This is a genomic window from Clostridium sp. CS001, assembly GCF_020443565.1.
Classification (GTDB): domain Bacteria; phylum Bacillota; class Clostridia; order Clostridiales; family Clostridiaceae; genus Clostridium_AD.
Window position 1 is genome coordinate 1 of the sequence record NZ_JAIZZN010000029.1, and the last position, 52,253, is coordinate 52,253.

The following is a 52,253-nucleotide window of genomic DNA, read 5'->3' on the forward strand; positions in this document are numbered from 1 at the left end:
TGGCATGAAGGTAACACCCCTTCCCATACCGAACAGGTAGGTTAAGCTTCAATGCGCCGATGGTACTGCAGGGGTAGCCTTGTGGGAGAGTAGGTTGTCGCCAGGTAATGTGGCTGGATAGCTCAGTCGGTAGAGCAGAGGACTGAAAATCCTCGTGTCCCTGGTTCGATTCCTGGTCTAGCCACCAGTTTATGGCGCTATAGCCAAGTGGTAAGGTCAAGGTCTGCAAAACCTTTATTCCCCGGTTCAAATCCGGGTGGCGCCTCCAAAACACTTTGTAAATATTACAAAGTGTTTTTTTTAGTTAACAATAGTCTCTTGTTTATACTTTCTATGAAATATGGGAAAGTAAATATGTATAATAATTCTAAAGGCCTAGTAATATAGAGGAATATCTAGAAATAGTAATGCTGGAGCAGTTAAGATGGTATAACAAAGGCACATGTGCTTATATTGAGAGTAGACATACTATAGTGACCTTAACACAAGTAGATTAATATATGAAATGCTAGTATAATCACATATGTTGGTCACAAACTAATTAGGCTCAATATTTTTAATTTACTCGGGGGGTTTATAATTTCATGTATAAAGAAATGGTTGAAAGAAGAAAGGCTCCGGCTATGGTGTTATTGTTTGTTGTGTTAATTACATTTATATGCTTATCGGACATACTACCTAGGATGAATATAGGGATTATAAGTATAAAAGCTATAGCAAAAATGTTTTTTACTACACTAATGATTGCTCTTTGTTATATTGAGTTTTCAAGATGCAAGGTTAAATATAAATATTCAATTGTAGCAGATCAATTTATTATTCATAAGATAAGAGGTCATGAAGTTACAATATTAGAAGATATTAAATTAAAGAACATAGATTTTATTGGTAAGGTTGAAAATTATAAGGCAGATATCCATATTAGTGATAGTAAAAAATATAGCTGCTCTACATTTTTCAGTAGTAAATTTTGTTGCATATATAAAGTAGAAGGTAAGTTTAAAAAGTTTTATTTTGAACCTAGTGAGGGGCTCATAAATAAGATTAGGTTGCTAAAGGGAAATCCTGTTTTGTAAAGGTAAATAAAAGATAATAAACATGTAAAAGGAAGCATAATTGGATTAAGATTATGCTTCTTTTTTTATTCCTAAAGTATATATTAAGATTTAGATCTATATGACCTTAACTCTAGTAAAATTTCATTTAATAGATCTTGTTTTTCAATAATATCTAGACCTGTTATAGCTAAAGCTTCAGCAGCTATTAGCATGTTGTGTTTGCAAAAATCAGTTTGTGTTTCTATAGCAAATGAGGGTGAAGGGCAACTTATTAGTTGATTTTCTGTAATAGATATAGAGGGGTATATACAAGGGGTAATATTACTTATAGCGCCTATACCCAAGCCATATAGAGCATTTTTGCAACAATCAATATTAATAATGCCACATTCTTTTAGATTGTGTGTAAATAGCCTTGATAAATATTTATTGCTGAGTAGCTCTTCAGAAGGCAATTCAAATAGGCTTACTTCTCCTGAAATACCCATTATCTTAGCGGCTGACGAAACAAAATCCATAATAGTTTTTTCTAACAATTTAGCTTCAATTAGTTTATTAGAGCTTAAATAAAATGTAACCTCTGATTCAGCAAATAAATCAGGCTTGGAAGAAACATCGTTCATAGAGATAGTTTCAATTGAGCTAGAATTATTTAAACTCTTTAATAACTGATTTAATGTATTTAGTATAAACAAATAGGCGTCTAAAGATGAAAAGGTACTACTTTCTTTATTATTGCTCTTATTTATATCTTGGCTATATTTAATTTTAATTGGAATTTTGGCCATTGAGGTGCCGCTTTCTGCATTATTTATATCACAGTGGGGGGCAATAATAACATCTATATCTTCGAAACACTTTTCTTTTGTTAATGTTAATTCTGACCCATTTGTATACTCACCTGGGCATCCTAGTAGAATTACGCTCCCACCACTTTTAGATATTATTTTTGATAAGCCTAGTGCTGCTGCAGTAGAAATTGCTGCATTCACATTGTTACCAAAGATATGCCCTAGGTCTTCTGTAGATGTATATTTGCATATATAACAAATCTTTGGATGGCCATCTCCGTATTGAGCATAAAAAGAGGTTGGAATATTACAATAGTTTTCTTGTACCTGAAAGTCATGAGATTTTAACATATTTACTATGTAAGAACAACCTTTATATTCTTTATAACTCGTCTCTGGATTATTGTAAAGATAGTATGATAAATTGTATATATCTTCTTTTATGCTATTCATATAACTTATAATTTCTTGCTTCATAGACTGTTCTCCTCTCAAGGTTTCGTGCTTATTAACATATTTAGTATAACCAATGATTCATAAATATATTGATAATAACAAATAAAATTTTATTTTCAAGGTTCTGAGGTCAAATGTTAATCTTTAATAGCTAGTTATGGCTTAAAATGTAGATAAATATATTTTGAATTATTATGTGGACAAAATAAGAAACGGTAATCAGATGAATAATATATATTATAAGAGGCTATACTTTAGGTAGTTTTAAGCTAGTAAGGTTAAGGGGGAAGTTATGAAAAAAGAAAAATGCATTATATGCAGAAAGCCTCTAAATGATGGTATAATAATAAATGGAAGAGGAATTTGTAAAAATTGCGAAGGACGAATTATAGTAGCAAAGCCTAATACGGATTTTTATGAATATTATAAGAACTGTATAAGGAAGACTTTGGTGCAGTTTATACCAGGAGGAGTGACTAAAGATTGTCAGGATTACCACTTGTAGATGGAGTGCTTAAATATATAAAAGAATACAATGTTTCCTTTTGTATGCCAGGGCATAAAGGTGGGCTTGGTTTTTTAGAAACATTGAAAGGCAAGGAGCTTTATGAAAACCTTATAAGAGCAGATATTACAGAGGTAGATGGAGTAGATAATCTTCATCATGCAGATGGAATAATAAAAGAATCTCAACAGTTGTTGAGTGAATACTATGGAAGTATTAAATCATACTTTTTGGTCAACGGTAGTACTAGTGGAAATCTAGCTATGATTTTTTCGGCATTTAATGAGGGTGATAAAGTTATTGTAGAGAGAAATTGTCATCGCTCAATATTTAATGCTATCGTTATGAGGAAGTTGAAACCAGTATATATAAAAAATAAAATTCATTCTAAATATGATGCTCCTCTTCCCTTGGATAAGGAGCATTTTTCATATTTAATTAATGAGAATAAGGATGCTAAGGGGATAATTGTTACGTACCCTAACTATTATGGTATATGCCTCGACTTACCATATGTGATTAGCATAGCTAAGCAACATGGAATGAAGGTATTAGTTGATGCTGCCCATGGTGCTCATTTTGGAGCATCTAAATTGTTACCTGAAAATCCAGTAAAGATGGGCGCTGATATGGTAGTTATGAGTGCCCATAAAACCTTACCTAGTTTAACACAAACAGCTTTTTTGCATATAGGCGAGGGCGTTAATATTAGTAAGATTGATTTTTATGTAAGTGCATTTCTAAGTACAAGTCCATCATATATGCTTTTATGTTCTATGGATTATGCAAGATTTTATATTCAGGAATATGGTAGCGAGCACTATGATAAACTAATTAAGACATGTCAGATTAACAAGGAAAGGATTAATAGTTTAGGAAAATTTTATATTTTAGGCGAAGAAGATTTAAGTGACATGTCAATAAGTTATGATAATAGATACAGCATAGATCTAACTAGATATATATTAAATGTGCCTAAAGGATATAGCGGACATAAGCTATTAGACTACTTAAGGAAAAATAACATTCAAGCTGAGATGAGTGATAGTAGGAATGTAATTTTAATTTTTTCTACATTTAATAAGGAACAGGATTTTAATAAGCTATATATAGCTTTGAAAGACTGTGATATGAACATTTTAAAGCAGGAATATATAGACTTAATGGATTATGATATGCCAATGTCCGTGATGCATCCATATGAAGTAATGGATAAGGAAAAGATCATGATAGAATTAAAACATTCCAAGGGAAAGATAAGTGCAGTGGCAATAGTTCCATACCCCCCTGGAATACCTATTGTAATGCCTGGAGAAAAACTATGCGAGAAAAGTATAGCTGTGATACAATATTATATACAAGCTAATGTAACAGTGCTTGGGATTAATGATGGAAAAGTGGCAACAGTAGAAAAATAGTATTATATATATTATAATTATTTAATATTAATATATATACATATTGCTGGGAGGATTGCATGAAAAGAGGGCGACTAATAGCATTAGAAGGGCCAGATGGGTCAGGGAAAACTACTCAGATAGAATTATTAGAAAAATACCTAAAAGAATTAGGATATGAAGTAATAAGAACACGTGAACCTGGGGGTACGGGAGTTAGTGAAAAAATAAGAGAGATAATATTAGATAATGACAATTCTAATATGAATTATATGTGTGAAGCACTACTTTATGCAGCTTCCCGTGCACAATTAGTTAGTGAGGTTATAAAACCAGCATTAACAGAAGGTAAAATGGTTATATGTGATCGTTTTGTTTATTCTTCAATGGTATATCAAGGAATTGGTAGAGGTCTAGGAGTGGAACGAATAAAGAGTATTAATGAAGCTGCCTTAGATGGGTTAGAAGCAGATCTAACATTCATGATCACAATACCTTATGAGGAAGGGTTAAAGCGAAAAAAAATGCAAAAGACTTTGGATCGGTTAGAGAATGGTGGAAATGAATTTCATAAAAAAGTTTTTGAAGGTTATTTAGACATTAGTAGGAAGTGTGATAAAATAGAAGTGATAGATGGTAATAGAAATGTTGAGGCAATACATGAAGATATAATAAATGTTATAAAAAAAATAAAATTATGAAGGATGGGATTATATGAAATTAGTTATTGCAATTGTACAAGATGATGATACAAATGATTTAATTGAGGTAATAACGGACAAGGGCTTTAGGGTTACAAAGCTAGCTACTACAGGTGGATTTTTAAAAGCAGGAAATACAACATTATTAATCGGTGTAGAAAAGATAAAAGTGGATGAAGTTTTAGCAATTATTGAAGATGTATGCAAGACAAGAAAGCAAATAATAACATCACCTGCATCAGTAGCAGGATCCACAGGCGTATTCATGCCATTTCCTATTGAAGTAAATGTAGGTGGAGCAAACGTATTTGTAGTTGATGTAGACAAGTTTATAAGGGTATAACTAGTTAGAAGCAAGTATAACTTTATACTTGCTTCTATGTATGGAGGACTAAAATGAGCTTTGAGAGTATAGTAGGTCATAGCAGCATAAAGAATCAAATAAATAAATCTATAAAATCAAATAAGCTATCGCATGCTCATCTTTTAGTTGGAGAGGATGGCATAGGGAAAAGTATATTAGCCAGAAATATAGGGTTTAAGATCTTAGGGAAAGATCAAGATAAACAATATGTTGATTTGTTAGAGTGGCGCGTAGAAAAAAACAAAAGTACAATTGGTGTTAATTCTATAAGAACCTTAATTGAAGAAATAAATAAAAAGCCTTATGAAGGAGATAAGAAAGTTATAATTATTTACGACGCTCATAAAATGACGGCGCAAGCTCAGAATGCTTTCTTAAAAACAATTGAAGAACCACCTAAGAATGTTACTATATTTTTATTATGTGAGAATCTTGAGGCTATATTGGATACAATAAAGTCAAGATGCCAAATACATAAACTAAGGAACTTAAATATTGATGAAATGAAAACATATTTAAAGATAAACTATTCCGAATTACCTGAAGATGAATTAAGAGTTATCATAGCTTTTAGCGATGGAATACCAGGAAAAGCAGATAGATTTATTGGAGATAGTAATTTTAAGGATATTAGAAGTATTACCTTGGAAATATTACTAAGCCTTGACAAGGTAGGCACTGAGGAATTAATTAGATATGAAAAGAAGCTATCCAATCAAAAGGAAAACTTCGAAGAAATATTAACTGCATTTCTTTCGTATATTAGGGATACTATAATATATAAGGAAATTGAAGATGAAAATTTAATTATTAATATAGATAAATTGTTAAATATAAAAGAATTAGCTAATATATTCTCATTTAACAAATTAAATGGTATTATAAATATAATAAATGATACTAGAGAAAACTTAGATAGAAATGTTAACCCAGGGTTGACATTTGAAGTAATGTTATTTAAAATGCAGGAGGTTTAACATGGTTACAGTAATAGGAGTGCGATTTAAAAAAGCTGGTAAAATATATTATTTTAGTCCAAATGATATAGATATTCAAAAGGGCAATAAGGTTATAGTTGAAACAGTAAGAGGAATAGAATTTGGAGAGTGTGTTATTGGAATAAAGGAAATAGAAGAAGATGACATAGTATCTCCTCTTAAGTGTGTTATCAGAAAGGCCACAGATGTAGATGCAGAAAAGGATGAGGAAAACAAAAGAAAAGAAAAGGAAGCTTATGAAGTATGCGTAGATAAGATACATAAACATGACCTTGATATGAAACTAATAGATGTGGAATATACCTTTGATAATAATAAAGTTATATTTTACTTTACAGCAGATGGAAGGGTTGACTTCCGTGAACTAGTAAAGGACTTAGCGGCAGTATTTAGAACTAGAATAGAACTTAGGCAGATAGGTGTTAGGGATGAAGCAAAAATGATAGGTGGTCTTGGACCATGTGGTAGACCTATGTGTTGTTCGACTTTTTTAGGAGAGTTTGCACCAGTGTCTATAAAGATGGCTAAAGAGCAAAACTTATCACTAAACCCTACAAAGATTTCAGGCATTTGCGGAAGACTTATGTGCTGTTTAAATTATGAGCAGGATACTTATGAGAAAATAAGAAAAACTTTACCGACGGTAGGGTCTATAGTGGAAACCCCTTATGGCAGAGCAGAAGTTATTGGGAATAGTGTTGTAAAAGAAGCTGTAAAAATCAAGATGAAGCTTAATGGTAGCGATGAGGAAATAGTAGAGGTTAAAATTGAAGATTTAACATTAATTTCTGGAAGTTATGAAGATGCTGCAATTGTAGAGGATATCAGGTTAGAGCTTGCTGGAAATGAGGAAGATTCATATATAATAAAAGAATTATTTAAAGATAACTAGGGGGATAAAAATGAGGTCGGTTATAAAAGTATGCAATATGAGTACTTCAAAGGATATTAGCAATATTAATTTAGCAGTATCAAGTAATCAAGGAGTAGTTGCTTGTAAAATAACTAGTGAAAGCAAAGAAATAGAAGTAATATACGATGATTATTTTGTTTCATTAGATGATTTAATTGAATCAATTGAAGATGTCGGGTATACAGTTATATAAAAAAATCAGAGAAAATTTTCTCTGATTTTTTTGTACATTTTTTCTATACAAAAGGGAAATGCCTGAGCATTTATTTGAATAAACTTTTTTTTATTGGAGATAATAATTTTAAAAGGGAGGCGGAAAGCATGAAAAAGATAGCAATACAAAAGGGATTGACTCCAATCAAAGATTATTTATCCCAAGAAGGCTACACTGTAAAGGAATTTAGTAATAGAAAAAAGAATGCTGGAAACTTTTTAAACAAGTATGATTCAGTTGTTGTTACAGGTGAAAATCAAAATATTATGGGAGTAGAGAATACTATATCCAGCACAACTATTATTGATGCAACCGGAATGACAGGTGAGGAAGTAAAGAATCAAATAGAAAGAGCATCAAAATAATAAAAAATTAATATATAGAGGCTGTTAACTTATTTTTATAGGTTAGCAGCTTATTTTTTTAGATACATGTTTAATATAGCAAGCAAAAAAGTGGAATTATTAGTTAAGATAAAAATAATTTTATTAACATGTATGAGATTTTTTAATTGTGTCAATAATTCAAATGTAAAACATTGACTAATAAATATGAAAGGGGTTTTAAATATGAGAATGAAAAAGGGAATAATCACAATATCCACCATTGCAGTGGTTATCTTAGGAGTATTTTTTGCAGTAAGGTTTATAGGAAAGGACGAAAGCGTTACCAATACAGAATTGCCAAAAGAGAATATAGTGCAAAGCGATAAGTCATTGCCTAAAGATAATAGTACGGCAATAACAAATGAAAATGAAGAAGATATCATAAGTACTAATGAGATACAAGAGGAAAGTGCTAACGATATGGATGCTATTTATATGAATGACAAAACTACTGTTGGAATATATACTGTTAAAAAAGATGATACAGTGTTTAGTATTGTAAAAACATATATGCCTAGTCATGATAAAAGTAAAGTTCTTGAATTTATTAAGAGTAGAAATGGTATAGATGCAGCTTATAATATTAAAGTGGGTCAGAAAATAGTAATTCCTTATGAAAAAGAGATTGAAATATCAAAGGCTGTGGCTTCTGATACAAATACAATTGAATACAAAATTAAAAAACAAGATACATTAACATCAATTGCTAGAAATAATATGAAATCTTACGATATAAAAGAAGCAATAGATAAGTTAAAGAAAGAAAATAAAATTACAGATGAAAATGCAATAAAAGAAGGAACACTTATTTACATTCCAAAATAATAACTATAAAAAAAGAGGTGTAGTTTGAGATAATCAAGATTACACTTCTTTTTATGCTAAAGAGATTAATAAATACTTAAATTTTAAGTATTTGCATTTCGCTATGTTCTGCAAAAATAAAGTCACCATCTAAGGTTAGTAAAAAATCTATATTGTTATATTGTGCTGTGGCTAGGTGGAAAGCATCATTTACGGATAATAAGTTCTCACACATAAGGGTTTTAACTATAGGTATACATTCTTCAGAAATATTAAGATATTTTATATTTATAATTTTTTCTAATTCTGAAATTATTTCTACAGACTTACTATAATAAATGGTCAGCAAGTTTCTTTTCATAGAGTTTTTAGAAATATTATCAAAATATCTTTTGTAAGGTATATGAATAAGTCTGTCTTCTCTTCTTTGCTTTAATATCTTTGTGTCATGGCGACTAAAGCTATTTATTATAGATCTAATATTGTCAATGGAGTTGTAAGGGCTATTCCCAGTTATTTTACATTGGATGTCACTGATAAATAATTTATAAAGTATTTGATTTAATACCTCTGCAGATATGATACTAGTAGTGTAAAATTCGCAGTATCCTTCAGAGAGTTGTTTTAAGCATGATAAACAATCGCTATGCTTAATATCCTCATCATATATTAAGCTGAGTAAGAAAGATGCGTCTAATAACACAGAGTTTTTACTAAAAACCGTATTTTTGAAAGGGTATAATATTAATTGCATTTCAAACCTCATCACATCAATTATTATATAATTAATATATATTCATCAATGGCTATTAATAGTAGTTTTATAATTAATTACATTAGTAGTAAAGAAGTGAATATATACTTTTTTGATTTAGTAAGGAAATTGGGGTATACTTTTTTTGTTGTTATGTATATAGTGAATATAGATTTCATAGAAAGGAGATACATAATGAAATTTTTAAATGATGATGAGACTTTAGATGATCTTAACTTAAAAGGTATTCATGTTATTCAAAAAAAACATGGGTTTAGGTTTGGTGTGGATGCAGTGCTTCTTGCTAACTTTGCTAAGGTAAAGAAAGATGCTAAGGTTGTTGATTTGTGTACTGGAACAGGAATAGTTCCCTTTATATTGGCCGGTAAGACATATGCAAGAGATGTAATTGGTGTGGAAATCCAAGAGGACTTTGTTAATATGGCAAATCGGTCAGTTCAATACAATAATTTAGAACATAAAATCAAGTTTATAAGTGGAGACTTAAAAAATTTAGAACTTATTAAGCGTATTGCTAAAGCAGATGTTGTAACGGTAAATCCCCCTTATAAACTTCAAAATTCAGGCTTAATAAACTTAAATGATAAAAATGCTATAGCAAGACATGAAATTTGCTGTACGCTAGAAGATGTGATTATTGCATGTAGAATCTTACTAAAGGATAATGGGCGTATGTATATGGTACATAGACCTGATAGATTAGCAGATATCTTATGTGTAATGAGAAAACATAAGATTGAGCCTAAACGCATAAGAATGGTGCATCCTAGTGTAAACAAGGCACCTAATATTGTGCTCATCGAAGGTCAAAGAGATGGAGGAGCATTTTTGAAATGGGAGAGTCCGCTTTATGTTCATACTGAAGATGGTGAATATACTAATGAAATCACTAACATGTACAATTCAAATACAATCTAAAATTGTACAATTTTAAAATAGGTGAAATTAATACAAATACTACAGTAAAGGATGATAAGAATGGCAGGAAAGTTATATTTAGTTCCAACCCCAATAGGAAATTTAAAGGACATTACACTAAGAGCTTTAGAAGTACTACAAAATGTAGATATAATAGCAGCCGAAGATACAAGGCAAAGCTTAAAACTCTTAAATCATTTTAACATAAGAAAAACGCTTATAAGTTATCATCAGCACAATGAGCAAGGGAAAAGTGAGAATATAATCAATCAGGTTAGAGAAGGTAAGAATATAGCTATAATTAGCGATGCTGGAACACCAGGAATATCAGATCCTGGAAGTGTCATAGTTTTAAAGTGCATAGAGCAGAATATTGAGTTTGAAGTATTACCTGGAGCCACAGCAATTACAACTGCGCTGGTATACTCAGGCCTTGATACTACTAAATTTATATTTAGAGGGTTTTTACCTAGGGAGAATAAAGAAAGAAAGCCTATTATTGATGATTTAATAAATAGGAGTGAAACACTAATTTTTTACGAGGCTCCTCATAGACTTTTAAACACTTTAGAATTCTTGTATGAAAACGTTGGTAACAGAAAAATATCAATGTGTAGAGAGCTTACAAAGCTATATGAGGAAATAATTAGGCTTACATTAGAAGAAGCCATAGAGTATTATAAGCAAAATGCCCCAAGAGGAGAATATGTACTAGTAATTGAAGGAAAGAGTAAAGAAGCTATTGATAATGATGAAAAAGCTAAATGGGAGATGCTAACAATACAAGAACATATAGAAAAATACATGGACGAGGGATTAGATAAAAAAGATGCCATGAAGAAAGTTGCAAGAGACAGAGGAATACCCAAGTCAGAAATATATAAACATTCATTGGATATCTAACTTATAATTATATTCAGAGAGATAAATGTTGGAATATAATGTAAAAATGTAGAGTAAATCCTAAAGAACATATAAAGTTTACATTTAAATTTGCGTTTTCCATTGAGGTTTCTTATAAAATAGTGTTATAATAGGTCTGTTGAGTTAAAAATATTTAAATTACATATGTATACACATTGATATGGGGGGATTGGATTGCGTAAAAGAATACTAGCATTGATAGTTACCATTGGATTAGCTACGACTATAAGCATGCCGATATTGGCAGATCCATTATCAGATAAACTTAAAAGCCAAAAAAGTCAGCTTGCAGAACAAAAAGCTGCATACAATCAGGCCAAGGATAAAGTTGAAGATATTGAAGGTTCTATTGAAAAATTAGACTCTGTAATAGAAGTTGCTTTTGCAGAAATAGATAAGACAAAAGTTAAAATAGGCGAAACTGAGCAACAAATAGATAATACAAAAAAGAATATACAAGTTGCGGAAGATAATATTAAAGAAGAAGAAGAATTATTTAATAAGAGAATGAGAACCATGTACATGAATGGCGTGGATGGATACTTAGAAGTGTTACTAAGTTCAGATGGAATAGAGGACCTTATTTCTAGAGTAGACAACATTAAAAAGATTGTAGAATATGATAATAAGATTATCGGAGAATTAACAGATAAAAAGGTTAAAATTGAAGAGCAAAAGACAGCACTTGAAACTGAAAAAGCTACGTTAGTGGTATTAATAGCTGATAATGAAAAGAAAATAGACAAGCTCAAAGAAACAAAAAAAGAACAAAGCTTATTAATTGCAGAGGCTAAAAAGCAAGAGCAATTATACTCTGCTAAGCTTAGCGATGCACAGACAATAGTAAATACCACTATGAGACAAATACAACAAATAAGAGATAATGCACCTAAGTATACTCCATCTAGAGGATCATCATCACTTAGCTCAGATTCAGTAGTTGCTTATGCAAGTAATTTCTTAGGAACACCATATGTTTGGGGTGCAAATGGTCCTGATTCATTTGATTGTTCTGGATTTACCAAATATGTATATGCTCATTTTGGAATTTCATTGACTAGAACTACATACACACAGATAAATGAGGGATCATCGATATCTAGAGATAACCTTGAACCAGGAGATCTAGTTTTCTTTGGTACAGGATCAGATCCACATCATGTGGGAATTTACGTAGGTAATAACTCATATATTCACGCACCTCGTACTGGTGACGTGGTTAAGGTATCAGCACTTACAAGAAGTGATTATATCGGTGCAAGAAGAGTTAAGTAATTCAAAATGTGGACAGGCTACTAAGGTAGTCTGTTTTTATTTATATATATGTTTCAATAATATTTGTTCAATTACTTTACGTTTTGAACAAACATTTATCAGTAATTTGAATGTAGTTTTAAAGTTGAAACATATATAATTTAATCATATAACTTTATTTTTAATTTATAAAAAGGAAACCTGTATTTAATTAGGTTTCCTTTTTATAAATTAATAGATTATAAGGTTTAACAACATTTTGGAAGCTTCAAGTCTGCCATCTTTTATAAGTGGCAGTTGCCTAGCCCAGAAAAGTTACTTTGGTGGCAGGATAACAATTGAGAATTGTTATCTACCCCAGAGGCCTACCCAGAGGTAAATTTGCTTCCAAAGTTGTTAATATTGCAGCACCGCAGGTGATGATTTAACTTTGTTGTTTAAGTTGATCTAAACAAGATTTACATATGTTTTTGCCTCTATAATTAGCTACATCTTTTGCATCGTCACAGAAAATACATGCTGGTTGGTATTTTTTCAGAATGATTAGTTCACCATCCACGTAAATTTCTAAAGCATCCTTTTCAGCAATATCTAGAGTTCTTCTAAGTTCTATAGGAATAACAATTCTTCCAAGTTCATCTACTTTTCTTACAACACCTGTTGATTTCATAATAATTCCTCCTTAAGATAATAATTTGAAATAATTTATTATTTGATACTGATAAAACGACATAAAAAGCCAAGAAACTGTTAGATTATATTAGTTAATATTACATAATTAATACTAAATTCCATCTAAAGTTAATATACTACCATATAATGCAAATGTCAATATGTTTTTTAACAATATCTAAAATTATATAATAAATAAAGTGGTAAATTTATATATATATTCATAAATATAAAAAAATCTGTCGAAGGCTTGTACAAAATATGCGTTGTTAAAATAATTCGAAAAATAAAGCGCAGAAAAATGGAAAAATTGAAGGCTAAAACTGTTTATTCCACATAAGGATTAACAAGTTACCCACAGGAGACAATGTGAGGGTGTGGGTAAAAAAGCTGTAAAAATTATTTTTAATATGTAAATGTCTTTAAATCAAGGGGTATGGTGTTAGTTAAGTTATCCACAACTTCTGTTGATTAAATAATTAAAACTGTGGACAACTTGATAATAATGGTTTAGATTCAGCATTTTCAAGCAATAATTGTGAATAAAGTTATATTACAATGACATTAATTATTTCTGTAAGTAAATCACATGTATTTTTTTAACTCTAAGCTTAAGTCTAACCTAGTGATACCATCTAACTCATTACTTAATTCATTAGCAAAATTAAGATCTGTAAGGCCCGATACATAGCATTCTTTTTTTTCAATAATTCTTTCTATATCAGAAAGGGGCATAGCATTATTTTTAGTTGATATATTTCCAAGAATCTCATTTATCTTTTTATCAGCCTCAGCTGCGGTATATCTGGCAATAGCTTCATTTCTATATATTTTTGTTTCATATATGTTTTGTTCAAGCTCCCTTAATTTTAATTTTAAAGAATGAGCTTTTGCTGTTGAATTTGTATAACTTGAGTTTAATGAGATACAATACTTATCATTGTCTAATTTTTTTTGAAGAATTTTTTTAGCTAAAGTTTCATCTCCTTTACTTAGTGCAAGTTTAATAGTTTCAACATATGTAGCAGATTCGGTAGATAAGCTTTCAATTCTTCTCTCGATTTCATGTGTGCTACCTAAAACTTTAGCCGATGAGAATTTAGCCTCATTTAAAGTACACTCCATATCTCTTATTTTTTGATCAAGTAGTTCTAAGGGATTCTCAAGTTCATCTAAGGTGCTATTTATTTTAGATTTTAAAATGTAAAGTATTCTAGTAAGTAGTGTCATAGTAATCTCCTTTAGTTATTGATTTTTATAAGTGTAGTGAAGAATTAGTAATAGTTATACTTATACTTAAAGATAAGACTTAGAGCTTAAATCTAAAGTCTGTTAATATTATTATGGTAATATGTTTAATCAGATATACTATGATTTACAAATACATTTTATATAAAAGAGTAAAGTTGTTTATTTGATTTTTTTGAAGAAATGAACATGAATTATAAAAAATATGAAAATAACTTGTAATAAGGTTATATAAAACTTATAATATTGTTATGCAAGAACTTATATTTAAAAAATTAAAACACATATTATTTATGATGTTAATTTTTGAAAGGTGATGAATAATGGATAGTACAAAATATACTCAGGAGAATATAGATTTGCTAGCAAAAGAAATCTCAGAAAATAATATAATTCCTTATGAAGAATTACCGCAGTATGACTTGTTTTTATCTCAAGTTATTGACTACTTAAATGATAGATTTGATGCTGATAACTACACTAATAATATAGTACAAAATTACATAAAAAGCGAAGTTATATCGAAACCAGAGGATAGTAAAAAAAGGGGTTATACCAAATTACATCTTGCTCAATTGGTGCTACTTGGGTACATGAGACCAATACTTACATCGGACGAGATAAAAAAGGTCTTTAGGCTAGCTTTTAACGAAATTAATGATAGAGATGATGATATTATTTCATGGGAAAATGCTTATAAGATTTTTTCAGATATGCAAAAGGAAAGTTTTAATGGTTTTTCAAAAAAAGAATTTTTTGATAAAGAAAGATTACAAATTATAATCGACGGTCTAGATTTAAAAGAGAGTGACGAGGAAAGAATATCTGTCTTTTTGGTAGTAATGACATTAGTAACACAAGCTAGTGCCATAAAGAAACTAGTGCAGAAAATTGTAAGTGATTATGAAGGTTAAAATTATAAATAATATAGATACCTTAAAAAGATAAAAGACCTATAAAAAGCATAGGTCTTTTATCTTTTTTAGAGTTAATATTAGCAAGAACTATCTGAAGCGCTTGATGTGAAAACCTTAAAGGATTCTCCAAATATGCTTTTAGCATATACGATTTTTGTATCTTCAAAGACAAATGAAGATTCATTATCTACTACAAAGTTAATTCCATCTACTGACTTTGAAATATCATCTTCTTGTTGTTCGTCCAGAACAACACCTAATATGGGACCGCCTCAACCAAAACCCTTAATAAGTAATCTAACTGAAGACTTATCCTTTTGTATAAGTTCTTTGTGCAAAGCTTCCTTAGTAATATCATCAAAAGAAATATTCATATAACATCCTCCTTGTACCCGACGGGGGTATATATAATAATATTATTATATGGCTTTATTGTTATTATGTCAAATTAAATAAAAAGATATAAAAAAATTTTTATGAGACATATTCACTAAAAGTATATATTTATACAGTTAATACAAAGGACTTTAGTCTATTTAATGGATTTATACAAGGATTGGATAAGTTTTCAGAGAATTAAATTAAATTCGCAAAAAACTAGCAGAATACTTATGCATATAATAAAAAAATGCAATGGTTGACAAGAATTATTTAACAGGATAGTATAAAAATAAGAATAAATTAAAGAAAATGTAATAATTAAAAAGAATTGCTTTGGGGGGTTAATGATGAAAATAGTATTAGCATTAGGTGGAAATGCACTTCAATCAGATCCAAAAGACAAGAGTTGTGAGGCTCAGCTTAAGACTTGCAAAGAAACTGCTATATCAATAGTCGATCTTATAGAAGAAGGTCATAGAGTATCAATAGTTCATGGGAATGGGCCACAAGTTGGTCAAATTGTTGCAGCTGTAGAATCAGCTCAAAAATTCGATGAGAGCAATGTATTGTTCCCATTTGATGTATGTGGATCTTTTTCTCAAGGATATATAGGATATCACCTTCAGAATGCAATTGGTGAAGAATTAAGAAGAAGAAGTATAGATAAGAGCGTAGGAACTATAGTTACCCAAGTAGTTGTTGATAAAGAGGATGAAGGATTTAAAAACCCAACTAAACCAATAGGATCATTTTATACAAAAGCGGAAGCGGAAAAGTTAGAAAAAGAACATGGCTACATAATGAAAGAAGATGCTGGGAGAGGATACAGAAGAGTTGTTGCTTCCCCAAAACCTATTGATGTTATTGAGAAGGATTTAATAAAACAATTAGTAGACATGGGAAATGTAGTTATATCTTGCGGTGGCGGTGGAATACCTGTTATTCGCCAAGGGGAGATTGTTAATGGAGTTGCAGCAGTTATAGACAAAGATTTTGCTGCAGAAAAACTTGCAGAAATATTAGATGCAGATGTCCTTCTAATATTAACAGGGGTAGATAGAGTTTGTGTAAATTACAATAAGCCAAATCAAAAGGAACTTGCACAAATCACTCTTGATGAAGTTAATGATTACATTGCTCAGGGCCAGTTTGCTCCGGGCAGTATGCTTCCAAAAGTAGAGGCTTGCAAGAAATTTATAATGAATAACAAGGATAAAACAGCAATTATAGCATCTTTATCAAAAGCAAAAGAAGCATTAAAAGGTATGTCTGGAACAAAGATTGTGTATTAATAATTTTAAATAGGAGTGTAAAATTTAATGGATAAGAGAAAAATCAATGTTTATTCCGAAATAGGTAATTTAAAGACAGTACTTATACACAGACCTGGAGAAGAGATTGAAAACCTTATACCAGAATATTTAGAAAGACTTTTATTTGATGATATTCCATTTCTGAAGGTAGCTAGAGAGGAACATGATAATTTTGCCAGGATATTACAAGGGAATGGTGTGGAAACCCTGTACCTTGAAGATTTAGCTGTAGAAGCAATAAAAGATACTAAAGTTAAGGAATTATTTTTAAATGAAGTTATAGATGAATGTGGTATAACTGAGACTGGAATCATAACATCTTTAAAAAATTACTTATATAATATGCCTGAGCAGAAGATGATAGATAAGGTTATGGGCGGAATAAGAAAGAAAGAAATAGAAATTAAAGAGCATTATGATGAATACCCATTTATAATGGACCCTATGCCTAATTTATATTTTACACGAGACCCATTCTCATGTATTGGGAGTGGAATAAGTTTAAATTCTATGAAAACTAAAACTAGAAGGCGCGAAACTATATTTGGAAAGTATATTTTTAAGTACCATCCAGAACTAAAGGATTCAGGGATTAAGTTGTGGTCTGATAGGAATGACGTATATAACATTGAAGGTGGCGACGAATTAATTTTATCAAAGGAAGTCATTGCAGTTGGCCATAGTGAAAGAACGGATAAAGAAGCAGTTATAAATATGGCTAAAAATATATTTGAAAATGAAGAAAGTTTTAAAACAGTCTTAATTTTCGATATCCCAAAAACTAGAGCATTTATGCATTTAGATACGGTATTCACTATGATTGACTATGATAAGTTTACTGTTCATCCCGGAATAGAAGGTGCATTAAGAGTTACCGCAATAACTTATGATCATAAGAATAAAGCATTAATAACTAGAGAAGAAGAAGGAAGTTTAGAAAAAATACTTTCTAAATATTTGAAAAAAGACATTTCGCTAATACGTTGTGGAGGCGGAGACAAGGTTATATCGGGGAGAGAGCAATGGAATGATGGATCAAACACCTTAGCGATATCTCCAGGTACTGTGATAACTTATGAGAGGAATTATGTTACCAACGAGATCTTAGATAAGAACAATATAAAAGTACTTCAAATGCCTTCAGGTGAGTTATCAAGAGGTAGAGGTGGCCCTAGGTGTATGTCTATGCCATTCTATAGGGAAGACCTAATAGAATAAAATATATCAAAAGTAAAGATAAGAGAGGAGAATTATTATGTTTAATTTAAGAAACAGAAGTTTTTTAACGCTTATGGATTTTTCACCAAAAGAGATTAATTATTTTCTTGATTTAGCTAGAGATTTAAAAAGAGCTAAATATGCAGGCACAGAGAGGCAAACATTAAAAGGAAAAAATATAGTATTACTATTTGAGAAGGATTCAACTAGGACAAGATGTGCATTTGAAGTTGGAGCTCTTGATCAAGGAGCGCATGTTACATACCTTGGACCAACAGGAAGTCAAATGGGTAAAAAGGAATCAATTGCAGATACTGCTAGGGTTTTAGGTAGAATGTATGATGGTATTGAATATAGAGGATATGGTCAAGAAGTTGTTGAGGAGTTAGCTAAATATGCAGGAGTACCAGTATGGAACGGATTAACTACTGAGGACCACCCTACTCAAATTCTTGCAGACTTCTTAACTGTGCAAGAACACTTTTCTAAACCACTAAACGAAATTAAATTTGTTTATGCTGGTGATGGAAGAAATAATATGGCAAATGCTCTTATGATAGGAGCTGCTAAGATGGGTATGGACTTTAGAATAGTTGCACCAGATTCATTATTCCCTGAGGAGGAATTAGTTAACAAATGTAGAGAAGTAGCTAAGGAGACAGGAGCAAAAATTACTATTACTGCTGATGTAGCAGCAGGAGTAAAAGATGCAGATGTTATATACACTGACGTTTGGGTATCAATGGGGGAAGCAGATGAAGTTTGGGAGAAGAGAATTAACTTGTTAAGACCATATCAAGTTAATAAAGAAATGATGGACCTAACTGGGAATAAGGATACTAAATTTATGCATTGCTTACCAGCATTCCACGATTTAAAAACTAAGGTAGGTAGAGATATATTTGAGAAGTTCGGAATGAATGGAATTGAAGTTACAGATGAGGTATTTGAAAGTTCGGCTTCAATAGTGTTTGATGAAGCAGAAAATAGAATGCATACTATAAAAGCAGTTATGGTTGCAACTTTAGGGAATTAATAAGAATTTAATTAGTTACTAATTATAAAATAAGAAACCTTCAGATTTATTCTGAGGGTTTCTTATTTTATAATTATGATTTAAAAAGATTCATTTATAAGGTTATACAAACTATAAATTTAAATTAATAGAAATTTTAGCATAAATACTTATATACCATAATACTTATTAATCTATAATTAATAAATATTAAGGGGTAGATGCATATGCTAAACAAGATACCAACATTAATTTATGATCTCTACGGTGACAAGGTGGAAGTTATGAATTATACTAAAGTTTTTTTTGAGAGCAGGAAGGTAGAGGGATATGTACTTCATGTAGAGCAGCATGATAGGATTACATCTATAAATGAATTTGATTTAGAAAAAAGAGAAGATAAATATTATTGTACTAGAAGATTGTTTAGTTAAATCTATAAGTACAATTATAAACTTAAGGACTTATTGATCATACAGACTTTATAATTAATAAAGCTTGTATGATTTTCTATGTTTGTAGTAAAATATTATATCTGTAGTATAATTAAATAATAATTATGTTTTAAATTATAAATTTAATAATATTCTTTATTAATGCAAGCGTAAATCAATGATTGAGTGATGTAAGTTATATTCTTATAGTGAAATTAACAGTTTATACACTGTTAACTTCGTAAGAAATGGTTTATAATTTTATAAAATTTACATGTGAAACGTAATAAGTCTGGAGGAATGTATTTTTGTCTATATATACTATAAATAGCAGTATAATTATAATAATAGGTGCAGGGGGTAAAATATGCTAAGCCAGCAAGAAAGGATAATGGTTTTAGAAAACTTTGCGGAGGAAAATCAACCTATAGAAATAATAAATGAGTTGAATGATGGACAATCTGGTGCACAAGTGTATACTGTGGAATTTGGTGAATCTCGTAAATTAGGAGTCTTAAAGATTCAAGAAATGAATGAAAGTGGGCTACATAATAAAGCATTTTTACAATCAAGAGAAAACTCTATTGAAGGGTACATTCCGATGATTATTGATGAAGTAGAAATTAAGTCTGAAAGCAAATCAAGGAGATTTGCAGTGTTGTATGAATTAGGAGGGGATAATGTACTAGGAATTAAAACTCTAAAATATTCCCTTGAGAATGAATTAGCATTAGTAAAACAAACATCAGAACAAGTAGCTAAATTTTTGTATACTTGGAATAAGCCTCATACTTCTGATATTAAATCTCCTATTAACATAGTGAAAACTTCTTTAGGTTATAGGTTTATGGATGAGAAATCGATAAAGGCATTTGAAACATTGATGATAGATGAAGATAAAACCTGGTTAGTTATTGATGGAGTGGATAAATTTTTTCCGAATCCATATAAATTTTTTACAGATCCTAAAGTATGGGGTGGTAGCAAGATAAAATATTTACGTTCTTGCATACATGGTGATTTTCATGGTGGAAATATAATTGTTTCAGTGAAGAAACCATCCATTATTGACTTCGGGACTTATCAAGTTAATAGTAATATATTTTATGACACAAGGTATTTAGAATTACATTCTTTAATGGACTATTTAAAGTTTGATAACAATAAACAAAGACAGTTTTGGATTAGTTTATGTGATGAGTTAACGAAAAATGTTAAGTATGTTGATATACCAGATGGTGAGGGAGCTAGCATACTTAGGGATATAATACCGGAATTAAGACATGGAATAGATTATTTGCTATCAGATTCTAGAAATAAGCTGTATGAACCATCCTTTTATTTAGCTGGAGTTTCCGCAGGATTAAACTTTATTCGTAAAGCAAAGGATGATAATAAAAGAATGGCTGCAATGATATACACTATGTATAATTTAAGAGCTGTTTTAAAACATGAGCTTCTAGGGTTATATAATCCTAGTCTATCTTCAAGCATGAGTGTGCAATGGTTTTTAGATGAAACTTCAATGAGCGAGTATTTAGACAGCAATTCCATATTTAAGATCGATGAAAAGGCATACCATATTTCGGGTATAATAAAGAATAAATCTATACAACTTACGGTTCAGCCTATTATAGATTTACGTAGCGGTAAGGTTAAATCATTAGAGGTGCTAGTTAGAGATTCTAGATTAGAATTTTTTCCTGACGAGATGTTTGAAAAAGCTAGACTTACTGGAGATTTAGAGAACCTTACTATGCTTGCCTGTGACAAGTTAGGCAATTATCTAAATAAATTACAGCCTTTTATTCAAGAAGGATTATTCTTTAAAATTCAATCTGACACAACTAGACGCACTATTAAAAAAGTTGTAAAGAAGTTGCAAGGAGTAAATTTAATCCTAGAAATTACTCAACGCATACCAAGAAGCGCCTTTTGGCGTAACTTTGCAGATGAATTAAAATTTAAATTAGCTATGGATAACTATGGAGAAGGTAATTCCAATATGGTTGAGTTAATAAAGATGAAGCCGCATTTTATAAAGATTTCTCAGGAAATAGTTAGAGATATTGATAAGGATGAAATAAAGGCATTAATGGTAGAACATATGGTTAAAATGTCTATAAAAACTGGCATAAAAATTATAGCTGAAGGAGTAAGAACCATGGAAGAAAAGGAAAAACTCTTTGATTTAGGCGTTGAGTATGGACAAGGAACATACTTTTCTTCTGCTATGCTTATTGATCATGCTGATTATGAAGTGTGGAAAAAAGGATTCTAGCTTATTAACATGCATTACTGATGATAGGTAATATTAAAGGACATTCTATTTATAAGAATGTCCTTAATTTTGTGTGTTACATAAATTTATAAACTTTTACTTTAACAAACATATGGCACTAGAAGAGATTCCTTCTTGGCTACCAGTAAAACCGAGCCCCTCTTCCGTGGTTGCTTTAACGTTAATGCTATCTATAGATAATTGTAGTGCAGTTGCAATATTTTTTACCATGGATGGTATGTGAGGTGCCATTTTAGGCTTCTGTGCAATTATTGTAGCATCAATGTTTTCAATTATATAACCTTTGGTTTTGATTAAACTGCATACATGTTCCAGTAAGACAATGCTTGAGACATTCTTATATTTATCATCAGTATCAGGGAAGTGCCTACCGATGTCACCAAGCGCTGCAGCGCCTAAAAGAGCATCCATAATAGCATGAATAAGAACATCTGCATCTGAGTGGCCTAGCAATCCAACTTCGTATGGTATAGTTACTCCACCAAGTATTAAATTTCTATCCTTAACTAATCTATGAACATCGTATCCCATTCCAATTCTCAATGAAATTACCTCTTTTCAATTTATTTTGTGAGTACCATAAATATCTAGAAATACAATTGCACTAAATATATCTTTCTTTTTTATAATATAACACTTAAGAAGGGTGTAATCAAGATGCTTTATTATATAACATATTGTTAAGGATGCTTATACTTGATTGCTTTGAGTATGTGGGTATAGGATTAATGAGAATGTGTAAATATGATATAATAGTTGAATGTCTCTAAAAAATATAAAATGGATGGAGAAAGATTATGAAGAAAAAGTGGATTGGAATACTTATGATTATTATAGGTGCAGCTATAATAATTTCTGCATTATCAATAAGATACGAAGCTAATAAAGTTCAAAAAAACATGATTGAGGATTTCAACAAGAATATCCAAAAGGTTGATAAGCAGTTAGGTGACCATGAAAATATAATGATTGATGAGAAAAGGCCTTCAGATAGTAAAGAAGGGACCATAGGAATTATTTCTATTCCTAAGATTGACTTAAATGTAGCACTTAGTGAAGGAATTGACGCCAGAACATTAAAGTATGCAGTCGGGCATTTCACTGGAACACCCATGCCGGGAAGTAAAGGGAATTTTTGTGTCGCAGGGCATAGAAGCTATGCATATAATGAATATTTTAATAGATTAGATGAATTAAGTATAGGTGATAAAATAATAGTGACCACTGTGGACGGAGAGTTCACATATGAAGTTTATGAGAGTAAAGTAGTAAAGCCAGAAGAAACAGCTGTTCTTGATAATACAATGAGCTCAGAGATCACGTTGGTGACCTGTACTCCCATAAGAGTAGCTACTCACAGGCTTATAGTAAAAGGAAGGTTGATAGCAAAATAATTAATAAGTTATCAACATGTTATCAACAAAACTGTGGACAATGTGCATAACTAAAAATAGGAAGATTGAATTATATTACATTAGATGAGATTAATTACAGAATAATAGTTTTAGATTTCTATGATTATCATAAATAAACACCAAGTTATATCAATTACACAGGTTATACACAAAAAAAATGTGGATAATGTGTATAAGTCTTATATTGTATATAATAATTTTCAAAAGATATGCATACTTTTAATAAAATTGTGGATTAGCAAACATTAATGTGCATAATCTGTGAATCTAAATAAGATGTAGTAAATAATGATGAATATATATCACTTATTTAAAAATAAAACTTTTTACATTCATAAAAAAATATAAGTATGTAAAGTTAAGACGATACATTAGAAAAATTATTCAAATAATTAATAAGATTATAAGCAAAAAGGATGGCAATATACAATAAATATACTAAATATGAAAGAAATCATTTAAATATTTAAAATAAAGAAAGTTTACAATCGAAAAAGTTGCATAAATACTATTTTATGGTATAATAGGATTCATAAGAGTTTATTCATGCAAAAATTTACTTCATAAGTTTAAATTCGTATTATATTATTGTCATTATATTTTAAAGATAATAATAAATATAAAAAAGAGTTAATTAGGAGGAATTTTAAATGGTTAAAAAGATTTTATCAAGTATCTTAGTATTAGTTATGGCGGGTTCTTTAGTAGCCTGTGGGAGTAGTAAAGAAGAAGTTAAAAATGATGCACCTGTAAAGCAGGAAGAACCTGCAAAGACTGAAGCTCCAAAAGAGGAAATTAAGTTTGAATCTATAGGACAAATATTAGATAGTGCTGCACAAAAAGATGAGTATTATTCAGATAAGTATAACTTAAAGATACTAAAAAAAGATGCAATAGCAGCTTACGAGGAAAAAGCTGCAGCTGTAACACAAAAAGCTATGGCAGACAATAAAATTGATGCTAAAAGCTCAAAGGTTTATCCGTATTACAACAATATTAGTGGAGTTAGATTTGAAAAAGATTACATAGTTGTATATGATGCTAATAAAGTTCCTGTAGCAGTACATGAATTAATAATTGCTGTTTCAGATAAAGATGAACCATCTTTCAAAGAAGTTAAAGAAAATAAAGAAATGATAACTGATGAATTTAAAGCGTTATTTCCACAAGAAATAGAAGCTAAATAGAAACTATTATTAACTAAGATTAACAAGTTATCAACAGGCAACCTGTGGATAGTGTTAATAACAATTTGATAATTAAAAAGGCACACGTTAATCGTGTGCCTTTTTAATATAAAAGTAGAAGTTTTATTGCTTTAATCTAGGGTATCTTCAGTTTTAGTTGAATCAGAAGTCAAGTCATTAATACGCAGCAATTCATTACTTGTTAAGTATCTCCATTTACCCACAGGTAATTTATCTATAGTAACGTTCATAATTCTAAGCCGCTCAAGCCTTATAACTCCATAACCTAAATAATCACACATTCTTCTTATTTGACGATTAAGCCCTTCGGTTAAGATTATTTTAAATACATATGTACTTTCTTTTTTTACAAAACATTTCTTAGTTACAGTATCTAATATAGGGATACCATTTGACATAGCTTTTATGAAGCTAGGTGATATTGGTTTATCTACAGTAACAATATACTCTTTTTCATGGTTATTACCTGAGCGTAGTATCTTATTTACAATGTCTCCATCGTTAGTTAAAAATATAAGCCCTTGGGAGGGTTTATCAAGACGCCCTATGGGAAAAATCCTTTTTGGGAAATTTATAAAGTCTATAATATTTCCTTTAACCTTATGTTCAGTAGTGCAAGTTATTCCAACAGGTTTATTAAAAGCTAAATAAACTAATTGTTCTTTAATTTTCAGTGGTTTGCCATTTATTTCAATGTAATCAGCATTAGACACTCGAGTTCCCATTTCAGGAATCTTACCATTTACAGTGACATTGCCTCCTTCAATCATTTTATCGGCTTCCCGTCTAGAACAAAAGCCTGTTTCGCTTATAAATTTATTTAATCTAATTTGGGGATTATTATTTTCATAATACACAGTAGTATCTTTTTCATTATGTATGCTTTTCATTTCGCACCGTCCTTTAGGATTATAAAGTAAGATCAAGATAAATAATCTGAGTTATATGGTAAAGTAGTAATTATTATATATAATAATGGAAAGGGTGTTGCTTAACTATAGCAATATCTTATATAATTATATTAAATATTCATTAAAATATAAAGGGAAATGATGAATTAATTATTTTTAGCTTCAGGTGAAGTCATTAATTCAAACATTTTAGTGAAGTTTGATACAGGGGGGAAGATAAATTGACAAGTAAAAATTTTATGGACAAGCTAAAGTTAATCTTAGTAATTATGTGTGGGTTATTTCTAATGGCTTCAAATGAGGTTATAGCAGCTACAAGTCCCACTCAAATGGAGAGTAAGATAAATGTGTCAACTGATAAAGTGTGGCAGATTAAGTTCAATCAAGCAATAAATGTGGACAACCTTAGTAAAAAGGTTATGGTTTACAATCCTATTGGACTTTCAGCACAAGTAACCGTATCTTATGATAATAATATCATAACAGTAAAACCGCCAAAGGATGGGTATATATCTGGACAAACATATTCATTGCAGATTTATGAAACTATAACTGATTTGAGTGGGAATCCACTTAAAGCGGCTGTAATTATGAATTTTACTATAGTGGCACCTGATAATGGTGGATTAACAAATAACGGAAATAAGAGCTATATTTATAAGAGCTATGACAATGATTTAGATCAGATTGTGGATATACAAAGCAAGCTAAGCCCTGTTAATGTTGTAGCGAAGTATTCCTTAATTCCTAGTAAAACAGATATCTATCAATATATGAACCCTAAAAACTTTGAAAATCATGATTGTGCTATATATCAATTTTTAAAGTTAAACTATATTGAAGGTGTTGAAGCTGAGGAATTAGATGCTATTTTAAAGGGAAAGGGGTTCTTAGAAGGACAAGGGAAGATATTTTTAGATGCTTGTAAGGAATATGATGTGAATCCTGCATATGTTATTGCACATGCTATATTAGAGACTGGAAATGGAAGTTCATTATTATCTAAAGGTATATTGGTAAGTGAAGTAAAGGGAGTGCCTAAAGAAAGTAAGCTTACATATAATATGTTCGGTATTGGAGCAAGAGATATTGATGCTAATAAATTAGGATCAGAAAGAGCTTATGAAGAAGGGTGGTTTACTCCAGAAGACGCTATTAAAGGCGGAATTAAGTGGATTTCTAGCCAATATATAAATAATGATACTTATAAACAGAATACCTTGTATAAAATGAAATGGAATCCAGATATTCCATTAACGCAAGAGTATCGTCATCAATATGCTACAGATATAGCTTGGGCATATAAGCAAAGTTATAAAATTAAAGAAATTCTAGATAAATGCCAAAATGCAAACCTAATATTTGAAATACCACAATACAAGTAAAAATAAGGGTACCCTAAATGGGTACCCTTATTCTATCACAGCCTGTCCATTATTATTAAATAATACTTTAAAATTATGAGTGCCAGCATATTTTTTAAATTCGGTTAAATCAACTTTAGTATTATTTTTATTATCGGAAACAAATATAGAGATTTTAAAACCGTCATCGGCATGTGCCTTAGTAAGATATTTTTGCTTAATAGATTCATCTAAGATTAAATGCAAAGCTTCTTCTAAGGATTTATGTTCTAAGTCCAAAATCTGTTTTATTTTATAGCCACCAGTACTTAAACCTTCGACGGTTTTAATTTTATTAGCTCCGTTTACTTGAAGTTTTAAGGAACAATTCATATCTACTATAACGGAAAAGTTATATTTATTGTCCAAATATAATTTTCTTATTGAAAATATAAGTAGAGTGATGCAAACAATTGCCAATAGATACTTCCAAATAGCAACTTTCCTAAATTCCTCGCCTGCATACAGTTCTCCTAGTATAGGCTCAGTACTGTGTTTTTCAACTGTTATAAATTCCTTATTTACAGTTAGAATATAAACCTTATTTTTCTCAACATTAATTACTTTACCCACTTTTCGCATAGAGCACCCCTTTTTATATAATTATATTATAATATTCATTAATATTTAATTCTATTAAGTGCATTTTATGGTATATTAGTAAGGAGTTATACTAAATACTTATCAACACTTGATATAAAATAAAAGAATTGATAGTTTCATTATAACAAATATAAAACTTCTGTGGGGATAAAAATACCCTTTTGAAGTTATTAATGTTGCAGGACCGAAGATGATCTACACACATGATAATTAATAAAGAAATAGGAGTATATTATGATTGAGGTATTAGGAAGCAAGTGGCACTTATATATTGTAGTAGTAATTGCAATATGTATTGCAGTAATACATATTAAAATTAAAATGTTGACGATTAAAAATAATAAGGCCTTTGATAAAAGAATTGGTGATATAATTAGTATATTTAATTCTACAACAGATATCAAAGATATATTTAATAGATTATTGAAGTACTTACAAGAAACTTTAGGTTATGATGCCGCTATAAGCATGTCAAAAGATGATGAAAATTTTGAACTTATGGTTTGCAATGGGTATAACGACGAAATAAACTTAGGAAGTTATTTTAAGGAGGCTAAATGTACTCTATTAATAAAAAAGATTATGGCGTGTTCCAAGCCATACTATATTCAAGATTTAAAAAAATTAGAGTATGAAAAGTATATCAAAGACTTTAACTTAATATTATATAATATGAGAAGTGTACTTGTAATTCCAATTATATACAGAGGAAAAATATATGGTGTAGTTACTTTGCTTAACCATAAGAAATCAGCATATAATGAAAAGCAGCAATCTAAGGCGTTTTCATTTGCTAGCCAAGTAGCTGTGGCTATAGAAAATGCTATGCTTTTTCAAAAATTAACAGACATGGATAAGATAAAAACAGATTTTCTATCTACAGTTTCTCATGAACTTCGTACACCTTTAACTTCAATTATCGGATTTGCAGAAATGGTGAAAAGGAAATTTGAAGGATCTATAGTTGAAAAATTGGATCTCACAAATGAAAAAAATTTAAATGATGTATCTAAAATAAGGAGAAATGTAAATATAATTTTATCAGAAGGGGAGAGGTTAGCGAGCCTTATAAACGACTTGCTAGATATATCTAGAATGGAAGCTGGTAAGGACAGCTTAGATTTAGTGGAAACTGACATTGAGGAAATTATAGATAAGGCTATAACAGTAACTAAGCCAATTATTAAAGGTAAGCCCATTCAAGTTATACAAAATATAAGAGAATCACTCCCTAAAATTATGGCAGATAAAGATAAATTAATGCAAGTGATAATTAATCTTATTTCTAATGCTATAAAATTTACGGAAGAAGGGTGCATAGTTTGCACAGCTAGAAGGCTTGATGAGGATATAATACTAAGTATTACTGATACAGGTATAGGAATTAAAGAGGAAGATAAAGAATATATATTTAATAGATTTAGTCAAGTAGGGGACAATCTTACAAGCAGGCCTAGAGGCACGGGATTAGGACTTTCAATATGTAAGCATATTATTGAAGCTCATGGTGGAGAGATATGGGCTGAAAGTGAAGTGGGTAAAGGAACTGATTTTTCATTTAGGATACCCATTTCAATGGCTAAGGAAGTTATTTAATTTGGACTATACGGAATGCCAATATTGCAGTATCGCAGATAATGATTTAATTAGGATGATTTAATTAGTAAGTTATGTTAGCATTTACATATGGAATAAAATTAGGGCTTGGTGTATAATATATTCATTGGAAACTTATTCAAGGTTTTACTAACAATAGGAATAGATTTGTGTTAGAATATTAACTAATGATGTGTATGATATTAAATAAACACTAAAATCTCTATTTATATACATTTTAGGATACTAAAGTTAAGCGGGGGTGGATTTTTGAAGAAAGATATAAAAACACTGAAAGCATTGTTAATTATATTCCTTATTATTATTTTATGTGGGAATTATAAATATGTAATGGCTGTAGAAAGCACTGTTAAGGTAGCATTTGTGGGAGTGGATCATTCTCCATTAGTTGAAGGAGATAGTGAAAGCTTTTATTTAACCGCTGTAGGAGCTGAAAGAGTTAAATATAGAGTTTTTTTAAATAACATCAATTTAAACAAAACTGAAGAGATTACTAGCGGATATACGGAAGTAGTGGAAGGCACTAAACCATATGTAATTAGGCCAAGCGAAGGATTCAAAGCAGGAAAGTATAGGCTTATAGTTTGGGTAAAAGAAGAGAATTCTATAAAAACCTATGATAGTGAGTATATAGCTAACTTAAATTGTGTAAGTAGAGATGATAAAAATAGAGTATATTCAGCAGGGGATATTGATATTGAAAGAGATGTTTATACAGTAGGAGAAAAGGTGTCAATTGGCGGAATTAAAGATATTAGCGGAATGAAAGGTCCATATACATATAAACTTCACATATACGATACGCAGGCAAATGAATGGATATTAGATGATAAGGAATACAGAAATAATCTAGAATGGGTACCAACAAAGCCTGGAACTTATGTGTTAGTGATTTGGGATATGTCTTATAATTCTACACTTTGGAAGACTTTATTAAATAAACCTAGGGAAAGATTATACGAGGGCTGGAAGTTAAAGGTTATAACGGTTAATGATGCAATCGAGAAGGTACAAGTATCATTTATAGGTATTGGACATTCACCCCTAGTGGCAGGTGAAAAAGAGAAGTTTTATCTCACCTCAAAGAATGCGAAGAAGGTTCAGTATAAGGCCTTCATTATTAATGAAGATAATACTTTTGAGGAGCTCACTAACGGATATACACCCTTGGTGGATGCAGATGAGCCGTACGAGATTTCTCCGGATAAAAAGTTTTGGGTTGGAAAATATAAGCTTTTGATACGTGTAAGAGAAGAAAAGTCTTCCAAGGAATATGATAATTATAAATTCGCTTATCTAAATTGTGTTACAAAAGATGATAGCAATAGGGTATATACCATAAATGATATGGATATTGAAAAAAGTACGTTTAAAGTTGGCGAAAAAGTCATTGTAAGAGGTATTAAAGATATAAGTGGAATGGTTGGACCATACACGTATAAACTTCATATCTTCAATACTAAAACTGGTGTATGGACGGATGACAATAAAGAATATAGGGGCCAAACGGAATGGATTCCTACTGCTCCTGGAACATACATTTTAGATTTATGGACGATGTCTGCAAACTCTACCTTATGGAAGGGTATAAAGGGGAATCCAACGAGAAAGCTTTATGAAGGTTGGAAACTTAAGGTTATAAAAGTTATCGATGAAAATGATGTAGGTAATGAAGTAGAGCCACTTAAGCCATACACTGAAGTTAATAGGCTTGAAGAATTATATGCAGCTATGGACAATAAGTATGAGATGCTTATAACTGATGCAAAGGTAGCTACAGTATATGAGAAGGCTAAAAACATCGTAAATAATATAATTAACATCAATATGAATGATTTAGAAAAGGAATTGGCTATACACGAGTATGTTGTGAGAAATACAGTCTATGATTCTGATAAAATAGTGCCAGATGACTCTGATTCTAGAACAGCATATGGAACATTAATTCTTGGTAAGTCTATTTGTCAAGGATATGCTGATACAATGAAATTACTGTTAAATTTAGCGGGAATAGAGGCTCAGGTAGTAGTAGGGTATGCAAAAGAACCACATGCTTGGAATCTAGTGAAAATAGACGGGGAATATTATCATCTAGATGCAACATTGAATGACCAAGTATCTGGATACTTTTACTTTAATGTATCTGATGAAGAACTTTCTAAGGATCATGAATGGAATAGAAAGAATTATGAAACTAGTACAAGTAAAAGGTTTGAATATCTACAATCTATGTACTATGCTGTTATAGATAGTCCTTGGATATATTTCAGTAATGCATTAGATGGCGATAAATTATATAAAATGTCATTAGATGGAAAGGTACAGGCTACTAAACTTAATGATTCTCTCTCTTACTTTGGAGCAACAGATGAAAAATGGATCTATTTTAGTGATTATTCTTATGGGGGATTTTTGTATAAAATTAGAAAGGATGGTCTCGGCACTACTAGATTAAATAATGAATGGTCTAAAGACATTGTGGTGCAGGATGATTGGATAATATATAAGAATGGTAAGGATGGTAGGATTTATAAAGTAAGAAAAGATGGAAGTGAAAGACAATTAGTAAACTAAGAGTTTAATAAGCAAATATTTACGGGGGCAAAGAAATGAAAAAAAGGGTATACGTAATAAGTTTTATAATGATATTTTTATTAATATTGGGATTTCAATACAAGGTGGATTATGACATAAGGTCTCAAGCACCATCTGATAAATGGAGCAAGGAAGTGGTTATAGCTAAGGCTGATGTTTATACTTCACCTAAGATATTAAAAAGTGATAAAAATAATATTATAGCATTTAATGATGGGGACAAGCTAAAGGTTGTAATAGCTGATGATCTAGGAAAAAAGGTTAAGGAGAAATCCTTTGAAACTAAAGCAGGGTTAATAAAAGAAGTTAATTTATTAAAGGGGCAAGGATTCTTTTATCTTAGTTTTAGTTTTTATGAAAATGGAGCAAACATTTTAAAGACCATAAAGCTAGATAAAGAATTAAATGAAGTTGAACAGACAAAAACAGAAAATGTAACTGAAACTTATCAAGTAGGAGAAGAAATTCTAATAGTAGGACACAAGGATAAAGTTGAAGTATTAGATATGTCCAAGAACTCTAAACTCAATTTGAACATAAAAGGCGCAACACTATTTTCAGGGGTGAAAATAGAAAAGGGATTTATGATTACATATTGTAATGGAGAAGAGGGATTTAGTTACATAACAGTAGAGAATGGAGTAGCATCAACACCTAAAATAGCGGGAGTACTTAATAAAAGTGGAGCTATGACATTTATGCGAACTTCTACATCTAGTGACGCTGAAAATGGATATGTATTAGTTGAATATAGTGTACAAGGAGAGTTTGTAGGTACAAGGGTTCTAAGGTTTGCGCTTGATGGAAGTAGTAAGGAGGCCAGTGAGTTATATATTAATGAAAATAAGATAGTATATAATATCCTTGGAACATACTCCAAAGAAGGTGCTAGATTTTTTGCCACAACAGAGAGGGTATTTGGAAAAAAAGATTGGCAAAAGAGCATTGTTGAATTTATATTAAAGGGTGATAAGGTAGCTAGTTATAACTTTGCATCGAGGCTAGCTAGATTAACAATTTATCCTGCAGTAGCTGAGGATACAATTGTGTACTGTAGTTATAATAAGGAAAATGAATATGGAATTTATATGGGATCACAAAATGAGCAGTTTAAAAAAGTTAATAATGTTCATTTGCCAATTGAAAAAGAGCAGGCAGTATTAAATACACTACAGGGTTTTATGTATAGTTTAGTTTATATAGTATATCCAATTAAGTGGGTAATGCCTATAGTTTTGATAATTGCAATCCAGACTTTCTTTTCTTATAGTTTTACAGAAGAGAAAAAGAAATTATACTTCATAATTACTTGCATTGTAAGCACTGCATTAAAAGTGTCAGTTGTGCTAAGTAATTCCTATGGAGATAAACTCTATTTGCTTCCGCAAGTATTAGTTTACAAATGGGTTGGAATACTCATTAGTATAGTTATAAGTGGAATATGCTATTCATTTGGATACAAGCGTTACAAAGAAGACTTAGAAGGAATGCCCATTAGTAGTTTCTTTATAGCGTTAACATTGGATGCAATGTTAACTATGATGATATATGTACCGTTTTTTATTACACTTTAAAAAGCTAGAGACTTGATTATCAAGTCTCTAGCCTTTTTTAGTTATAGTATAGGAGAAAGTAATCTTGAAACAGATTCTTTGAACTTAACAACGAAACTTCTATTAGCATAGCTTTCAATGGTTATTTCATCACAAGACTTTAAATCATTAATAAAAAAGGCATCTAACTGTGAGGTTATTTCTTCATCGTATATAAAAGTATTTATTTCAAAGTTTAAAGTAAAGCTCCTAATATCTAGATTAGCGGTACCTACAGAACTCACTGACTGATCAATTGAAAGAAACTTACTATGAAGAAAACCCTTATTATAGGTATAACACTTGACACCAGATTCTAGTAGTTCTCCCATATATGATGTAGAGGCCCAATATACGAAGGGGTGATCTGGTTTACTTGGAATAACTATGCGTACATCTACACCAGACAAGGATGCTATTTTCAAAGCCTCTAATATACTGTCATCTGGAATAAAATAAGGGGTTTCTATATAAATATTTTTTTCAGCTTTACTAATCATTTTTAAATATCCATTTTTAATAGAATTAAAAGTAGAGTCAGGACCACTTGAAACTATTTGAAGACCTGTTTTGCCAAGGTGAGGTCTGTGGGGGAAATACTTGTTATTAAAAGGAGCATTTTCATTTGCAGCAAATCTCCAATCCATTAAAAAATGTAATTCCAATGCATCTATTGCATCTCCTTGTATGAGCAAATGGGTATCTCTCCAAAAACCAAATCTTTTTGAAAGACCTAAATATTCATCTCCAATATTAAAACCGCCTGTAAAAGCATGTTCACCATCTATAATGCATATTTTGCGATGATTTCTAAAATTTAATCTAAGATTTATATAAGGTAAAAAAGGTGGGAAGAAACAAATAGCTTCTCCACCAGCTTCAATTAAAGGATTAAAAAAGGATTTGGGTAACCTAAGACAACCCATGCCATCAAATAGTAACTTTACCTCGACTCCTTCCTTAGCTTTTTCACATAAAATTGCCAAGATAGATTTTCCCAGGTTATCATTTTGAAATATATAATATTCAATGTGAATATATACCTTTGCATTTTTAAGGGTGGCTTTAAGGTTATCAAACTTTGACTTACCTTCAGTAAATATAGTTACACTGTTGTTGTTAGTAAAAAAGGCATTATCACTACAAAGATTAAGTTGCATCATATCAGAATACTTGCTCATGAAAGCATTCGGTTTAATTAAAGATTTATTGTTTAAGAATTCGGTTTGATTATCAATAATCGAAGCAAGCTTTTCTCGCTCCTCCTTTTTCAGAGAAAATATTCTTTTTCTTTTTAAGTTTTGGCCAAGAAATAAGTATAAAATAAAACCGACACTGGGTAAGAAAAGTAATACCATAAGCCAAGTCCAAGTGGTTGATGGATTTTTTCGTTCAATAAATACAACGGTTAAGGCAAAAAGAATATTAATAAAAAATAATAAATTTAAAAAACGTAATACTAATTCGCTTGTAAACATATAATCCTCCAAAAAAACATTATATCGTATAACAATAGTATACATATAAAACAATATAAAAGACATCTTTTAAATGTAATACATACACTTTTAATAAGTATTTTTTTAATTAATAGAAGTATTTTAATTTTATAATTTATATTATTAAAGAAGTAGTAAATTTTATGATATAATAATATTAAATTGTTGAAATCAATTTATGGGGGATAAGTATGGTCCAAGCTGATTTTTTCATTATATCAATAATATGTATTGTTTTTCTTATTTGTGCACAGAGGTTTGTATTAAAATGGGGTATTAGAAATAGTAGTGAAGTTGAGGATAAGAATATGGATTTAGTTTATAGCACTGTTAATGAGGAAATAAACAAATCACTGGAGCTTATAAAAGAGTTAGAGAATGTTGTACAAGAGATACAAGACAGTGAAAGTTTGTTTAGTTCAGATATTCAAAGTATGTCATTAGCTCATAAACAGATTATATTAGATAAATGGGTTAGGTATGTAGGATGTTATAATGGGTTAAATGAAGTTAGAAAAAGGTATAAAAAAGATCTTATATTAAAAAATACACAAGATTCACACGCTAAGTTTAAAAGCGTATTGTTAACCTATGCCTCAACAATAGCAATACGAAAGAATACCGTGTCGTTAGCCAAAGTTATAGATAAGAATAAGTATTTGGAGCCAATGCTAAACGAAAGTAGACCAGAATATAATATTAATAAAAAACAATATTATTATATTACACAAGAAATCACTGAAGTTTCTTATATGATATCTTTATTTAGAAATAAGCACTATTTTGACTTTATGGTAAATTACTATGAAGCTTATGGATACAAAAGAGGAGAAAGTGAAAAAAGGCTACTAGATTATGCAAGCAATAATTATTTAAACTTTGTAAAACTTGTAAGAAATCATAAAGGTATTGTTTTTAACAATATGATTGATTTTTTAGGTAAGAATGCTTTTGATTTTTGGTTTCCAGTTCAAAAATGGCTTGCAATAAGCATTACTGGAGTTGATTACTCTAGAAGAAAAGAAAAGTATGTTAGCAATGATGACATTGATACTATCAAAGAAGAATTGCTTCCAGGAGATATACTTTTAAAGAGGGATAACTTCCAAGTAACTAATATGATGATGTCGGGGTTTTGGACTCATTCAGGGATTTATATAGGAACACTGGAAAAGTTGGATAGTTTCTTTAAGGGCATATCACTAGGGCAATACACGTGTGTGTCAGAGTATGTAAAGGCAACCTATCCTGAGGTATATAATAGTATATGTGATAAAAGCAAGAAGAACAGAGGGTATATTATAGAAGCTATTGCTCCTGGTGTAGTAATAAATCCTCTAGAGGCTATTGCAAAAGTTGATTACTTTTCAGCATTGAGACCTAAGTTATCCAAAGATGATAAATTAAAAGCCTTATTCACAGCTTTTGAATCTTTTGGAAAGGCATATGATTATAACTTCGATATCATGACAGATAGCGCTCTGTTTTGTAGTGAGCTGATTTATAAATCATATTTATGTTCGAGTAATAAGAAAGGGCTTACATTTGACTTAGAACCAAAGGCAGGTAGGTTACTACTTTCACCTAATAGTATTATAAAAAAGTTTGATACAGAATTTGATACTGAAAATGAAGAATTTGATTTTGTAGTATTTTATGATGGTAGTGAAAGGGAAAAGAAAGCTATAAGAAGAAGCGCAAAGCAGCTAAAAGAAACTTGGAAGATATCTAAGCTAAGAACTGCAAAACATAGAATTGTTTTAAAGACAGAAACAAAATATCCTGTGGTAAAATTCAATTCAGTGGTATCAAAGTTAAAAATAATTTTCAATGGCATGTTTTATTAATTGTTATATATGTATATAATATAAGATATGTATTAAAAAACAAAGTTCAAGCATTAAAAAAATATAATTAAAATATTAGAGTAAACTCTAGAATAGAAAGTGGGATTAATAATAAATATGAGAAATATAAAAATTGTAATAGAATATGATGGAACTAGGTATAAGGGATGGCAAAGACTTGGGGATAGCGATAATACGATTCAACACAAAGTAGAAACAGTTTTAAGTAAGATGGCTGGAGAAAACATTGAAGTTACTGCGTCAGGCAGGACAGATGCAGGAGTACATGCAAGAAATCAAGTTGCAAATTTCAGAACTGATAGTGATATGTCAGAACATAAAATGCGTAGCTACTGTTATGAATATTTGCCAGAAGATATTGTAGTAAAATCAGTAGAAGAAGTAGATTTGAATTTTCATTCAAGATATCATGCGAAAGTTAAAAAATACACATATAATATTTGCAATAATAGAGTACATGATGTATTTAATAGAAAGTATGCTTATCACATACCGCAATCCTTAAATATTGAGAAGATGAGAAAAGCAGCAGATATTCTAGTAGGAGAACATGATTTTCAAAGTTTTACAACACTTAAAACTAAGAAAAAGTCTACTATAAGAATAATTCATACTATAAACATTGTAAATACTAACGGAAATATAGAGATTAGTATTCAAGGTGACGGATTTATGAAGAACATGGTAAGACTAATAGTTGGTACACTGGTTGAAGTAGGTCTGAGTGAAAAATCTGTAGAACAAATTTCAGGTATATTAGATAAAAAAGAAAGAAAATATGCAGGACACATTGCACCTGCTAAAGGGTTATTTTTAGAAGAAGTTAATTATTAAAGATGTTTTAAATAGATTAATTGGATAAGCAAACAAACAAGAATTACACCTTACCTTCAAATGTATAAAACATTTAAAGGTAAGGTGTTTTTTAAAATTTTATTTTTGTATATAAAGATGATTTGCTTGTACATCTAAGCATAAGTTTTTGCTATAACCAATAAGAACATGCTTTACTATAATATTGTATTGTTGTATGATAATGTTATGAGGTTATAATTATAGTATAGAGGGTGTATTATGTGGGAAACTTATATAATTGTATTAATGATGTTGAATATCTAAAGTCTAAAATAGCCAATTACGTGGACAATGATAATAATGATGGTATCCTATTCAAAATCGAATTTATTTGTGATAATACTATAAAGAGCATATCTGATTGTATTGTAGGGTATATTCAGGGTAATTGCAGTTTAGAAAATGGAACATTGTATACTGAGATATCGAATAGTATTATTAATAATATACTTAAATATAGAGAAAGATCTAATATTAAGTTTATTGTATATATTTTCAAGTGTTATAGGAAGGCATATGTTGACATCGTTTTAAAGGAAGGTCTTGATGACAAGAGTAAACTAGATATTACTAATTATATAGAGCGGTTTTTTGATAAGTTAGAAATATCGGCTTGTAGTAATGCGTTAAGCATTGAGAAGAAGCAAAATACTGAAGATACCTTAAAGGAAAATGAAGATAGTTATAGAAAACTTTTAGAGGTTATGCCTGATGCTGTATATGTTCATTGTGATGGTAAGGTTGCGTACACAAACAAAGCTGGCGCTAAGTTAATGGGATATTTAAATTCAAAAGATATAGTAGGAAAATCGCAATACGAACTTTTAGAAGTAGATGATTATGATAAAACTTTAATAAAGCAGCAAGATGATATTACAATGAGAAATGGCAAGTTGCCTCCTGTAGAAAGAAAGTTTTTTAGAAAGATTGATGGTAAGTTTTTGGAGGTAGAGACTACATCTACAGTAATATTGCACGAAGGTCAGAAGTCAATTTTAAACATTACAAGAGATATATCTGAGCGTAAAAGAATAGAATTTCTAAAACAAAAGGTTAAACAAAAAACACTTTTACTAAATAAAACTATTGAATATAATAAGCTTAGAACAGAGTTCTTTGCTAACATATCCCACGAACTACGAACACCCTTAAATATGATATTAGGATCAATTCAGCTTGTAAGTATTATGGGTGATAATCAAGGGTTAACAGATCCTGATATTAAAATTAAAAAGTATATGGCCATAATAAAGCAGAATTGTTATAGATTATTGAGACTTGTAGATAATCTTATAGATATTACAAAAATTGATGCAGGTTATCTAGAGATTAGTCTGAAGAATGATGATATTGTGAAAGTTGTAGAGGATATAGTGCAATCTGTTGCAGAATATGTTGAGAGTAAGGGATTAGAACTTGTATTTGATACGGATATTGAAGAAAAATATATGGCTTTTGATGCAGATAAAATTGAAAGAATTATGTTGAATCTAATATCTAATGCTATTAAATTTACAAAACTATCCGGTAAGGTTTATGTTAACATATATGATAAGCTTGACTCTATAACTATAACTGTGAGGGATACAGGAATTGGAGTGCCACTAGAAAAACACAAAGAGATTTTCGAAAGATTTGTACAGGTTGATAAGTCTTTATCTAGGAAGAGAGAGGGTAGCGGAATAGGGTTATCTTTAGTTAAATCATTAGTAGAAATGCATAATGGTAAGGTTTATCTTAATAAGGAAATAACGCAAGGTAGCGAATTTATAATTGATTTGCCAGTAAAGATTTTAGATGAAATGAAGGAAAGTAATGAGAGCTTAAACGTAGGTGAAAACTACATTGAGAGAATCAAGGTAGAGTTCTCTGATATATATTCATAAAAACCATGAAAGGACTAACAGTAGTAGTCCTTTCATGGTTTTTATATAGTTGCATAGGAAAAACTATAATATACCTTCGCTTTTCAATATATCTTCAATTTCGTCAACTTTCTTAGAAAGAATATAAAAACTCTCTTTTAGTATGTCGTTAGAAACTGGAATTCCTTGTATGGTTTTCTCTAAGGCCTCTATGGTATCTAGAGCATCATCAATTCCCTTTTGTGCTAGTTTTAGGTTATCATCTTTCATTTTTTAGTCTCCTCTATCTTAGGTTATTTTTTTAGGTATCTAAATCCTAACACTAGTAATGGCAAATTTCAAGTTAGGACGGAATTTTATTTTTAAAAGTTTATGAAGTTATTTTTTCTTAGCATTATGAACCTTAGTTTTAACATCTTTTAAAATAGAATCTAAACCTTTAAATTTTAAAGAAGGAAAGGCATTTATAAGTCTTAAGTAATTAGGGGATCTTTTAATAATCAATAAGTCATACTTAATCTTTAATTCTTTTACAATATGCTCAACATCAGATTTTTTCTTAGTAACTTTCATTTCAGCGCCTTCTATTAATTGATCTAATTTGACCCTTAATTCAGATATATCACGATAGTTAGCAATGTTAAATTTAAACCCTGAGAGTTTATCAGTTAATTCTAAATGTACATTGTTTATCTGTGTTAATAAGGTTCTCAATTTTAACACAGTTATTACTGTCACTGTAAAATCAATAAAAAGGTACATGAAAATGGCACAAAGAATTATAATACTTGGTCTTGTTGGTATTAAATTTACGGTATAAACAACATAGGGATGAACTATTTTTAAAATAAATATGGAAATAAAACCCCATATTATAGAAAAGGATAAGCAGATTCTTCCGTGAAGATTATAGGGCTTATCACTGTAATCCCACCAAGTACTATTAAATAAGTTTTCTAGGATAAGGCCTGTTACATATTCAATAGTGGAGGTTAATAATACTGAGCCTAAAAAGAGAAAAACATAATTGGATTCAATAGACTTTAGCAAAACGATTATTGACAATGTACCAAAGCCATAAATAGGGCAAAAGGGACCATGGAGGAAACCCCTATTAACGAATTCTCTTTTGTTGATTGTAGCGTATACCGTTTCGATGCACCATCCCATAAAGGAATAGATAATAAAATAATAAAAAAGTGTAACTACACGAGGACTTATTAGATATATATTACTAGCCATATGATAACTCCTTTTTTTAGTATTGAATGTATATTCAACAACAAAAGAATAACACAAAAAATGTTTTTTTTATAGTATTTGGGATGAATAAAATGTTAATACATGCAAGTATACTGAGATTTATACATATACATTAATGAAACACCGATAATTAAGCTGAAAGTCTAGGAGGAAAGTATATGATAAATATCATTTGGTTTTTAATTTTATCATTGGGAATAATAATTGGAATTGTTACTGGAAAAGGAGAAATTTTATCAAAGGCAGTTGTCTTATCAACAACTAGTGCTGTGGAACTTGTAATGGGCTTAGTTGGAATGATGTGTCTTTGGTGTGGGGTAATGAAGATTGCAGAAAAAAGCGGACTAACGGATAAGTTGGCAGCTGTACTTAGACCAATTTTAAAAGTTATCTTTAAAGAAGCTGGGAGAGACAAGAAGGCAATGTCTAGTATTACAATGAATTTAACAGCAAACATGATGGGACTTTCCAATGCAGCAACGCCATTTGGTATAAAAGCAATGGAAGAGATGCAAAAATCTAATATCGAAAAGGATGTAGCTAGTAATGACATGGCATTATTTTTAGTTTTAAATGCTGCCTGTATTCAATTTTTACCTACAACAGTGATATCTATAAGAGCTGCATATAATTCACAAAATCCAGCGATTATTATACTGCCAGCCATAATTGCTACAGGAACTGCTGCAGCACTAGGCACAGTCTATTGCAAAGTTCTAGAACGATACTTCTAATGATGTGATATACAATTATTTATATTTAAATTTATATGGGTAGGTGAAAAAGGTGCTTATAGGTAATTTAGTGTCGTATATTTTAAAGGGTATAATTCCAATAATTATTGGACTAGTAGTAATATATGGAGTTATTAAAAAGGTAAAGGTATATGAGTGTTTTGTTGAAGGGGCAAAGGATGGAATAGGCATTTGCCTTAGGATATTTCCATATCTTTTGGCTATGGTTATAGCGGTTAATGTATTTAGAGCATCTGGAGCTTTAGACTTTTTTATTTCTTTAGTAAAACCAGTTGTAAAATTTATAGGACTTCCACCTGAAGTTGTTCCCTTAGTTTTAATTAAGCCTCTTTCAGGGAGTGGAGCTCTAGGTATATTTACTGATATCATAAAACAATATGGAGCAGACAGTTACATAGGACGAGTATCATCTATAATAATGGGATCAACTGAAACAATCTTTTATACCCTAACAGTATATTTCGGGGCGGTAAATGTGAAAAAAATTAGACACACACTAGTTGCAGCTATATTAGCAGATATTACAGCAATTATAATGGCGGTTAATTTAGCTAAGTTTTTCTTTTAACAACATTTTGGAAGCTTCAAGTCTGCCATCTTCTATAAGTGGCAGTTGTCTAGCCCTGAAAGGTTATTTTGGTGGTAGTCTAAATCTGCTTTCAAAGTTGTTAATATTGCAGCATCGCAGATGATGATTTGACGAAGTTTCAGGAGGAAAGTCTCCTGTTTCCATAATAGGACTAGTACAGTGCAATAGTTATAACATATATTGTAAGAAAACAAAAGGTATGATAATATAATTATGTATATATGCTAGTTTCTTAAAGAAATTACAAATATGTAGGTTGAAATAAGGATCATAACAATTATTTATTGTTATGTATCGCAAAAGAATACGGGGGTGTAGATTGTGATTGAAATTACTAATGTAAATAAGAGTTATAATGGTAAGAATAAGGCGGTAGATAACATAAGCCTAACTATAAGAGATGGTGAAATATTTGGATTCTTGGGACCAAATGGAGCGGGCAAAACCACTACTATAAAAATGGTTACTGGGATACTAAGCCCTGATAGTGGAAAGGTTACAATTAGTGGGATTGACATAGAAGAGAATGCACTTGCAGCTAAAAAGCAATTTGGCTTTGTACCAGATAATCCGGATATGTTTTTGAGACTTAAGGGTATTGAATACTTGAATTTTATGGCAGATATTTATGACGTTCCAAGTAAACTTAGAAAAGAAAGGATTGAAGTATTAGCAAATAGATTTGAAATGAGTAATGCGCTAACTGATCAAATTCAAAGCTATTCTCATGGTATGAGGCAAAAAATAATTATTATGGGCGCACTTGTTCATGAACCAGAAGTTTGGATTTTAGATGAACCAATGACAGGCCTTGACCCTAAATCTTCATATGTTTTGAAAGAAATGATGAGGGAGCATGCCAATAGTTCTAAAAGTGTATTTTTCTCAACTCATGTTCTAGAAGTAGCTGAAAAACTATGCGATAGAGTTGCTGTAATAAACAAGGGTAAGATATTGTTTTGTGGAACCTTAACTGAGTTAAGAGAGCATTTTAAAGACAGTGGGTCCCTTGAAAAAATCTTCTTGGAGATGACCGACAATGAGTAAATTCATAGCGTTAACTAAGGTGCTACTAAAAGCAGGCACAGGATCTTTTAGTAGGAAGAAGAATAAAAAACAGATAAAAGGGATATTATTAGGGCTCCTTTTAGTACTAGCATTTACACCTATAGCAATAGAATTTGGTAAATTCTTATCTGTAGCCTATGACGGATTACATTTCGTGGGGCAAGAAGCAGTTATATTAGCATTTGGATTATCTATTGTAAGTGTTACTATTTTCTTCTTTGGAATATTCTATGCTATGGGCATATTTTACTTCTCAATGGATGTAGAGAATCTATTACCACTGCCATTCAAGCCTTGGCATATCATGGGTGCTAAGTTTGCTGTAGTATTAATTTATGAATATCTCACTGAGCTTATATTTTTTCTACCAACGTTAATGGCCTATGGAATAAAAAGTAGTGCAGGAATATTGTATTATGCTTACGGAGTTATAATCTTTTTATTACTACCTATAGTTCCACTAGTAATTGCATCTATAATTAATATGATTATAATGAGATTTACTAATATTGCGAAAAATAAGGATAGGTTTAGATTAATAGGTGGGATTATGGCTATGTTTTCTGGTATAGGAATAAATATATATATTCAGAAGTTTACGCAAAATATAGATCAGTCACAAATTACTAAAATGTTTGCAGAGGGAAACAACTCTTTAGTTACCTTGGTAACAAATATATTTCCTAGTACAAGGATAGCTGTAAGTAGCTTAATTAATTCAGCAAATATGAAGGGATTCATTAATTTAATCTTATTTGTTGTGATAACAGTAGCTGCCTTAATTATATTTATAGTATTAGGCGAAGCATTATATTTTAAAGGCGTTATGGGGGTATCTGAAACAACATCAAAGAGAAAAGTTCTTAGTAGTAACCAGCTAACAAGGAGCACAATACAAAGTTCTTCCTTAAGGGGATATTTATTAAAAGAATTAAGGATTTTGTTTAGGACACCAATTTATTTTATGAATTGTGTACTCATAAATTTTTTGTGGCCTATATTTATACTAATACCATTTTTTTCACAAAAAGGTGGTCCGGGACAAATTGGAGAAATATCTAAGTTTTTAAGTGATGGTAAAGCTGCAGGAATAGCAATAGGAATTTTCTTTTCCTTCGTAGTTTTTGCATCTTCTAGTAACTTAATTTCAAGCACCTCAATATCAAGGGAAGGTAAGAACTTATTTATACTAAAATACATACCAATGAAATATAAGAAGCAACTTATGGCAAAGGTGTTGTCGGCAGTAACACTTGGAATGGTTGGTATGGCTATGATAAGTATAATTGGAGTTGCAGTACTTAAGATTCCATTAGATTTAATTCTATTGATGATTATAGTTGGTGTTATAGGGATATTATTCACATCCTTTATAGGAATATTTATTGACTTAAATTCTCCAAAACTTCTTTGGGATACAGAGCAAAAGGCGGTTAAGCAGAATCTTAATGGTATGATTAGTATGTTTACTTGCATAGTCATAGCTGGTATTACAGTATTTATGATATTCAAATTCAAACTTAATAAGTGGTCTGCATTTGCATTCATAGTAGCGGTATATTCTACTTTAGATGGTGTACTATATTATCTTCTTGGTACAAAAGGAGCAAAGATGCTTAGAAAGATAGAATCCTAAAAAATAAGCATAATATAAGTATAATCTTAGGGTTTTAGGATAAAAATATTGACATAGTGATTTATTTGCAATACAATTATTATAAAATAAATGCAATGATGAGAAGAGTAATAAGTGTAAATGTTAAAAGAGAGCTGAGGTAGCTGAAAATCAGTAACAGATAAGCTTATGAACATGGTCTTTGAGCAGATTGTCTAAGTAAAGAATTTTAAAGTTTGTTTTTTAAATTAGACTTTAAGGATCAATTATTAGGATAATACGGGAGCAACCGTTATATTGACAGGTGATGATTGTCACCTATGGAGGTTTTTATAGTAATATAAAAATAAATTAGAGTGGTAACGCGTTAATACGTCTCTAAGCAGGATATTATTCTGTTTAGAGGCTTTTTTTATTATATTAAGAAATTATGAAATTTAAATATGAGAGGTAGGAGAAAACTATGACTAAAAAAACTTATTATATTACTACACCCATTTATTACCCATCAGCGAACCTACACATTGGAAATACCTATACAACAGTAGCAGCAGATGCAATTGCTAGATTTAAGAGGCTTACAGGTTATGATGTAATGTTCTTAACAGGAACAGATGAGCATGGTCAAAAGCTTCAAGGAATAGCAGAGGAAAAAGGAGTTACTCCAAAGGAGTATGTAGATGAGATAGTAGCAGGCATTCAAGATCTTTGGAAGCTCATGGATATAAGCTATGACAAGTTTATAAGAACTACAGACGATTACCATAAAAAAGCTGTTCAAAAGCTATTTAAGCAGTTATATGATCAAGGTGACATTTACAAAGGCGCATATGAAGGGTGGTACTGTACTCCTTGTGAATCTTTCTGGACGGGAACTCAGGCAGTAGATGGGAAATGCCCTGACTGTGGAAGACCTGTAGAGAAGGCAAAGGAAGAAGCGTATTTCTTCAAGATGTCAAAATATGCTGATAGGCTTATAGAATACATTGAAACCCATCCGGAGTTTATTCAACCAGAGTCAAGAAAAAATGAAATGTTAAATAACTTTTTAAGACCAGGTCTTCAAGATTTATGTGTTTCAAGAACAACCTTTAACTGGGGAATACCAGTAGAATTTGACCCTGGCCACGTTATATATGTATGGGTAGATGCATTATCGAACTATATAACAGCTCTTGGATATAATGGAGAAGATACATCCCTCTACGAAAAATACTGGCCAGCAGATGTTCATTTAATAGGTAAAGATATATTAAGATTCCATACAATATATTGGCCAATTATGTTAATGGCCTTAGATCTACCTCTTCCGAAACAAGTATTTGGTCATGGCTGGCTTCTTGTTGATGGAGGAGTAAGAATGGCTAAATCTAGGGGTAATGTAGTAGATCCTGTTGTGTTAGTTAATCATTTTGGAGTAGATGCAGTAAGATACTTCCTCCTTCATGAAATACCATTTGGTTCTGATGGAATATTTACTAGTGAAATATTTATAAAGAAAACAAATTCGGATTTGGCTAATGATTTAGGAAATTTATTATCAAGAACAGTAACGATGATAGAAAAGTATTTTGATGGAATTATTCCAGCACCTAAAGATGTAGCAGATGTGGATAATGAACTTATAGAACTTGCACTTGCAGTGCCAGTCAAGGTAGAAAAATCACTAGAAAACTTAAAACTTCCGGAGGCATTAGATCATATTTGGGCACTTATAAGAAGAACTAACAAATATATAGATGAAACTACGCCTTGGATACTTGGAAAAGATGAAAGCCAAAAGGGAAGACTAGGCACAGTACTATACAACTTAGTGGAATCCTTGAGAATGACATCAGTTTTAATATCAGCATTTTTACCAACCACAAGCGGAAAAATAAATGAACAGCTAAATGTATCCGCTGGTACATGGGAAAGCTTAGCTTCCTTTGATGGAACTATTGCAGGGACAAAGATTAATAAAGGTGAAGTAATGTTCCCAAGAATAGATGTAGAAGCTAAAATAGAAGAACTTGATAAACTTGTTGAAGAGCAAAGAAAGGCATCACAAAAGCCTACAATGGAGCCATTAAAAGAAGAAATCACCATAGAAGATTTTGAAAAGATAGATATGAGGGTAGTTAAGGTGTTAGAATGTGAGCCAATGAAAAAATCTAAAAAACTTCTCAAATTAAAAGTAGATTTAGGAGGAGAAATAAGACAGGTGGTTTCAGGAATAGCTATGCATTATAAACCAGAAGAGTTAGTTGGGAAATATGTAGTGCTTGTAGCCAACTTAAAGCCCGTAACTTTAAGAGGGGAACTATCCCAAGGGATGATAATTGCAGCAGCTACAGAGGATGATAGCAAGCTGTTTGCAGTGTCAATACCGGGAGAATTACCTACTGGGTCTGTGGTTAGATAAATACAATTTTAAAAGCATGAGATACTAGTAAAATAGTTCTCATGCTTTTCTCTTGCTTAAAACACTTAAAATTATGCAGCTATTGAAATTTAATAAGGATAGATTTATAATTAATTGTTATAACTACAATGTAGAATCATAAGGAGGAAATGTTATGAAATTTATTATAGGTTCCTTAGTTGGAGCTGTTATCGGGTATATAACCAATTGGCTTGCCATAAAGATGTTATTTAAACCACATAAAGAAGTTAGAATTGGTAAGTTTAAAGTTCCGTTTACTCCAGGACTTATACCAAAGGAGAAGACTAGAATTGCAAAAAGTGTAGGGGAAACTATAGGGACGCACCTTTTGACAAAGGAAACAATCATAAAGTCTTTGTGTAGTGAGGATATGAATCAACAATTGGATTCTTGGGTGCAAAGTAAAGTGGTCGCTATAAATATTAGTGAAGCCACAGTGGGAAAAGAGATAAAGAACTTATTAGGGGATGAATATCCTAGCTTTATTCAAAAAACTAATGATAACCTTTCTAAGTTGCTTATAGAGTATATAAATGAAGAAGATGTTAAGCAAAGCATTGCTAAATATGCAAGTGCGCAGATAATAGGCGAACTAAATGCTAAGCCAGAAGTGATTTATCAAAGTGAATTATATAAATCAATAAAAAATAAGATTATAAATGGTGTCATTACATATAAGGATTCAGAAAGCTTCTGCCAAGAAATTCAAAGTATTTTAAAAGAAAAGATAGATCAGTTAAGGGGTTCAGATAAGAAGTTTGGAGAAATCATACCTAAAGAAATAACGAATGATTTAAAAGTATATATTCATGATAAAAGACATAATATTGCCATGGAAATAAAGCGCACCATGAAAGAAGAAAAAAACAAACAAAAGCTTAGACAAATTGTAAAGGAAACAATAAGTACTAAATTAAGTCCTATGATAGCAATGTTTATGAATGCAGAAAGTACTTATGAAAAGGTTGCAACTGGTATAGATGAATTCTTAGATGAAGAGAAGAATCATGAGGATATTGCTTTAATTATTAATGATATGATAGACAAACTATTGAATAACTCAATAGCTAGTGTTATTTCTGAATTTCCTAAAGAAGGAGATACAGATGGAATAAGGGCCTTAATTAATTTATTAACAGAAAAAGTTATAGATGAAAAGCTTATTAGAAGCATATTTAATAAGATTGAGGGTATGTTTGATAATTATATATCCATTGATGATATGTTAGAGAAAGTTGGTATAGATTATAAGAGTGCAATGGAAAAACTTATAAAGAGCAAGATAGATACAATGGCAGTAAGCAGTGATATCAAAATAAAAGTTACAGAAATAGTGAATGCGATGATTAATAGAGGCTTACAAACAGAGATGAAATCAATATTTAATGAAGAGGGAGATAAAGTATCTAAGTCTATTTCTAATGTAGTTAAAGATATATATAATAAATTTATAGAAAATAAGGCCGCTGACGTAATTGAAGTGTTAGGCGTAGCTAAAATAGTTGAGGATAAAATTAATGAATTTGATGTAGCCTTTACAGAGGATATCATATTAGGGATTGCTAGTAAGGAATTAAAGGCTATAACTTGGCTAGGTGCATTGCTTGGTGCGATTATGGGGATATTATCTCCAATACTAGGTTCGCTTTAGGCAAATAAAAATAAATAGACTAGCATATTGATTTTAATTCATTTTACGTAGAAGGGTGGTGGAAACTGCAATTAAGCTTTTAAGATTAAGAGTTTAAGGCAGGATTTATTATGATATTTGATTCACATGCACATTATGATGATGAGGCTTTTAATGAAGATAGGGAAGAAGTAATAAAAGGGTTAAAGGATAAAGGTGTGATAGGAGTCCTAAACTGTGGTGCATCCATTGAGGGAGCGCGTATGTCAGTGGAATTATCAAATAAGTACGATTTTATATATTCAGCAGTAGGAATACACCCAGAGCATGCTGATATGGTTAATGATAAGGTTATTGAGGAGTTAAGGAATTTAGCAAGAAATCCAAAGGTCAGGGCCATAGGGGAAATAGGTCTAGACTATTATTATGAAGAGAACCCTTCTAGAGAAATTCAAAAGGAAGTTTTTAGGCTTCAAATGAATTTAGCAAAGGAACTTAAAATGCCAGTGGTTATCCACGATAGAGATGCTCATAAAGATACATTAGATATCCTAAAGGAATTTCCAGAGGTTATAGGAGTTGTTCACTGCTTCTCGGGAAGCATTGAATTTGCTAAGGAGTGTTTAAAACTTGGCTATTATATAGGGTTTACTGGCGTTATAACTTTTAAAAATGCAAAAAAAATAATAGAGGTCGCGCAGATTGTTCCAATGGACAGAATATTAGTGGAAACAGATTGTCCCTACATGGCACCTACGCCACATAGAGGGAAAAGAAATCAATCGGATTACATTAAGTACATAATAGAAAAGATATCAGAAGTTAAAGGCAGCACAATAGCTGAAGTTGAAAGTTCAACTGTTTTTAACATAAAGCAATTGTTAAAAGTTAAATAATAAAGCAGAATAGCTACCAAGTGCCTTATGGATATATTTTGAAAAATTATTCTGGTAATTAAAATTAAATAATAAACATATAATTTAAATGGTAATTATCAATTTTGCCATTTGCCCTTGAAAGACTGGGTTTGATAGATCATTTTGAAATTATAATTTGATATTATAATTGTATGCAGAGCCATGCATTATCAGTCAAAACTAAGAGTAATGGGTTCAAAATTTGACATATTAATTGTTTTAAGGTACAATACCCAAGTACTCTTGTCTAAGGGAGGAAATCTTTATGATGAAAAATATGAAAAATAATTTGAAGAACTATTTTTCAAATGCGCCCAGGACAGCTTTTGTAGTAGTGCTAATACTAGTATGCATTACAATGACTATATTTAACACTAAGAAAGCTATATCTGTTGTTGTTGATGGTAAATCTATTGAGATTACAACTTTTCGAAGTAATATTACTCAAATACTAAAAACAAATAATATAGCATTAGGGGCAAAAGACCAAATAACAGTTAGTTTGGACAGTAAAGTAAAACACGGAGACAAAATATATATCAAAAAAGCTGTAGATGTTAAGGTAATGGTTGATGGGAAAGAATTAAATATTAAGAGTGCTGAAAATACAGTAGAAGATATGCTAAGAGCGGAAAGTATTGTATTAAATAATGAAGACAAGATTACCCCATTAAAGTATCAATCGCTAAAATCAGGGTTACAAGTACAAATAACAAGAGTAAACACTGAGATTCTTCGAGAAGTTAAAGCGATTGACTATACAACCGAATTTAAGAACAGTTCGCAGCTAGATAAAGGTGTGAAAAAGGTCATTCAAAAGGGACAGGTGGGTCAGAAAGTTATTACCTCATCTGTTGTATATGAAAATGGCAAGGAAGTGTCTAGAAGTTTAGTTAGTGAAAGTCTTAAGTCAAACCCAGTTAAAGAAGTAATTGCCTTGGGTACTATTGGTGTGTACTCGCCATCCCGTGGAGGCGAGGTTCGTTATACAAAGAAACTTAGGGTTCGGGCAACAGCATATACTGCTGATTATAATTGTACTGGTAAAGGTCCCGATGATCCTTACTTAGGTATAACGTCTACTGGAGCAAGAGCAAAGAGAAATTCTGATGGCTATAGTACTATAGCTGTAGATCCTAGGATTATTCCACTAGGTAGTAAGCTTTGGGTAGATGGATATGGATATGCAATTGCAGAGGATGTAGGTGGGGCAATTAAGGGTGATAAGATAGATTTATATTTCCATTCCAGCGATGAAATGTGGAATTGGGGAGCAAGAAACGTAGATATTTATATTTTGAAATAGGAGCTAAAGCTCCTTTTTTTGTTTTGAAGTTCACTATTAATAAATAAAATGGTATTATATAAGCAGTAATAAAAGGAAATACTAAGGGATAGATTTGTTTTTTATAATTATAGAACAATTGAAATGCCTTAGTTTAGTATAGTATGGAGATTACAATTAGGAGCATTCCTGTTATGAATTAAAATGAACTTTGAAAAAAAGAGCACCTACTGATAAAATACAGGGTATAACAGTTGCAACTTTTATCCCTAATTTATAATTATCAGTGGAGGTACTCAAATGAATTATACACAGAATGAAAAGATTATGTCAATAACAGAAAATACCTTAGTGATAGGAATTGATATCGCAAAGCAATTTCAGTATGCAAGAGCGTTTGATTACAGAGGTATAGAACTTAGTAAGGTTAAATCGTTTGAAAATACAGCGGATGGCTTTAAAACATTTCATGAGTGGTTAAAATTAGTAGCTAAAGAAAATAAAAAAGATAACATAATTGTTGGGTTAGAGCCTACAGGTCATTACTGGTTTACATTGGGGAATTTTTTAAAGGAACTCGGGATTAAACTTGTTCTAGTTAACCCATTTCATGTTAAAAGAAGCAAAGAATTAGACGATAACTCTCAGACAAAAAATGATCTTAAAGATCCAAAAACAATTGCAAAGCTTGTTATTGATGGCCGATATTCTCAGCCCTACATTCCGGAAGGGATATATAGCGAGTTAAGAATAGCAATGGGTATGAGAGAAAGTCTTACTAAAAATTTAAATATAATTAAAAATAAAGTAGATCATTGGTTAGACAAATACTTTCCCGAATTTAACGATGTTTTTGCTGACTGGGAAGGGAAAGCTGCCTTAATTTCATTAACTGAGTTCTCTACACCAGAAGAAGTTTTATCAACAGGTGTTCAAGAGATAACTAGGATTTGGAAAAAAGGAGTAAAACGTGCCGTAGGCAATCAAAGGGCTGTGAGGCTTATAAATGCAGCAAAAGTTTCTATTGGAATTAAAGAAGGCCTTAGAATGGCTAAAAATGAGCTCAAGGCTAATTTAGAACAGTACAGACTATATCTAAAACAAAATGAACAATTAGAGATAGAAATAGAGGAATTAGCTTTTCAAGTGCCTGGGGTTAAAGAGATGGTATCTATAAAAGGCGTAGGAATAATGACTGCTGCAGGATTCATTGCTGAAGTTGGTGATATAAAAAGATTTACACATCCAAGCCAAATTCAAAAGCTTGCAGGTTTAAATCTAGTTGAAAGTAGTTCGGGTAAACATAAAGGCAAGACG

The 52,253-nt window shown here is 30.8% G+C and carries 48 protein-coding genes, 2 tRNA genes, 1 rRNA gene and 1 other annotated feature; of the genes, 41 read left to right on the forward strand and 10 right to left on the reverse strand.

Annotation, left to right across the window (positions count from 1 at the left end; all coding sequences use genetic code 11):
* The 4 genes from rrf to LGK97_RS15930 form a co-directional block, all read left to right on the forward strand.
* Window positions 1–106, forward strand: a 5S ribosomal RNA gene (gene rrf / locus LGK97_RS15915); the annotation flags it as partial.
* Between the two features lie 5 nt (window positions 107–111).
* Window positions 112–187: transfer RNA gene (locus tag LGK97_RS15920), tRNA-Phe, on the forward strand.
* A 6-nt stretch (window positions 188–193) separates the two neighbouring features.
* Window positions 194–268, forward strand: a tRNA-Cys gene (locus LGK97_RS15925).
* A 316-nt stretch (window positions 269–584) separates the two neighbouring features.
* Window positions 585–1,076, forward strand: a complete 492-nt coding sequence (locus tag LGK97_RS15930) for a hypothetical protein (RefSeq protein ID WP_226260738.1) — start codon at window positions 585–587, stop codon at window positions 1,074–1,076.
* A gap of 83 nt (window positions 1,077–1,159) precedes the next feature.
* On the opposite strand, the gene LGK97_RS15935 is transcribed toward LGK97_RS15930, so the two are convergent.
* Window positions 1,160–2,326, reverse strand: a complete 1,167-nt coding sequence (locus LGK97_RS15935) for a M20 family peptidase (RefSeq protein WP_226260739.1) — start codon at window positions 2,324–2,326, stop codon at window positions 1,160–1,162.
* A gap of 271 nt (window positions 2,327–2,597) precedes the next feature.
* On the opposite strand from LGK97_RS15935, the gene LGK97_RS15940 reads away from it, so the two are divergent.
* The 9 genes from LGK97_RS15940 to LGK97_RS15980 all read left to right on the forward strand — a co-directional run bounded on the left by LGK97_RS15940 (window position 2,598) and on the right by LGK97_RS15980 (window position 8,608).
* On the forward strand, window positions 2,598–2,810 hold the full coding sequence (locus LGK97_RS15940) for a sigma factor G inhibitor Gin (protein WP_226260740.1): 213 nt from the start codon (window positions 2,598–2,600) through the stop codon (window positions 2,808–2,810).
* On the forward strand, window positions 2,789–4,228 hold the full coding sequence (locus tag LGK97_RS15945; RefSeq protein WP_226260741.1) for an aminotransferase class I/II-fold pyridoxal phosphate-dependent enzyme: 1,440 nt from the start codon (window positions 2,789–2,791) through the stop codon (window positions 4,226–4,228). The genes LGK97_RS15940 and LGK97_RS15945 overlap by 22 nt, the downstream gene beginning before the upstream one ends.
* 59 nt (window positions 4,229–4,287) lie before the next feature.
* Window positions 4,288–4,908 carry a dTMP kinase gene (tmk, locus tag LGK97_RS15950; protein ID WP_226260742.1) on the forward strand — a complete coding sequence of 207 codons (621 nt, stop codon included), beginning with the start codon at window positions 4,288–4,290 and terminating at the stop codon, window positions 4,906–4,908.
* 13 nt (window positions 4,909–4,921) lie between these two features.
* Window positions 4,922–5,251: a cyclic-di-AMP receptor gene (locus LGK97_RS15955; protein ID WP_226260743.1), complete on the forward strand. Its 330-nt coding sequence runs from the start codon at window positions 4,922–4,924 to the stop codon at window positions 5,249–5,251.
* Window positions 5,252–5,304: 53 nt separating this feature from the next.
* Entirely contained in the window at window positions 5,305–6,249 is a 945-nt protein-coding gene (locus LGK97_RS15960; protein ID WP_226260744.1) for a DNA polymerase III subunit delta', read from the forward strand.
* 1 nt (window position 6,250) lies between these two features.
* Window positions 6,251–7,162 carry a stage 0 sporulation family protein gene (locus tag LGK97_RS15965; RefSeq protein WP_226260745.1) on the forward strand — a complete coding sequence of 304 codons (912 nt, stop codon included), beginning with the start codon at window positions 6,251–6,253 and terminating at the stop codon, window positions 7,160–7,162.
* Window positions 7,163–7,172: 10 nt separating this feature from the next.
* Window positions 7,173–7,376, forward strand: coding sequence for a heavy-metal-associated domain-containing protein (locus LGK97_RS15970; RefSeq protein WP_226260746.1), 204 nt, complete (start codon window positions 7,173–7,175; stop codon window positions 7,374–7,376).
* A 128-nt stretch (window positions 7,377–7,504) separates the two neighbouring features.
* A complete protein-coding gene (locus LGK97_RS15975; protein ID WP_226260747.1) occupies window positions 7,505–7,762 on the forward strand; it encodes a YkuS family protein in 258 nt (85 codons plus the stop codon).
* Window positions 7,763–7,966: 204 nt separating this feature from the next.
* Window positions 7,967–8,608, forward strand: a complete 642-nt coding sequence (locus LGK97_RS15980; protein WP_226260748.1) for a LysM peptidoglycan-binding domain-containing protein — start codon at window positions 7,967–7,969, stop codon at window positions 8,606–8,608.
* 76 nt (window positions 8,609–8,684) lie between these two features.
* On the opposite strand, the gene LGK97_RS15985 is transcribed toward LGK97_RS15980, so the two are convergent.
* Entirely contained in the window at window positions 8,685–9,341 is a 657-nt protein-coding gene (locus tag LGK97_RS15985; protein WP_226260749.1) for a PIN domain-containing protein, read from the reverse strand.
* Between the two features lie 195 nt (window positions 9,342–9,536).
* On the opposite strand from LGK97_RS15985, the gene LGK97_RS15990 reads away from it, so the two are divergent.
* The 3 genes from LGK97_RS15990 to LGK97_RS16000 all read left to right on the forward strand — a co-directional run bounded on the left by LGK97_RS15990 (window position 9,537) and on the right by LGK97_RS16000 (window position 12,479).
* Window positions 9,537–10,280: a tRNA1(Val) (adenine(37)-N6)-methyltransferase gene (locus LGK97_RS15990; protein ID WP_226260750.1), complete on the forward strand. Its 744-nt coding sequence runs from the start codon at window positions 9,537–9,539 to the stop codon at window positions 10,278–10,280.
* A gap of 60 nt (window positions 10,281–10,340) precedes the next feature.
* Window positions 10,341–11,183 carry a 16S rRNA (cytidine(1402)-2'-O)-methyltransferase gene (rsmI, locus tag LGK97_RS15995; RefSeq protein ID WP_226260751.1) on the forward strand — a complete coding sequence of 281 codons (843 nt, stop codon included), beginning with the start codon at window positions 10,341–10,343 and terminating at the stop codon, window positions 11,181–11,183.
* Window positions 11,184–11,378: 195 nt separating this feature from the next.
* Entirely contained in the window at window positions 11,379–12,479 is a 1,101-nt protein-coding gene (locus LGK97_RS16000) for a C40 family peptidase (RefSeq protein WP_226260752.1), read from the forward strand.
* A 403-nt stretch (window positions 12,480–12,882) separates the two neighbouring features.
* On the opposite strand, the gene LGK97_RS16005 is transcribed toward LGK97_RS16000, so the two are convergent.
* Together LGK97_RS16005 and LGK97_RS16010 are read right to left on the reverse strand one after the other, a co-directional pair.
* Complete coding sequence (locus LGK97_RS16005) at window positions 12,883–13,134, reverse strand: AbrB/MazE/SpoVT family DNA-binding domain-containing protein (RefSeq protein WP_319001578.1); 252 nt, start codon at window positions 13,132–13,134, stop codon at window positions 12,883–12,885.
* Between the two features lie 581 nt (window positions 13,135–13,715).
* Entirely contained in the window at window positions 13,716–14,360 is a 645-nt protein-coding gene (locus LGK97_RS16010; protein WP_226260754.1) for a PspA/IM30 family protein, read from the reverse strand.
* 341 nt (window positions 14,361–14,701) lie between these two features.
* Here LGK97_RS16010 and LGK97_RS16015 point away from each other — a divergent pair, with 341 nt between their 5' ends.
* The 7 genes from LGK97_RS16015 to LGK97_RS16045 all read left to right on the forward strand — a co-directional run bounded on the left by LGK97_RS16015 (window position 14,702) and on the right by LGK97_RS16045 (window position 21,937).
* Window positions 14,702–15,292 carry a DUF1836 domain-containing protein gene (locus tag LGK97_RS16015; RefSeq protein WP_226260755.1) on the forward strand — a complete coding sequence of 197 codons (591 nt, stop codon included), beginning with the start codon at window positions 14,702–14,704 and terminating at the stop codon, window positions 15,290–15,292.
* Between the two features lie 108 nt (window positions 15,293–15,400).
* Window positions 15,401–15,673 (forward strand): hypothetical protein, encoded by a 273-nt coding sequence (locus LGK97_RS16020; protein WP_226260756.1) that lies wholly within the window; start codon window positions 15,401–15,403, stop codon window positions 15,671–15,673.
* A 350-nt stretch (window positions 15,674–16,023) separates the two neighbouring features.
* The gene (gene arcC, locus LGK97_RS16025; protein ID WP_226260757.1) at window positions 16,024–16,968 is read left to right on the forward strand and encodes a carbamate kinase; all 945 of its coding nucleotides are present in this window, start codon (window positions 16,024–16,026) and stop codon (window positions 16,966–16,968) included.
* A gap of 27 nt (window positions 16,969–16,995) precedes the next feature.
* Window positions 16,996–18,207 (forward strand): arginine deiminase, encoded by a 1,212-nt coding sequence (arcA, locus tag LGK97_RS16030; RefSeq protein WP_226260758.1) that lies wholly within the window; start codon window positions 16,996–16,998, stop codon window positions 18,205–18,207.
* 34 nt (window positions 18,208–18,241) lie between these two features.
* Window positions 18,242–19,243, forward strand: coding sequence for an ornithine carbamoyltransferase (argF, locus tag LGK97_RS16035; protein WP_226260783.1), 1,002 nt, complete (start codon window positions 18,242–18,244; stop codon window positions 19,241–19,243).
* A gap of 206 nt (window positions 19,244–19,449) precedes the next feature.
* Window positions 19,450–19,656, forward strand: a complete 207-nt coding sequence (locus LGK97_RS16040) for a hypothetical protein (protein ID WP_226260759.1) — start codon at window positions 19,450–19,452, stop codon at window positions 19,654–19,656.
* A 367-nt stretch (window positions 19,657–20,023) separates the two neighbouring features.
* Complete coding sequence (locus tag LGK97_RS16045; protein WP_226260760.1) at window positions 20,024–21,937, forward strand: EAL domain-containing protein; 1,914 nt, start codon at window positions 20,024–20,026, stop codon at window positions 21,935–21,937.
* 96 nt (window positions 21,938–22,033) lie between these two features.
* On the opposite strand, the gene ispF is transcribed toward LGK97_RS16045, so the two are convergent.
* Window positions 22,034–22,501, reverse strand: a complete 468-nt coding sequence (gene ispF / locus LGK97_RS16050) for a 2-C-methyl-D-erythritol 2,4-cyclodiphosphate synthase (RefSeq protein WP_319001577.1) — start codon at window positions 22,499–22,501, stop codon at window positions 22,034–22,036.
* A 254-nt stretch (window positions 22,502–22,755) separates the two neighbouring features.
* Here ispF and LGK97_RS16055 point away from each other — a divergent pair, with 254 nt between their 5' ends.
* Window positions 22,756–23,352 carry a class D sortase gene (locus tag LGK97_RS16055; RefSeq protein ID WP_226260761.1) on the forward strand — a complete coding sequence of 199 codons (597 nt, stop codon included), beginning with the start codon at window positions 22,756–22,758 and terminating at the stop codon, window positions 23,350–23,352.
* A gap of 671 nt (window positions 23,353–24,023) precedes the next feature.
* The gene (locus LGK97_RS16060; protein WP_226260762.1) at window positions 24,024–24,560 is read left to right on the forward strand and encodes a hypothetical protein; all 537 of its coding nucleotides are present in this window, start codon (window positions 24,024–24,026) and stop codon (window positions 24,558–24,560) included.
* A gap of 131 nt (window positions 24,561–24,691) precedes the next feature.
* On the opposite strand, the gene rluF is transcribed toward LGK97_RS16060, so the two are convergent.
* A complete protein-coding gene (rluF, locus tag LGK97_RS16065) occupies window positions 24,692–25,471 on the reverse strand; it encodes a 23S rRNA pseudouridine(2604) synthase RluF (protein ID WP_226260763.1) in 780 nt (259 codons plus the stop codon).
* A 242-nt stretch (window positions 25,472–25,713) separates the two neighbouring features.
* On the opposite strand from rluF, the gene LGK97_RS16070 reads away from it, so the two are divergent.
* Entirely contained in the window at window positions 25,714–26,877 is a 1,164-nt protein-coding gene (locus LGK97_RS16070; protein ID WP_226260764.1) for an N-acetylglucosaminidase, read from the forward strand.
* Window positions 26,878–26,904: 27 nt separating this feature from the next.
* Here LGK97_RS16070 and LGK97_RS16075 read toward each other — a convergent pair whose 3' ends face one another.
* Complete coding sequence (locus tag LGK97_RS16075; RefSeq protein WP_226260765.1) at window positions 26,905–27,477, reverse strand: hypothetical protein; 573 nt, start codon at window positions 27,475–27,477, stop codon at window positions 26,905–26,907.
* 255 nt (window positions 27,478–27,732) lie between these two features.
* Here LGK97_RS16075 and LGK97_RS16080 point away from each other — a divergent pair, with 255 nt between their 5' ends.
* The 3 genes from LGK97_RS16080 to LGK97_RS16090 all read left to right on the forward strand — a co-directional run bounded on the left by LGK97_RS16080 (window position 27,733) and on the right by LGK97_RS16090 (window position 33,284).
* Complete coding sequence (locus LGK97_RS16080; RefSeq protein WP_226260766.1) at window positions 27,733–29,094, forward strand: GAF domain-containing sensor histidine kinase; 1,362 nt, start codon at window positions 27,733–27,735, stop codon at window positions 29,092–29,094.
* 270 nt (window positions 29,095–29,364) lie between these two features.
* Complete coding sequence (locus LGK97_RS16085; RefSeq protein ID WP_226260767.1) at window positions 29,365–31,689, forward strand: DUF5050 domain-containing protein; 2,325 nt, start codon at window positions 29,365–29,367, stop codon at window positions 31,687–31,689.
* Window positions 31,690–31,724: 35 nt separating this feature from the next.
* Complete coding sequence (locus LGK97_RS16090; RefSeq protein ID WP_226260768.1) at window positions 31,725–33,284, forward strand: hypothetical protein; 1,560 nt, start codon at window positions 31,725–31,727, stop codon at window positions 33,282–33,284.
* 41 nt (window positions 33,285–33,325) lie between these two features.
* Here the strand turns inward: LGK97_RS16090 and cls are convergent, their stop codons facing one another.
* Window positions 33,326–34,780, reverse strand: coding sequence for a cardiolipin synthase (gene cls / locus LGK97_RS16095; RefSeq protein ID WP_226260769.1), 1,455 nt, complete (start codon window positions 34,778–34,780; stop codon window positions 33,326–33,328).
* Window positions 34,781–34,992: 212 nt separating this feature from the next.
* Here cls and LGK97_RS16100 point away from each other — a divergent pair, with 212 nt between their 5' ends.
* The 3 genes from LGK97_RS16100 to LGK97_RS16110 all read left to right on the forward strand — a co-directional run bounded on the left by LGK97_RS16100 (window position 34,993) and on the right by LGK97_RS16110 (window position 39,410).
* Complete coding sequence (locus LGK97_RS16100; RefSeq protein ID WP_226260770.1) at window positions 34,993–36,648, forward strand: YiiX/YebB-like N1pC/P60 family cysteine hydrolase; 1,656 nt, start codon at window positions 34,993–34,995, stop codon at window positions 36,646–36,648.
* A gap of 117 nt (window positions 36,649–36,765) precedes the next feature.
* Window positions 36,766–37,503: a tRNA pseudouridine(38-40) synthase TruA gene (gene truA / locus LGK97_RS16105; protein ID WP_226260771.1), complete on the forward strand. Its 738-nt coding sequence runs from the start codon at window positions 36,766–36,768 to the stop codon at window positions 37,501–37,503.
* Window positions 37,504–37,745: 242 nt separating this feature from the next.
* Entirely contained in the window at window positions 37,746–39,410 is a 1,665-nt protein-coding gene (locus LGK97_RS16110) for an ATP-binding protein (RefSeq protein WP_226260772.1), read from the forward strand.
* A 63-nt stretch (window positions 39,411–39,473) separates the two neighbouring features.
* Here the strand turns inward: LGK97_RS16110 and LGK97_RS16115 are convergent, their stop codons facing one another.
* Both LGK97_RS16115 and LGK97_RS16120 read right to left on the reverse strand, forming a co-directional pair.
* Entirely contained in the window at window positions 39,474–39,659 is a 186-nt protein-coding gene (locus tag LGK97_RS16115; RefSeq protein WP_226260773.1) for a hypothetical protein, read from the reverse strand.
* Between the two features lie 108 nt (window positions 39,660–39,767).
* Window positions 39,768–40,631, reverse strand: a complete 864-nt coding sequence (locus LGK97_RS16120) for a putative ABC transporter permease (RefSeq protein ID WP_226260774.1) — start codon at window positions 40,629–40,631, stop codon at window positions 39,768–39,770.
* A gap of 179 nt (window positions 40,632–40,810) precedes the next feature.
* Between LGK97_RS16120 and LGK97_RS16125 the strand changes: the two genes are divergently transcribed.
* The 9 genes from LGK97_RS16125 to LGK97_RS16165 all read left to right on the forward strand — a co-directional run.
* On the forward strand, window positions 40,811–41,386 hold the full coding sequence (locus LGK97_RS16125; RefSeq protein WP_226260775.1) for a nucleoside recognition domain-containing protein: 576 nt from the start codon (window positions 40,811–40,813) through the stop codon (window positions 41,384–41,386).
* Window positions 41,387–41,444: 58 nt separating this feature from the next.
* Entirely contained in the window at window positions 41,445–41,975 is a 531-nt protein-coding gene (locus LGK97_RS16130) for a spore maturation protein (protein ID WP_226260785.1), read from the forward strand.
* A 342-nt stretch (window positions 41,976–42,317) separates the two neighbouring features.
* The gene (locus LGK97_RS16135) at window positions 42,318–43,043 is read left to right on the forward strand and encodes an ABC transporter ATP-binding protein (RefSeq protein ID WP_226260776.1); all 726 of its coding nucleotides are present in this window, start codon (window positions 42,318–42,320) and stop codon (window positions 43,041–43,043) included.
* Window positions 43,036–44,700 (forward strand): putative ABC transporter permease subunit, encoded by a 1,665-nt coding sequence (locus tag LGK97_RS16140; RefSeq protein WP_226260777.1) that lies wholly within the window; start codon window positions 43,036–43,038, stop codon window positions 44,698–44,700. The genes LGK97_RS16135 and LGK97_RS16140 overlap by 8 nt, the downstream gene beginning before the upstream one ends.
* Window positions 44,701–44,786: 86 nt before the next feature.
* Window positions 44,787–45,062 (forward strand) — a binding site (T-box leader).
* Window positions 45,063–45,142: 80 nt separating this feature from the next.
* Window positions 45,143–47,083: a methionine--tRNA ligase gene (metG, locus tag LGK97_RS16145; protein WP_226260778.1), complete on the forward strand. Its 1,941-nt coding sequence runs from the start codon at window positions 45,143–45,145 to the stop codon at window positions 47,081–47,083.
* 154 nt (window positions 47,084–47,237) lie between these two features.
* Window positions 47,238–48,755: a DUF445 family protein gene (locus tag LGK97_RS16150; protein ID WP_226260779.1), complete on the forward strand. Its 1,518-nt coding sequence runs from the start codon at window positions 47,238–47,240 to the stop codon at window positions 48,753–48,755.
* Between the two features lie 110 nt (window positions 48,756–48,865).
* Entirely contained in the window at window positions 48,866–49,630 is a 765-nt protein-coding gene (locus LGK97_RS16155; protein WP_226260780.1) for a TatD family hydrolase, read from the forward strand.
* A gap of 286 nt (window positions 49,631–49,916) precedes the next feature.
* Entirely contained in the window at window positions 49,917–50,957 is a 1,041-nt protein-coding gene (locus LGK97_RS16160; protein ID WP_226260781.1) for a 3D domain-containing protein, read from the forward strand.
* A 279-nt stretch (window positions 50,958–51,236) separates the two neighbouring features.
* Window positions 51,237–52,253 (forward strand): IS110 family transposase (locus tag LGK97_RS16165; RefSeq protein WP_226260782.1); only part of this gene is annotated, 1,017 nt, incomplete at its 3' end.

What these genes read in the sequence shown, in the direction of transcription:
- LGK97_RS15930 (WP_226260738.1), top strand. Translation starts at nt 585, where the DNA reads ATGTATAAAGAAATGGTTGAAAGAAGAAAGGCTCCGGCTATGGTGTTA.
- LGK97_RS15935 (WP_226260739.1), bottom strand. Translation starts at nt 2,326, where the DNA reads ATGAAGCAAGAAATTATAAGTTATATGAATAGCATAAAAGAAGATATA.
- LGK97_RS15940 (WP_226260740.1), top strand. Translation starts at nt 2,598, where the DNA reads ATGAAAAAAGAAAAATGCATTATATGCAGAAAGCCTCTAAATGATGGT.
- tmk (WP_226260742.1), top strand. Translation starts at nt 4,288, where the DNA reads ATGAAAAGAGGGCGACTAATAGCATTAGAAGGGCCAGATGGGTCAGGG.
- LGK97_RS15955 (WP_226260743.1), top strand. Translation starts at nt 4,922, where the DNA reads ATGAAATTAGTTATTGCAATTGTACAAGATGATGATACAAATGATTTA.
- LGK97_RS15960 (WP_226260744.1), top strand. Translation starts at nt 5,305, where the DNA reads ATGAGCTTTGAGAGTATAGTAGGTCATAGCAGCATAAAGAATCAAATA.
- LGK97_RS15965 (WP_226260745.1), top strand. Translation starts at nt 6,251, where the DNA reads ATGGTTACAGTAATAGGAGTGCGATTTAAAAAAGCTGGTAAAATATAT.
- LGK97_RS15970 (WP_226260746.1), top strand. Translation starts at nt 7,173, where the DNA reads ATGAGGTCGGTTATAAAAGTATGCAATATGAGTACTTCAAAGGATATT.
- LGK97_RS15975 (WP_226260747.1), top strand. Translation starts at nt 7,505, where the DNA reads ATGAAAAAGATAGCAATACAAAAGGGATTGACTCCAATCAAAGATTAT.
- LGK97_RS15980 (WP_226260748.1), top strand. Translation starts at nt 7,967, where the DNA reads ATGAGAATGAAAAAGGGAATAATCACAATATCCACCATTGCAGTGGTT.
- LGK97_RS15985 (WP_226260749.1), bottom strand. Translation starts at nt 9,341, where the DNA reads ATGCAATTAATATTATACCCTTTCAAAAATACGGTTTTTAGTAAAAAC.
- LGK97_RS15990 (WP_226260750.1), top strand. Translation starts at nt 9,537, where the DNA reads ATGAAATTTTTAAATGATGATGAGACTTTAGATGATCTTAACTTAAAA.
- rsmI (WP_226260751.1), top strand. Translation starts at nt 10,341, where the DNA reads ATGGCAGGAAAGTTATATTTAGTTCCAACCCCAATAGGAAATTTAAAG.
- LGK97_RS16010 (WP_226260754.1), bottom strand. Translation starts at nt 14,360, where the DNA reads ATGACACTACTTACTAGAATACTTTACATTTTAAAATCTAAAATAAAT.
- LGK97_RS16015 (WP_226260755.1), top strand. Translation starts at nt 14,702, where the DNA reads ATGGATAGTACAAAATATACTCAGGAGAATATAGATTTGCTAGCAAAA.
- arcC (WP_226260757.1), top strand. Translation starts at nt 16,024, where the DNA reads ATGAAAATAGTATTAGCATTAGGTGGAAATGCACTTCAATCAGATCCA.
- arcA (WP_226260758.1), top strand. Translation starts at nt 16,996, where the DNA reads ATGGATAAGAGAAAAATCAATGTTTATTCCGAAATAGGTAATTTAAAG.
- LGK97_RS16040 (WP_226260759.1), top strand. Translation starts at nt 19,450, where the DNA reads ATGCTAAACAAGATACCAACATTAATTTATGATCTCTACGGTGACAAG.
- LGK97_RS16045 (WP_226260760.1), top strand. Translation starts at nt 20,024, where the DNA reads ATGCTAAGCCAGCAAGAAAGGATAATGGTTTTAGAAAACTTTGCGGAG.
- LGK97_RS16055 (WP_226260761.1), top strand. Translation starts at nt 22,756, where the DNA reads ATGAAGAAAAAGTGGATTGGAATACTTATGATTATTATAGGTGCAGCT.
- LGK97_RS16060 (WP_226260762.1), top strand. Translation starts at nt 24,024, where the DNA reads ATGGTTAAAAAGATTTTATCAAGTATCTTAGTATTAGTTATGGCGGGT.
- rluF (WP_226260763.1), bottom strand. Translation starts at nt 25,471, where the DNA reads ATGAAAAGCATACATAATGAAAAAGATACTACTGTGTATTATGAAAAT.
- LGK97_RS16075 (WP_226260765.1), bottom strand. Translation starts at nt 27,477, where the DNA reads ATGCGAAAAGTGGGTAAAGTAATTAATGTTGAGAAAAATAAGGTTTAT.
- LGK97_RS16080 (WP_226260766.1), top strand. Translation starts at nt 27,733, where the DNA reads ATGATTGAGGTATTAGGAAGCAAGTGGCACTTATATATTGTAGTAGTA.
- LGK97_RS16090 (WP_226260768.1), top strand. Translation starts at nt 31,725, where the DNA reads ATGAAAAAAAGGGTATACGTAATAAGTTTTATAATGATATTTTTATTA.
- cls (WP_226260769.1), bottom strand. Translation starts at nt 34,780, where the DNA reads ATGTTTACAAGCGAATTAGTATTACGTTTTTTAAATTTATTATTTTTT.
- LGK97_RS16100 (WP_226260770.1), top strand. Translation starts at nt 34,993, where the DNA reads ATGGTCCAAGCTGATTTTTTCATTATATCAATAATATGTATTGTTTTT.
- truA (WP_226260771.1), top strand. Translation starts at nt 36,766, where the DNA reads ATGAGAAATATAAAAATTGTAATAGAATATGATGGAACTAGGTATAAG.
- LGK97_RS16115 (WP_226260773.1), bottom strand. Translation starts at nt 39,659, where the DNA reads ATGAAAGATGATAACCTAAAACTAGCACAAAAGGGAATTGATGATGCT.
- LGK97_RS16120 (WP_226260774.1), bottom strand. Translation starts at nt 40,631, where the DNA reads ATGGCTAGTAATATATATCTAATAAGTCCTCGTGTAGTTACACTTTTT.
- LGK97_RS16125 (WP_226260775.1), top strand. Translation starts at nt 40,811, where the DNA reads ATGATAAATATCATTTGGTTTTTAATTTTATCATTGGGAATAATAATT.
- LGK97_RS16140 (WP_226260777.1), top strand. Translation starts at nt 43,036, where the DNA reads ATGAGTAAATTCATAGCGTTAACTAAGGTGCTACTAAAAGCAGGCACA.
- metG (WP_226260778.1), top strand. Translation starts at nt 45,143, where the DNA reads ATGACTAAAAAAACTTATTATATTACTACACCCATTTATTACCCATCA.
- LGK97_RS16150 (WP_226260779.1), top strand. Translation starts at nt 47,238, where the DNA reads ATGAAATTTATTATAGGTTCCTTAGTTGGAGCTGTTATCGGGTATATA.
- LGK97_RS16155 (WP_226260780.1), top strand. Translation starts at nt 48,866, where the DNA reads ATGATATTTGATTCACATGCACATTATGATGATGAGGCTTTTAATGAA.
- LGK97_RS16160 (WP_226260781.1), top strand. Translation starts at nt 49,917, where the DNA reads ATGATGAAAAATATGAAAAATAATTTGAAGAACTATTTTTCAAATGCG.